At 62.9% G+C, this 57,671-nt stretch carries 29 protein-coding genes, 1 tRNA gene and 6 pseudogenes (2 of these 36 only partly in view); 21 read left to right on the top strand and 15 right to left on the bottom strand.

What is annotated here, in order from left to right; genetic code table 11:
• Positions 1-682 carry the 3' portion of a polyamine ABC transporter substrate-binding protein gene (locus tag BT125_RS03075; RefSeq protein ID WP_139271668.1) on the top strand. It extends 392 nt beyond the left edge of the window, so the window shows 682 of its 1,074 coding nt (coding positions 393-1,074); its start codon lies off the left edge, out of view; the stop codon is at positions 680-682.
• Between the two features lie 129 nt (positions 683-811).
• Here BT125_RS03075 and BT125_RS03080 read toward each other — a convergent pair whose 3' ends face one another.
• Entirely contained in the window at positions 812-1,540 is a 729-nt protein-coding gene (locus BT125_RS03080; RefSeq protein WP_256573708.1) for a LysR family transcriptional regulator, read from the bottom strand.
• A 246-nt stretch (positions 1,541-1,786) separates the two neighbouring features.
• On the opposite strand from BT125_RS03080, the gene BT125_RS03085 reads away from it, so the two are divergent.
• Positions 1,787-2,086 (top strand): hypothetical protein, encoded by a 300-nt coding sequence (locus BT125_RS03085; RefSeq protein WP_072405126.1) that lies wholly within the window; start codon positions 1,787-1,789, stop codon positions 2,084-2,086.
• Positions 2,087-2,185: 99 nt separating this feature from the next.
• Here the strand turns inward: BT125_RS03085 and BT125_RS03090 are convergent, their stop codons facing one another.
• Both BT125_RS03090 and BT125_RS03095 read right to left on the bottom strand, forming a co-directional pair.
• Positions 2,186-3,100, bottom strand: a complete 915-nt coding sequence (locus tag BT125_RS03090) for a LysR family transcriptional regulator (RefSeq protein WP_072405127.1) — start codon at positions 3,098-3,100, stop codon at positions 2,186-2,188.
• Positions 3,101-3,200: 100 nt separating this feature from the next.
• Positions 3,201-4,400 carry an MFS transporter gene (locus tag BT125_RS03095; RefSeq protein ID WP_072405128.1) on the bottom strand — a complete coding sequence of 400 codons (1,200 nt, stop codon included), beginning with the start codon at positions 4,398-4,400 and terminating at the stop codon, positions 3,201-3,203.
• 311 nt (positions 4,401-4,711) lie between these two features.
• Here BT125_RS03095 and BT125_RS03100 point away from each other — a divergent pair, with 311 nt between their 5' ends.
• The 5 genes from BT125_RS03100 (at position 4,712) to BT125_RS03120 (ending at position 10,946) form a co-directional block, all read left to right on the top strand.
• Entirely contained in the window at positions 4,712-5,977 is a 1,266-nt protein-coding gene (locus tag BT125_RS03100) for a c-type cytochrome (RefSeq protein WP_072405129.1), read from the top strand.
• Positions 5,974-6,447: a (2Fe-2S)-binding protein gene (locus tag BT125_RS03105; RefSeq protein ID WP_072405130.1), complete on the top strand. Its 474-nt coding sequence runs from the start codon at positions 5,974-5,976 to the stop codon at positions 6,445-6,447. Before BT125_RS03100 ends, BT125_RS03105 begins: the two co-directional genes overlap by 4 nt.
• Entirely contained in the window at positions 6,444-8,681 is a 2,238-nt protein-coding gene (locus BT125_RS03110; protein ID WP_072405131.1) for a xanthine dehydrogenase family protein molybdopterin-binding subunit, read from the top strand. The genes BT125_RS03105 and BT125_RS03110 overlap by 4 nt, the downstream gene beginning before the upstream one ends.
• A gap of 148 nt (positions 8,682-8,829) precedes the next feature.
• Positions 8,830-9,936, top strand: coding sequence for an alkene reductase (locus tag BT125_RS03115; protein ID WP_072405132.1), 1,107 nt, complete (start codon positions 8,830-8,832; stop codon positions 9,934-9,936).
• Positions 9,937-10,280: 344 nt separating this feature from the next.
• Positions 10,281-10,946: a polysaccharide lyase family 7 protein gene (locus BT125_RS03120; protein WP_072405133.1), complete on the top strand. Its 666-nt coding sequence runs from the start codon at positions 10,281-10,283 to the stop codon at positions 10,944-10,946.
• 461 nt (positions 10,947-11,407) lie between these two features.
• Here the strand turns inward: BT125_RS03120 and BT125_RS29610 are convergent, their stop codons facing one another.
• On the bottom strand, positions 11,408-11,731 hold the full coding sequence (locus tag BT125_RS29610) for a hypothetical protein (RefSeq protein WP_256573700.1): 324 nt from the start codon (positions 11,729-11,731) through the stop codon (positions 11,408-11,410).
• 194 nt (positions 11,732-11,925) lie between these two features.
• Positions 11,926-12,849 (bottom strand): LysR family transcriptional regulator, encoded by a 924-nt coding sequence (locus BT125_RS03130; RefSeq protein WP_072405135.1) that lies wholly within the window; start codon positions 12,847-12,849, stop codon positions 11,926-11,928.
• Between the two features lie 111 nt (positions 12,850-12,960).
• On the opposite strand from BT125_RS03130, the gene BT125_RS03135 reads away from it, so the two are divergent.
• Positions 12,961-13,788, top strand: a complete 828-nt coding sequence (locus BT125_RS03135; RefSeq protein WP_072405136.1) for an SDR family oxidoreductase — start codon at positions 12,961-12,963, stop codon at positions 13,786-13,788.
• 63 nt (positions 13,789-13,851) lie between these two features.
• Here BT125_RS03135 and BT125_RS03140 read toward each other — a convergent pair.
• Positions 13,852-13,950 (bottom strand): annotated as a pseudogene (locus BT125_RS03140) (transposase domain-containing protein); the annotation flags it as partial.
• 118 nt (positions 13,951-14,068) lie between these two features.
• On the opposite strand from BT125_RS03140, the gene BT125_RS03145 reads away from it, so the two are divergent.
• The 7 genes and pseudogenes from BT125_RS03145 to BT125_RS29925 form a co-directional block, all read left to right on the top strand.
• Positions 14,069-14,878 carry an isocitrate lyase/PEP mutase family protein gene (locus BT125_RS03145; RefSeq protein ID WP_072405137.1) on the top strand — a complete coding sequence of 270 codons (810 nt, stop codon included), beginning with the start codon at positions 14,069-14,071 and terminating at the stop codon, positions 14,876-14,878.
• A 674-nt stretch (positions 14,879-15,552) separates the two neighbouring features.
• Positions 15,553-25,116 carry a non-ribosomal peptide synthetase gene (locus tag BT125_RS03150; protein WP_072405138.1) on the top strand — a complete coding sequence of 3,188 codons (9,564 nt, stop codon included), beginning with the start codon at positions 15,553-15,555 and terminating at the stop codon, positions 25,114-25,116.
• Positions 25,113-42,926, top strand: coding sequence for a non-ribosomal peptide synthase/polyketide synthase (locus BT125_RS03155; protein WP_072405139.1), 17,814 nt, complete (start codon positions 25,113-25,115; stop codon positions 42,924-42,926). The genes BT125_RS03150 and BT125_RS03155 overlap by 4 nt, the downstream gene beginning before the upstream one ends.
• Positions 42,916-44,292 carry an MFS transporter gene (locus tag BT125_RS03160; protein ID WP_072405140.1) on the top strand — a complete coding sequence of 459 codons (1,377 nt, stop codon included), beginning with the start codon at positions 42,916-42,918 and terminating at the stop codon, positions 44,290-44,292. Before BT125_RS03155 ends, BT125_RS03160 begins: the two co-directional genes overlap by 11 nt.
• Before the next feature lie 212 nt (positions 44,293-44,504).
• Complete coding sequence (locus BT125_RS03165) at positions 44,505-44,801, top strand: ArsR/SmtB family transcription factor (RefSeq protein ID WP_072405141.1); 297 nt, start codon at positions 44,505-44,507, stop codon at positions 44,799-44,801.
• A gap of 55 nt (positions 44,802-44,856) precedes the next feature.
• The gene (locus BT125_RS03170) at positions 44,857-45,867 is read left to right on the top strand and encodes a zinc-dependent alcohol dehydrogenase family protein (RefSeq protein ID WP_072405142.1); all 1,011 of its coding nucleotides are present in this window, start codon (positions 44,857-44,859) and stop codon (positions 45,865-45,867) included.
• Positions 45,868-45,963 (top strand): annotated as a pseudogene (locus BT125_RS29925) (transposase domain-containing protein); the annotation flags it as partial. It lies immediately after the preceding gene.
• A 67-nt stretch (positions 45,964-46,030) separates the two neighbouring features.
• Here BT125_RS29925 and BT125_RS29930 read toward each other — a convergent pair.
• From BT125_RS29930 to BT125_RS03180, 3 genes and pseudogenes are all read right to left on the bottom strand, one after another.
• Positions 46,031-46,894, bottom strand: coding sequence for a methyl-accepting chemotaxis protein (locus BT125_RS29930; RefSeq protein WP_371857788.1), 864 nt, complete (start codon positions 46,892-46,894; stop codon positions 46,031-46,033).
• A pseudogene (locus BT125_RS29935) lies at positions 46,886-47,656 on the bottom strand (MCP four helix bundle domain-containing protein); the annotation flags it as partial. The pseudogene BT125_RS29935 and the gene BT125_RS29930, both read right to left, overlap by 9 nt.
• A gap of 235 nt (positions 47,657-47,891) precedes the next feature.
• A pseudogene (locus BT125_RS03180) lies at positions 47,892-48,191 on the bottom strand (helix-turn-helix domain-containing protein); the annotation flags it as partial.
• On the opposite strand from BT125_RS03180, the pseudogene BT125_RS03185 reads away from it, so the two are divergent.
• Positions 48,178-48,471 (top strand): annotated as a pseudogene (locus BT125_RS03185) (ABC transporter permease); the annotation flags it as partial. The pseudogenes BT125_RS03180 and BT125_RS03185 sit on opposite strands and share 14 nt — an antisense overlap.
• A 47-nt stretch (positions 48,472-48,518) precedes the next feature.
• Here the strand turns inward: BT125_RS03185 and BT125_RS03190 are convergent.
• Positions 48,519-49,358, bottom strand: coding sequence for an IclR family transcriptional regulator (locus BT125_RS03190; RefSeq protein WP_072405144.1), 840 nt, complete (start codon positions 49,356-49,358; stop codon positions 48,519-48,521).
• Positions 49,359-49,598: 240 nt separating this feature from the next.
• Here BT125_RS03190 and BT125_RS28520 point away from each other — a divergent pair, with 240 nt between their 5' ends.
• The 5 genes and pseudogenes from BT125_RS28520 to BT125_RS29940 form a co-directional block, all read left to right on the top strand.
• A complete protein-coding gene (locus tag BT125_RS28520) occupies positions 49,599-49,937 on the top strand; it encodes a hypothetical protein (protein ID WP_139271669.1) in 339 nt (112 codons plus the stop codon).
• A gap of 114 nt (positions 49,938-50,051) precedes the next feature.
• Positions 50,052-51,443 carry an MFS transporter gene (locus tag BT125_RS03195; RefSeq protein WP_072405145.1) on the top strand — a complete coding sequence of 464 codons (1,392 nt, stop codon included), beginning with the start codon at positions 50,052-50,054 and terminating at the stop codon, positions 51,441-51,443.
• 124 nt (positions 51,444-51,567) lie between these two features.
• Positions 51,568-52,497: a dihydrodipicolinate synthase family protein gene (locus BT125_RS03200; protein WP_072405146.1), complete on the top strand. Its 930-nt coding sequence runs from the start codon at positions 51,568-51,570 to the stop codon at positions 52,495-52,497.
• A gap of 213 nt (positions 52,498-52,710) precedes the next feature.
• Positions 52,711-53,952, top strand: a complete 1,242-nt coding sequence (locus BT125_RS03205; RefSeq protein WP_072405383.1) for an OprD family porin — start codon at positions 52,711-52,713, stop codon at positions 53,950-53,952.
• Positions 53,953-54,035: 83 nt separating this feature from the next.
• Positions 54,036-54,221: pseudogene (locus BT125_RS29940) on the top strand (M10 family metallopeptidase C-terminal domain-containing protein); the annotation flags it as partial.
• 30 nt (positions 54,222-54,251) lie between these two features.
• Here BT125_RS29940 and BT125_RS03215 read toward each other — a convergent pair.
• From BT125_RS03215 to uvrC, 5 genes are all read right to left on the bottom strand, one after another.
• Positions 54,252-54,707, bottom strand: coding sequence for a hypothetical protein (locus tag BT125_RS03215; protein ID WP_072405147.1), 456 nt, complete (start codon positions 54,705-54,707; stop codon positions 54,252-54,254).
• A 195-nt stretch (positions 54,708-54,902) separates the two neighbouring features.
• Entirely contained in the window at positions 54,903-55,340 is a 438-nt protein-coding gene (locus BT125_RS03220; RefSeq protein WP_072405148.1) for a GIY-YIG nuclease family protein, read from the bottom strand.
• An 844-nt stretch (positions 55,341-56,184) separates the two neighbouring features.
• Positions 56,185-56,260, bottom strand: a tRNA-Gly gene (locus BT125_RS03230).
• A gap of 63 nt (positions 56,261-56,323) precedes the next feature.
• Complete coding sequence (pgsA, locus tag BT125_RS03235; RefSeq protein ID WP_018608070.1) at positions 56,324-56,884, bottom strand: CDP-diacylglycerol--glycerol-3-phosphate 3-phosphatidyltransferase; 561 nt, start codon at positions 56,882-56,884, stop codon at positions 56,324-56,326.
• Between the two features lie 32 nt (positions 56,885-56,916).
• Positions 56,917-57,671: the 3' end of an excinuclease ABC subunit UvrC gene (uvrC, locus tag BT125_RS03240; RefSeq protein WP_072405384.1), read on the bottom strand. Its footprint extends 1,069 nt past the window's final position; the window shows 755 of its 1,824 coding nt (coding positions 1,070-1,824); its start codon lies off the right edge, out of view — the gene reads right to left on this strand; its stop codon occupies positions 56,917-56,919.

A 57,671-nucleotide genomic window follows, 5' to 3' on the forward strand; every position in this document is an offset into this window, starting at 1 on the left:
CAACGTGGCCAAGGTCAAGGCGGTCCTGGGCGATGTACCGATAGACTCGTGGGATATCGTGTTCAAGCCGGAAAACATGAAGAAACTCGCCCGATGCGGCGTGGCGATGCTCGACAATGGTCCCGAGATCCTTCCCATCGCCTTGAACTACCTTGGCCTGCCGCATCACAGCAAGGACAAGGCTGACTACGAGAAGGCGCAGGCCCTGCTCCTCAACGTGCGCCCCTATGTGAGTTACTTCCACAACTCCAAGTACACCAGTGACCTTGCGACGGGCGACGTGTGTCTGGTCGTGGGATTTTCCGGCGACGTGATGCAGGCCGCAGCGCGAGCCAATGAGGCCGGGAATGGCCAGCAGATTGCTTACGCCATCCCCAAGGAAGGCTCACCGATGTGGTTCGACATGGTCGCCATGCCCGCCGATGCGCCGAATGAAGACGCCGGCTACGAATTTCTCAACTACCTGCTGGACCCCAAGGTGATGGCTGGCATCAGCAATCATGTGCACTATGCCAACGGCAACACCGCTGCCGAGGGGCTGGTAGACAAGGACATCCGCAACGACCCGATGGTGTACCCGCCTGACAGCGTGATGAAAAAACTCTTTGTACTGGAGGCAATGCCATTGGAGAACGACCGGCTGCGCACGCGGGTCTGGAGCCGGATTAAGAGCGGGCAATGAAACCTGTCGCCGATGAACAGACACCCAGATCATCGGCGACATCTCCCGGACCTCATTCAAGGCCTGTGGTCAAATGCAGCAGCATTGACGCGAGCCTGAACACTTGGGGATGCTGGACTCGTTAGGCGCCTACAGCAGCACGCGCACCAGATCATGACGGCGCGCCAGTTGGCTTGAGCACACACCGATACCCAGACCCGCCCGCAGTGCTGCGAACTGGGCCAGGTGATCGTCGCTGCGAAAGACCACCTGTTCCCCGCTACAAAGAAAACCCTGTTGTGCCAAGAACGCCTGCTCAGTCAAATTGCGGTCCGGACCGATGACAGGGTATTCGTTCAGTTCATCTGCGCATCGAGGCCGACCTCGGTGCTCGAGCAACCCCGCCGTCGCATACAGGCCCACACGCAGGTCACCCACACGGCGAGTGATGATGGACGCCTCGACGGGACGACGAATGCGTACGGCCACATCCGCTTCCTGCAATGCCAGATCTTCCAGGCGATTCGAAACGCTCAGTTCGAGCGCCAATTGGGGCTGAGCAGCGCGGATCTCGCACAGCATCGAAGGCAGTACCTCCACGGCCAGCAACTGATTGCTGGTGACCCGTACAATTCCGCCAGACACATTGACCTGCGCGGATGCCGCGCGGGCAAACGCTTCGGCGGCCAATGCCATCGATTGAGCATGGCCAGTCAACTCTCGGGCGTTGTCCGTGGGCATCAATCCCGCTGGCGAACGGACGAACAGGCTCGTTCCCACGCTGCGCTCCAGCGCGTCGATACGTCGTCTGGCGGTGGCTTGAGCGATGCCCAGCACTCGTGCGGCTGCGGACAAGCTTCCCGTTCGAAGAACGGCCAGGAAAACACGCTGGGTCCCGTCAACATCGCAACCTGGCCAGAGAGCCCCACGCCCGAGACGTTCGCGGCAGCTTTGAACGCGGGGAATCGATGACTGAAAAGTGACAGATTTATTTACTGGAAATACTGTCCACTTTTTATGAGGTTCGCCACCCCTTGGCTTGGCGCGGTTGAACCGCCGATGCTGGGAACAACCCGCTGTGCCTGTAAGTCTACCTCTAACCAATCATTGGTAAGGTACAGCGTAATGGATAAGACAATTACCGTGGATCAACTGGCGACCACTGACCTCAGATCAATCAACGAGATATGGCTCGGCGGGACTCATACCCAGCTATGCCTCTGGCGTGGCACACAAGTCTTCACCCACGAAATGCTCAGCGAAGGCACCCACGATCAGAATGTCCAACGCCTGTGCCTGCAGTTGGTCAACCCTGACGATCAGGCCGCAGTGGCCAGCGTTGAGCGGATCGCGCGCGAACGACTGACAAAGATCGGCAAGGAAGGCGAGTTTTATCCGGCTGAGAAAGCGGACACCCATCAATAGTCGCTCTGCAGCGGTGATAGAAAGAAGAATATAGACCAGTCATGAAGGTCCTCAGTACGTCACTTGAGGATCTGGCGCTACACATCTCGGCGATATCCCTCATTGGGCCATTCGATCAGAGGCGAGAATCTGCGCAAGAAAATCGATGAACACATTGATGCGGCTGGAGCCGCGGTGATTGGGCAAATACAGCGCATTGATGCAGCTGCTCGCACTGCCCGGATTGACTTCGTAATGCTCCAGCAACCGTGTCAGTCGACCTGCGGCGACGTCATCGCGCACCAGCCAGTCGGCCAGCAGAGCCACCCCGCCGCCCGCGATTGCGGCCTCGCGCAAGATGTCGGCGTTGTTGCTTTGCAACCGGCCATGCACGTTGAGCTGAAGGGGTTGCTCGTCGCCCTGAAACGTCCAGTGATGATGCGATCCACCGTAATCGAAGCGCAGGCACTGGTGCCCCAGCAAGTCATTAGGATGATTCAGCGCCGCGTGACGGCCCAGGTAATCCGGGCTGGCGACGACCCAGCGCTGGAAGGTCCCTACCCGTTTGCTGACGATGTCCTCGCTGACCACCGACGAGCCGAGGCGCACGGACACATCGATCTGCTCGCTCAACAGGTCACCGACCTGATCGCTCAATGACACGCTGATTTCCAGTCCCGGATGACGGTCGAGCAGCCGGCCCAGATGTGGCGCGATGATTCGCCGGCCAAACTCGACGGGGACACTGATCCGCAGGCGCCCTTGCGCCTCGCTGCCGCGGTCGGCGACCACGGCATCGGCTTCATCGATGGCCTCCAGAATAGCCACGGCTTTTTCAAAATAGGCTTGCCCGGCGACGGTCACGCTGGTGTTGCGGGTCGTGCGGTTAAGGAGGCTGGCGCCCAGCTCGCTTTCCAGGCCCGCCACCTGGCGTGTCACCGAAGAGGTGGAGATTCCGAGTTTGCGCGCCGCAGAGGAATAACCGCCGCAACGCACGGTTTCAACAAACATCTTCAACGCCAGCAATTTGTCCATCAGCGGAGTCCGGTCGAAAGGGAACGGAGCTGATTGTGCATGACCGTTCGCCCGCCGTCTTGCAGGACTGTGCTTCGCCGCGCTCCTCGATGCCTGTTGGTCAGACATCTGCCTTGCGACTCATGAATATCACCAGGGCCAAGGCAGGCAGCAACGCAATCGCCACTGCCGAGAGGCTCCAGCCGAAATGCTCATAGAGCGGGCTCGCTACCAGCGATCCCAAGGCACCGCCGACGAAGATGCTGGTCATGTACACGGCATTCAATCGAGCCCGGCTGTGCGCGTCGATGGAATACACCTCGCGCTGGCCCAGCACCATGTTCAGCTGCACGGCGAAATCCAGCAGCACCGCGCACACGACAAGCCAGATGTAGCCACTGCCGGGCAGCGCTGCAATCAACAAGGAGACCGGAGCCAACAGCAGCGCAACGAGTGTCCCGCGACGGCCATGACCTGCATCGGCCAAGCGTCCGGCAATGGGCGCGGCCACGGCACCGACGGCACCTACCAGCGCAAAGATCGCGATCTGCACCTGGCTGAAACCGTGGTGGCGCATCAGCTCGATGGGCGCCAGGGTCCAGAACAGGCTGAAGCTGGCGAACAACAATCCCTGATACAACGAACGTTGGCGCAGGACCGAATGGCGCCGGGCCAGCGCAAACACCGAGCCGATCAATGCGGCATAAGTCGCCCGATGCGTCGGTACGCGACGCGGCAGCGCAATGGCGGTGATCAGGGCGATAACAGCCATCAGCGCCGCCGCACTGAAGAACACACCGCGCCAGCCGAACACGTCCACCAGCAGGCTCGACAGCGGGCGCGACAGCAGAATGCCCAGCAACAGGCCGCTCATGATGTTGCCCACCACGCGGCCTCGTGTTGCTTCCGGCGCCAGGTGTGCCGCCAGGGGCACCAGGATCTGCACCGCTACCGATGTGAGGCCGATCAGCAGCGACAAGACGAGGAATATCGACGGCGAGTGCGTCAGCCCGGCACACAACAGGGTAACGCCCGACGCGAGGGTGAGGCCCACCACCAGGCGCCGGTTCTCCGCAAGGTCAGCCAATGGCACTAGCAGCAATAAACCCAGGGCGTAGCCGAATTGCGTCAGCGACACGATCAGGCTCGCATGGGTGCTGGACAGGCCAATTTGCGGCGCGATCAATTCGACAATCGGCTGAGCGTAATAAAGATTGGCCACGACCGCGCCGCAGCAGAACGCCAGGAACGCGACCATCAGGCCGGAAAGTGAAGCGGGTTGTTCGGCCTTGGCCGTCGCGGCGGGATTGCCCATGAACATGATGACACCTCGGTAAGTTTGGGGAAGTGATCGTCAGGCTAAGGGCAGCGGCCTGCCCGGAGAATCCATTGATCGGGCAATGAAGTGATGCGCGACACGCAACGCCAGCGGTGTTGCGGTTGGCGCAACAGGCTTTTGCGTGATCTGCTGATACTCCGGCGCATGGGCCTTCTCTACCCTTGGGCACTCGGCGCAGGACTCTCCATCGGCGCCCTTTTCCGGTTGTTCAAGGAGCCGTCAATGACCTCGAATCCATCCTCAATGTCCAGCGCGCGTCCCTCAGGCTTGGGATGCCCATGATCGGCATATCCATGAGGTCCAGACCGTTTTGGATCGGCGCCGCGGTCCTGGCTTCGATAGGTGCGATCGCTGCCACCCTGCTGATGTGGCGTCCGGCGATTGCACCCGTCGAGCGGCCGCGAACCTTCGATTCGGTGCAGTTGCAACGCGGCGCGCGAGTCGTCGAAGCGGGCGACTGCGCGGTGTGTCACACGAGACCCGGCGGCCCATACATGGCGGGGGGACTGCCACTGGTGACGCCGTTCGGCACGCTCTACAGCACAAACATCACCCCCGATCCGCAGACAGGCATTGGCCAGTGGTCACTGCCCGCGTTCGAGCGGGCGATGCGTGAAGGGATCGCCCGCGATGGGCACTTCCTGTATCCGGCCTTCCCGTACGTGCATTACCGGCGCATGACGGCAGGCGATATAGAAGACGCCTATGCGTACTTGATGAGTGGCCCTGCCGTGCACGCTCCAGCCCGGCAAAACCGCATGAGCTTCCCGATGAATCTTCGGCCGCTGGTGGCGTTCTGGAATTTACTGTTCCTGCACGGCGAACCACTGAGTCCCGTGGCGCAGCAATCCGATGCATGGAATCGCGGGCGCTACCTGGTCGAAGGCCCCGGCCACTGCGCAGGCTGTCATTCTCCGCTGAACCTGATCGGCGCCGAGAAGTCCGGCGCAAGCCTGGCCGGCGGTACCGTGGATGGTTGGGAAGCGCCTTCGCTGCTGGGCATGGGCCGTCGTGCAACTGCCTGGCGCTACGATCAGTTGGTCAGCTACCTGCGAGGAGAAGTGGTGGACGGCCATGGAACTGCCGCCGGCCCGATGCGCCCGGTCAGTCTCGGCCTGGCGCGCTTGCCAGTCGGCGACGCACAGGCGATTGCCGAGTACCTGCTGAGCTTGCCCGCCAGAACGGTCACCACCGAGGTCCCAGCCTCAGATGCTAATGCCGGGGCCTCCGATCAGACCACTGGCGCGCTGCTGTTCGCCAGCGCCTGTGCCGGCTGCCATGGGCCAGCTGCACCGATGCGTGAAATCGACGAGCGTCCTTCGCTGGACCGTACGTCATCGTTGCAAGCCCCGAACCCGCGCAATTTCCTGAAAACCGTGTTCGAAGGCGTCCCGGCAACGCCGGGCATGCCGGGACCGATGATGCCGCCGTTTGCCGCCAGCCTCGACAACGATCAACTCATCGCACTCGCTTCGTACCTGCGCCGACAAGCCAGACCCGACCAACCCTGGACAGACCTTTCTTCAACCCTTGGAGCGATACGTCAGGAGACGAAATGACTCAAGTCACGCTTAACGTCAACGGCTCGGCCCGGACATTGGACCTCGAACCTGACATGCCGCTGCTCTACGCGCTGCGTAATCATCTGGGGCTCAACGGCGCCAAGTACGGGTGTGGCTTGGGGCAGTGTGGCGCCTGCACGGTCATCGTCGATGACAAGCCTGTATTTTCCTGCGTGACACCCTGCGCCGGCCTTGAAGGCAAGCGGGTTCGAACGGTGGAAAGTCTCGGTACCGCCGAACAACCCGGTCCTTTGCAAAAGGCCTTTATCGACAAACAGGCGGCCCAGTGCGGCTATTGCATCGCCGGTATGTTGATGCGCGCGCAGTCACTGCTGGAGAGCAACCCGCAGCCGGATGAACAGACCATTCGTGAGTACATGGCCGGCAACCTGTGTCGATGCGGCACCCACTTGCGAATCATCGATGCGATCAGCCTTGTCGCCAGGCAAAACGGGAGCGCGCCATGACAGTGGTCAACGAGGTCAATCACAGCCGTCGCGCATTCTTGCGTGGGGGCGCCTTGCTGATGGCGTTTACCCTGGTACCGGTGCCACGACGTGCGTGGGCGGACACCGAAGTCGACACGCTGGGCACGGTGGTATTGGCACCGGATCTGCCCGGCAGCCTGCGCACCAATCCCTATCTTGATGCCTGGATCCGCGTCGGTCATGAAGGCATCACCGTCTATACCGGCAAGGTTGAATTGGGCACCGGGGTCAAGACTGCCTTGCTGCAAATTGCCGCTGAACGCCTGGAGGTTTCTCCATCAGCGATCAACCTGCTCACCGCCGACACGGCGCTGACGCCCAACGAAGGTTACACCGCTGGCAGCCACAGTATTTTCGACAGCGGGACCGCGCTGTTCAACGCAGCGGCGCAGGTACGTGGGCTGCTGCTGGAGTCGGCTGGACGCAGCTGGGCGGTTGCGCCAGCACTGTTGACGACCCGGGAGGGCATCATTCACGGTCCCAACGGACAACGAATGGCCTACGCCGACGCTGTCAAAAACGTCGATCTGCACCGCTATGCACAGTCCGATTCACCAGCACTGCCTGCGACGCCATTCAAGCTGATCGGCCACTCGCTGCAACGGCTGGATATTCCGGCAAAAGTCAGTGGTGGCGCCGCGTTTGTCCAGGACATCCGCCTGCCGGGCATGCTGCACGCTCGGGTGATTCGCCCACCCCGCCCTGGCTGCACGCTACAGGCCTTTGATGCAGCATCGATAGAAGCGCTGTCCGGGGTTGTGCAGGTGATTCGCGACGGCAATTATCTTGCGGTGGTCGCGCGGGATGAATGGCAAGCGATCAAAGCGATGCGCAGCGGATACGAAACGGCGCGCTGGAGCGGTGGCCAGGCAATCCCCGAATCCGCGGACATTCATGCATTGCTCAAACGCCTTCCTTCACGCCCCTACCCGATCAGCCATGAAGGCACTGCCCAGGGTGCGACCGACAACAGCTATCAGGCCCGCGTGACCAAGCAATACCTGATGCATGGCTCCATTGGCCCGTCCTGCGCCGTGGCCTGGTTCAAGGACGGCACCCTCACCGTCTGGACCCACACCCAGGGCGTGTATCCCCTGCGGGCCGGGATCGCCGAAATGGTGCAGCTACCCCCCGAGCGCGTTCGCTGTATCCACACCGAAGGGTCCGGTTGTTATGGCCATAACGGCGCGGACGATGCGGCAGCCGACGCGGCGTTGATTGCCATGCGCATACCCGGCACACCGGTCCGGGTCCAATGGATGCGCGAGCAGGAAAATCTCTGGGAGCCCTACAGCTCGGCGATGGTCACCGAAGTCAAAGCCAACCTGGACGCCCAAGGTCGGTTGCAGGACTGGAACTATGAACTATGGACGACGCCGCACAACGAACGCATCGTCAACGCCGGCCGGTTGCTGCCGGCGCGATTGCTGGCTCGACCGTTCGCCTCCGCACCTTCGGTGCCCATCGCTCAACCTGAAGGCGATGGCGATCGCAACGCCGTGCCGCTCTACACGCTGGCCTCTACGCGCATCAACATGAACTTTGTCACGCAGATGCCCTTTCGCACCTCGGCCATGCGCTCGCTGGGCGCGCACATCAACATTTTTGCGATCGAAGCGTGCATGGATGAGCTTGCGTCCAGGGCCAGGGTCGATCCGATAGCCTTGCGCCTGGCTCATCTGGAAGATCCCCGAGCGCGTGCCGTGGTGGAACGGGTTCGCGACGGCATTGGCTGGCAGCAAAAAAACAATGAGCCTGGCGCAGGCATCGGCTTCGCCTTTGCCCGGTACAAAAACATCATGGGCTACTGCGCTGTCGCGGTACGACTTCAGGTACATCCGCTGACCGGTGAAATACAGATCGAGCATGTGGTCACGGCGGTGGACGTCGGACAGATCGTCAATCCCGATGGCCTGCGCAATCAGGTGGAGGGCGGGATCGTCCAGTCCACCAGTTGGACGCTGTATGAACAGGTCGCCTATGACGCCGGGGGCATACGCAGCTATGACTGGAGTGGCTACCCGATCCTGCGCTTTTCGCAGGTGCCCAGGAAGGTCGATGTTCATCTACTCGACCAACCGGGACAACCGTTTCTCGGCGCCGCCGAAATCGTCCAGGGTCCCATGGCCGCCGCCATCGGCAACGCCGTGGCGAACGCCACCGGCCGACGCTGGTTGAACCTGCCCCTGACCCGCTCGGAGCAGCCGTCCTGAGCCGCATTGCGTTGCGCTTCACGCAACGCAGTGTTGGGCGTTCCTCGGATTATCAAGCGCCCTCCCGCCGATTAACTTAAAGCCATCCGGTGCCTGACCCAACGTCCGCCGCCGCCCTGCTTTCTGTACCCATATCGGAGAACACCCCATGAAGCAGCACCTGTTCCAACCCATCGCATTGGGCCCCTACACACTCCCTCACCGCGTGGCGATGGCGCCTTTGACACGCTCTCGCGCCGGGCAACCGGGCGACGTGCCAACGGCCATGAACGCCGAGTATTACCGCCAGCGTGCGAGCGCCGCGTTGATCATTACCGAAGCGACGCAAATTTCCCGGCAAGGCCAAGGCTATGCCTGGACACCGGGCATCTACAACGCTGAACAGGTGCAAGCCTGGCGTGCAGTCAGCACCCAGGTGCATGAGAGCGGCGGCCTGATCTTCATGCAGCTCTGGCATGTGGGCCGCGTGTCCCACCCGAGCTTTCAGCCTGACAACGCGCGCCCGGTTGCCCCGAGCGCGTTACCCGTGCCGGGCAAGACGTTCATCGTCGACGCGGATGGCAACGGTGTCTGGAGCGATGTACCGGTGCCGCGTGCACTGCAGACGCCAGAGATCACCGACATCATCGACGACTACCGCCGGGCCGCGCGCAATGCACTGGACGCTGGAATGGACGGCGTGGAAATTCATGCGGGCAATGGTTATCTGCTGGACCAGTTCATCAACAGTAACCAGCGCGAGGATGCTTACGGTGGAAGCCTGGAAAACCGTGCACGGCTGTTATTGGAAGTGGTCGCCGCCGTAGTCGACGAAGTGGGCGCAGAGCGCGTAGGCGTACGCTTGACGCCGATGGGACGGTTCATGGGCATGGGCGATGAGACACCGCAGGCGACATTCGGCTACATCGTGCGCTCGTTGAACCAATGGACGCTGGCCTATCTGCACCTCGTCGAGCCCGCCGTGGTTGGTACCGTCAAGGACGAGCACTTCGATCCACGCTGGGATGAAATCATCGGTCAATTACGTGCGGCATGGGACGGCGTGTTGATGATTGCCGGTGGCTACGATCCCGAGACGGCGGAACAGGCCTTGATCGACGGCCGCGCGGACATCATTGCCTTCGGCAGAGCGTTCCTGGCAAACCCGGATCTGCCCCGGCGAATTCGTGACGGGTTACCGCTCAATGCACCAGACCCGAGCACCTTCTTCGGTGGCGATCAGCGTGGCTACGTGGATTATCCGACTCATTCCTGAGCTGGGCTTAACGCAGTTGACCGGTCCGAAAGGCCGCCGCCGTGGAGGCCAACTTTATCCTGGCCCGAAAAGTCAGTAGAAGATTACCTGGACGATGCGATGGAAATCAGCCGGAAGCGATTGCGCTTCGAACGGCCAGGACCCTCCAGAACAAACTCCATAGCCTGGTTTCAGCTACGGTCTGTTTGATCATTGTCATGTAAACATGGGTATTGTTAGCAATTGGTCTCCATGACCATTGCAGGGAAGCCCTTCAGGGTTGGCACTGCCCGGCAAAAGCCCTGTCGATAAGGGCTTTTGCTGTACCTGCAAATCAAACCACGACCTATCAGGAAGCCCATGCCATGATCGATCTAAGCACTTGGAACCTGACGCTCCCGGTCGGCACGCCGGCCCGAGTCATCGAGACCCCGCGCCTGGTGAACGGTTACTCGGATTCGTATTTCCGCTCCGGTAATACACTGTTTTTCTGGGCGCCGGTGACGGGCGGAACTACGTCCGAATCCGAGTTTCCACGTAGCGAACTTCGCGAGACGTACAAGAACGGTGAACTGCGCAATTGGACGTACCCCGAAGCCAATCACCGGATGACAGCCAGCCTGTCAATCAACCAGGTGCCGTCGGAAGGCAGGGTAGTGATCGGGCAGATTCATATCTACCAGGGCAAGGGCCCGCTGCTGAAGGTCGAGTACGTCTACGATAAGGCCAGGAAGACCGGCAGCGTGATTGCCAACTATCGCCGCAAGCCGGGCAGCGCGGATACCAAGGTGGTGATTGCCGAGGATGTGGAGTTGAACAAGCGGTTCACCTACGAGGTTCGCTTGAGCTCGGCGGGCTACCTGCATGTGATTTCGCAAGGGTATCGGTGGGGCACGCAGCTCAGCAAAAGCTGGCAGGGCAAACAATTGTATTTCAAGGCTGGGGCCTACACCTTGGATAACACCGGCTACAAGAGCGAAGGCGCACAGGCGACGTTCAACAAGCTGGAGGCCAAGCACAGCAAGGGTTGATGGGGCATGCACGACTACACCCCAAGCAGGTTATCTACTGGCAGGTGTGTTTGCCGGCGCGGATTGTTTAATTTGCCGCTACCGCCTTGGGAAATCACGCAATAAGGACTATGCACAGGCTATCGGAATGGCTCATGCGATTGAGGGCGCAGAAAGCGAGTATCTGTGTGCCCGCGTCTAGAGCGTGTCTCGGATAGTGGGAACCCTTTGGTGCTCATGTATTTTTCAACAAAACTGGCCAAAAGCAGACGTTCACGTGCGGCTCAGGAGTTTCAAAGCGGGAGTAAGGTGTGTCATCACGCTAGTTGACACACCGGTCAATCCGCAGGGTTATTGCGTGCCATTAATACGATTGAAGAGCATGAGCTTTCTCCATGAGTCGCCCCGCCGCTATTAACCGGCCATGTGATATCTCTGACAGAGAACATGAAATCTAAATCATTAAGCTGTCGCCCAGATTGTCACTCCACATAACGCAGCCAAAGATGAGTCCGACCCGAGACCGCCTGAGCGACTGCCAAAATGCGTGCTTGTAGTTTTTCAACGCTCGTGTTGTAGAGCGCGCAAAAGTCTTTCGCAACAAGATTGGCCAAAGATAGGTCAGGCGGCTCAGCACGAATGAAGCCGATGTAAAAGGCACCCACGCCCATTAGCTCATAGCCATGCGCTTCTGAAAAATGACGCGCAACCGCAAAGTTTTTCGCAGGATCTAAATCGGAAGTGAAATAGCCGTTGGGAAAAGCAGTGGAAGATCCGCTTCCAAGCCACAACAGGACCAGTAGCATGTTACACCGCTCGAACGACAGCAATCCCGTGGCCTGATCTGGTTGCGGGGCGCTGTGTGCTAAACACAGCGCCCTGGCTTCTTGCTCGTGCCAGCGTGCTTTGATGCCATCTCGGGAGTGATCAATATCATCCTCAAGCAGACCACCGATGGCAGTTCCGACACCACCCTCGGCCAGTGCTGCCGCAGAAAGCCCTAAGCATCATTATTTTCAACATTGGCTGCGGTGCATTCCCTCAGGACTTCGATGAATGCCTGCAACCCAGATGGGATATGGCGATGTCCCGGGTAATATAAAAACAATCCTGGAATTGGCGGGCACCAGTCTTCCAGAACCTTCACAAGTCGCGCGTCAGCCAAAGATCGCGAGGCTACGCGCTCTGGCACGTAGGCGATGCCGAGTCCGGAAATGGCGGCTTCGGTCATAATTTCCGGGTTATCGAGGGTCAGCTGTCCTTTGGGATCGATGACCAATGACTGCCCATGCTTTTCAAACTCCCATCGATAAGGTTTACCACTCGGCATTCGGATACCGATGCACTGATGTCGAAGCAGATCATCCGGGGTCAATGGGTATGAATGAGTCTTGAGGTAGTCCGGGGAAGCGACGGTTATAAACCGAATATCCGGGCCTATCGGGACGGCGATCATGTCTTGAGGTATCGACTCACCCAAGCGGATGCCCGCGTCGAAGCCGTTGGCCACGACATCGACCAGGCGACCATCGGTGACGAGATCGACCGACATCTGCGGGAAACGTCGCAGGAATGTCGGCAGGGCACACTCCATCAAAACGCGGGCAGCCTGATCGCTTGCATTGATGCGCAGGGTGCCACTTGGAAGATCCCGATACTGATTAACTTCATCTACAGCCAGCGCAAACTCTCGCAACACCGGGCTCAACCGTCGCAGTAGGCGCTCCCCCGCTGCCGTCGGGGCGACGCTGCGCGTTGTGCGATTGAGCAAACGAACCCCGAGCCTTGCCTCGAGGGTTCTCATCAAATGGCTCAGCGTGGACGCGGACAAACCCAGCTCATCTGCCGCTTTGCGGAAGCTTCGGTGACCAACGATCAGCGCCAACGCACGTACATCAGTGAGTGACAGGGGAAATTCATTCATGGCTATTTTTCACCAGGTCATCCTCATTCTGCTCGATAGTAGCAGCAGTCCAGGACGCGTAGCGTTAAACCCTCGCAAGCCATTCCGGCTCGCTCTGAGGAGAACATACCGATGAATAAAACCTGGTTAGTCACTGGCAGCTCGTCCGGCATCGGCTTGGCGGTAGTTGAGCAATTGCTGGAACGAGGAGATCGCGTGGCGGCTACGTTGCGTGAACCTCAAGCACTCAGTCACTTGAAACAGCGCTACGGCGAGCGGCTGTGGACTGCGGCACTGGATGTGAACGACGCATCCACCATTCGGAATGTCGTTAACCGTGCATTCACTGAACTAGAACGCATTGATGTCGTGGTCAGCAGCGCAGGATACGCATTATTCGGCGCCGCCGAGGAATGCAGTGACGAACAAATCGATCAGCAATTGCAAACTAACCTGGTCGGCTCAATCCAGTTGATTCGCGCTTGCCTGCCTTTTCTCCGTCGGCAAGGGGGCGGTCGAATTCTGCAAGTGTCGTCGGAGGGCGGCCAACTGGCTTATCCAAACTTCAGCCTTTACCACGCCAGCAAATGGGGCATCGAGGGTTTTGTCGAATCGGTCGCGCAGGAGGTTGCACCATTTGGCATTCAGTTCACCCTTGTAGAGCCAGGCCCGACTCGTACGAACTTTGCCGCGGCCTTGGTCAGCCCTCCGGTGATGGCGGAATACGAACAGACGCCTGCCGGCGAGGTGCGTAGAGCGGTCGCCAGTGGTGCTTTCCCCCTGACAGGAGATCCGCAGAAAATGGCCAAAGCCATGCTGGGGATCGCCGAAGCCGAACCGGCGCCAAAACGTCTGCTGTTAGGCAGCGGTGCTTATGGACGTGTCCACGCAGCACTGAGCCAGCGAATGGCTGAGCTGGAGCAGTACAAGGAAATCGCAATGAGCACTGAGATCGAGTGAGTTCCGTTCAGAAAAGAGTTGCAACAGGCATTTGCTTTGCAGAATGCGGCGGCTATAAGGTTTCCAGTTACTAGACAGCAGATCAGTAAGCTCACGCGCCCGCTGCGTCGGCAGGCGCGTGAGAACGTCCTTGAGATAGGCATACGGATCATACCCATTGAGGCACCGCCGTTTCCTACCTCACAGATGTCCAATACTCAAGCAACCTGCATTGCACAACCGGCCCCTAACGCGCCGCTCCTCGCCATTAAAAGCATAACTTCAAAGGAATTGGATTGTCATGACTGCACTGGATACCGCTTTTCACAATCTGCATCAGAACGGCTTGCTGGTCTTGGCCAATGTGGCCGATGCGGGCGGTGCGCGCATCGTCGAACGCCTGGGCGGCAAGGCGGTAGCGACCAGCAGCGCGGCAATGGCTTGGTCTCATGGTTATCAGGATGGCAACAAGTTGCCTCTCGACCTCCTGAGCACCACCGTCATGTCGATGGCACGGGTGCTCAGCGTACCGCTCACGGTGGATATCGAAGGCGGCTACTCCGATGATCTGGAGCAGGTCGGTCGAGTGATCAACACAGTCATCGCCGCCGGGGCCGTCGGGATCAACATCGAAGACGGCCTGGGCTCTCCAGAGCTGCTGGCTCGCAAGATCGACGTTGCAAAAAAGGTGGCAAACCAAACGGGCGTCAAGCTGTTCATCAACGTACGGACCGACGTCTACCTGAAGAACCTTTTCCCCGCCGAACAACGCCTGGGGGAACTCTTGAAGCGCACCGCACTGTATTCCAGCGCCGGGGCGGACGGCCTGTTTGCCGCTGGCGTGGTCGATTCAAACGAAATTGCCACCCTTTGTCAGAAGACCAAACTGCCAGTCAACCTGCTGTCCCGGGACGGACTGCCCTCCCCCGACGAATTGAAGCGTCTGGGCGTCAGACGACTCAGCGCGGGCTCCAGCATCGCCGAGTTTCTGCACGGCGCCATGGGAGCATTGGTCCGCAGTTTCTTGGACAACGGCCAACTCGACACCCAAACCTTGAAAGCCCACACATATGGCGAATTGAACGCTTTGATGGCGGTGAAAAACGAGTAATGCCGATCCTCGGACGAGGCCAAACGCCAGTCCGAGCAGAATTGCACTGCCAGCTCCAACACGTTGCCCAGGTAGACCGAGCACCAAGGCCTGCAAGCGTATTTTTTAATGATCGCAATCAGCATGAAGCGAGCACATCGCTCGCAATCACGGGCCTTGCTCTGCCGATCCTGGCTACAAATCGTGTTGCTCAAATCGATGTTATCGGTGATCAGTGTGCCGCGCTGGCAGTTTCATCCTGGAAGGTGCTGAGAATCAGGGCTGCACCGTTCGCCGTTCCATTCAAGGGGCCGCTCCTACGCTCGCCTCTCATGTCCCCCCGCCTGCAAGAGGCGGGGACCGCCCCCAGTAGCGATCAGGCAACGCACGGGCTCAAGCCTGCGCGGCAGCTCTAGCCCGCGGCGGGGCGAGAAAATAATTCCGATATGACATCGTACAACAATTAAAAAAGTGCTTCCCATCTGCAAAAGCGCTGCTATTTTAAATGCGCATCGAGCCCGCCCCACCCCATCGAAAGGCGCCGGAAAACCGTTTCCAGCGCGGCCATACCCGGCCGAGGGGCGGTGTCGAGGCTAGTCTGCCGTTGTTTTTCCAAACAGGACCGGTCCGTATCGCGCAGGCCACAAGCCTTGCCGCGTCGACCCAGGGGCACGACCCCTGCACAAGGAGGTGTCATGATCGAACCGCGATGCATTTCGTTGAGTTCCACGCAACAATCCGTCTGGCTCGACCAACTGCTATCGCCCGACACCCCCTCCTACAACATCGGCGTAACCGTGGAAATCCACGGCACGGTGGACCACGCCCTGTTCGCCGCGGCGCTGCGAGCCGTGGTGGCCCAATTCGATGCATTGCGGCTGATGATCAGCGACCGCGACGGGCAGGTGGAGCAGCAGGTCGCCGAGCACCTACAGGTGCCGTTCACCTTCCACGATTGGCGCGGTGAGTCCGAGGACCGGGCCATGGCCGCCATCGAGCAATTGAATCGCACGCCGTTCTCGCTCCGCGGGCACCCTCTGTGGGGCATGGAATGGTTTCAACTGTCCGACACCCATGCGCTGTGGAACAGCCGCTACCACCACCTGATCTGCGACGGCACTTCGGTGGGCCTGGTCGGCCGGGCTGTCAGCGCCGCCTATAACCAACTGTTCGTCGACGAGCCACTCCAACTGGACCCGGCGTTGGCTCAGGGCTATCGCAACTTTGTCGCCAGCGACCGCGATTACCTCGATTCGGCGCGCCACGCCAAGGCACGGGATTTCTGGCTGGAGCAGTTCCCGGCACTGCCGGAACCGTTGTTCCAGAGTGCTTCGCCGTCCCGCGATCCGGCCAGCGCCAGCGAGCCGCAGCCCAGCGCCCAGGCGATCTGGACCCTGGGCCACCAGCGCCTGGCCCTCATGACCCAGTGGGCAAGAACCCAGGGCGCGACGTTGAGCCATTGTCTGAGCGCATTGCTGGCCGACTACTTTAGCCGGGTGACCGACCAGCGTGAGCGGCTGGTCATTGGCGTTCCGGTGCACAACCGTAGCAATCCCCTGCAGAAACGGACCGTGGGCATGTTCTCCTCGGTGCTGCCGCTGACGGTCGAGGTCGACCCCGCCGCCAGCTTCGTCGAGACCGTACAAAAGGTAACCAGCCAGACCCTGCGCAGCTACCGCCACCAACGCTACCCCCTGCAAAGTCTGCATCGTGAGTTGCGGGCGCGCGCCGGCCACCCCGGCCAGTTGTTCGAGCTGATGCTGTCGGTCGAACAGTACCCCGGCGACGTCAACCTTGCCTCAGCCCGCTGCGCTCTGCGTACCTGGCACAACGGTTATGAGCGCTATCCGTTGGCGATCTATCTGCGACATTACGAAGCCCAGGCCGAACCCTTCCTGGAATTCAACTACGACCCACGACTGTTCAGTGCCGAGCAGATGGCCACGCACCTGCGGCGCCTGGAGCGCTTGACCGATCAGGTCCTCGCCGAGCCAACCCGGGCCCTGGGCGACTGGGGGCTGCTGGACACAGCCGAACAGCAGCAGATCCTTGGCGATTTCAATGCCAGCAGCCGTGACTACCCGGCCGATGAACCGCTGCCTGTGCTCTTCGCCGGGCAGGTGCAACGGCGCCCCGATGCGTGTGCGCTGCTGGACGGCGCGCAGACCCTGAGCTATCGCCAGCTCGACCAACGGGCCGAGCGCCTGGCTGGGCATTTGGCGGCCTATGGGATTGGCGCCGGTGATGCAGTGGCGCTGTGCCTGGCCCGGGGCGCGACGCTGATCGTGTCGATCCTGGCGATCCTCAAGCGCGGCGCATGCTACGTCCCCATCGACCGAGAGGCCCCGACGGCCCATCAGGCGCGGGTACTGGCAGACTGTGGCAGCGCCTGGCTGCTGGTGGCGGGTGACGATCGGCCCGCACTGGAAAACGTCCGCTTCATTGACGTTGCAGCGCCAGACCATGTATTGGCTGAATCCCACCCGACCCGCGAGGCCGGCGATGTCGCCTACATCATGTACACCTCCGGTTCCACTGGAACGCCCAAGGGCGTGCAGGTGCCGCACCGTGCCATCACGCGGCTGGTGCGCAACAATGGCTTCGCCGAGTTCACCGCCCAGGACCGCTTCGCCCTCGCCGCCAACCCGGCCTTCGACGCCAGTACCCTGGAGATCTGGGGCGCACTGCTCAACGGCGGCTGCCTAGTGGTCTGCCCCAGGGAAACACTGCTGGACGCGGCCCGCTTCAACGAGCACCTGCTGCACCACGAAGTCAGCGTGCTCTGGCTCACCGCCGGGCTGTTCCATCAGTACGCCGAGGCCCTGGCGCCGGCCTTTGGCGCGCTGCGCTACCTGATGGTCGGCGGCGACGTGCTCGATCCGCGGCGCATCGAAAAGGTCCTGCGCCATTCGCCGCCCCAGCACTTGCTCAACGGCTACGGGCCGACGGAAAACACCACCTTCACCACCACTCACGCCATCACCCTCGAGGACGCGTTGGCCGGTGACATTCCCATCGGCCGGCCCGTGGGCAACACCCAGGTCTACGTGCTGGATGAACAGCGCCGCCCAGTGCCGATCGGGGTGGCCGGCGAGCTCTACGTCGGTGGTGATGGGCTCGCCCTGGGGTACCTGAATCAACCGCAACTGAGCGCAGAACGCTTCGTCGCCAACCCCTTCAGCCAGGCGCCCGGGGCACGCTTGTACCGCACCGGCGACCTGGTGCGCTGGCGCGCCGACGGCGTGCTGCTGTTTCTGGGCCGCAATGATTTCCAGGTGAAGATCCGTGGCTTTCGCATCGAGTTGGGGGAAATCGAAGCCCAGCTCAAGGCCCTGCCGGGTATCCGCGAGGCGGTGGTGCTGGCCGATGCCCAGCAGCGCCTGCTGGCCTACTTCAGCGCCACCGAGGCGCAAGCGCCCGCCGCCCTGCGCGCCCGCCTGGCGGTCGTGCTGCCGGACTACATGCTGCCGGCGGCTTTCGTCCAAGTGGAAGGTTTCGCGCTGACCGCCAACGGCAAGCTCGACCGCCACGCCCTGCCCGAGCCCGACGAGCAGCACTTCGCCCTGCACTGCTACGAAGCGCCCCAAGGGCCAGTGGAAACCCGACTCGCCGAGCTGTGGGCCGAGGTCCTCGGGGTGCCGCGGGTCGGTCGGCAAGACAACTTCTTCGCCCTCGGCGGGCATTCGTTGCTGGCGGTGCAGATGGTCGAGCAGTTGCGGGCCGAAGGCTGGCAGCTGGACGTGGGGACCTTGTTCAGCGCGGCGAACCTGCTCAATCTGGTATTGCTGCTGGAGAACCCGCTTGGTCCGGCCAAATCACAGGCGCTGCCTGAGGCATCCGCCATCGCGCCGGACTGCAAACGCATCACCCCGGCCATGCTGCCATTACTCAGTCTGCCACAGCCTCAGGTCGACCTGATCGTGACGGCGGTGGAAGGCGGCACCGCCAACGTGCAGGACATCTACCCCCTGGCGCCCCTGCAGGAAGGCTTGCTGTTCCAGCACCTGCTGCAACCGGCCGACGACGCTTACTTGTTACGCGCGACGCTGGCCTTCGACAGCCGCCCACGGCTGGACGCCTTCATCGCCGCCTTCGATCAGGTGATCGCCCGCCATGACATCCTGCGCAGCGCCGTGCTCTGGGAAGGCCTGGACGAGCCGGTGCAAGTGGTCTGGCGCGAGGCGCCCCTGCCGGTGGTCTGGCTGTCGGCAGGCGATGCCTTCGCCGAACAGCCCCTGGACATCCGCCGTGCGCCCCTGGCCCAGGCCTATGTGCGCTTCGACGCATCCAGCGGCCAATGGCAGTTGCAGTTGGTCCACCACCACCTGGCCATCGACCACGCCACCCTGGCGCTGTTGTTCGGCGAAGTCCGCACCTTGATGCAAGATCCGGGGCATCCACTGCCTCCGACCGTGGCGTTTCGCCGGTTCGTCGCCCAGGCCCGCGAGCACCGGCGCCAGGCCAGCGCCGAGGCCTATTTTCAGCGGCTGCTCGGCGGGCTCGACGAACCGACCCTGCCCTACGCGCTGCACGACATCCAGGGCTCGGGCCGCGACAACCGCGAGGCCCAGCGCTCACTCGACCCCGCCCTGGCCCGTCGCCTGCGGCAACTGGCCAAGACCCAGGCGGTAGGCGTCGCCAGCCTGTTCCACTTGGCCTGGGCAATGCTGGTGGGCAAGGCCAGCGGCCGCGACGACGTGGTCTTCGGTACGGTGCTGTTCGGCCGCTTCAGTGCCGGCCAGCAGGTGGAGCAGGCCCTGGGGCTGTTCATCAATACCCTGCCCCTGCGCATCGACCTCGACACGCCCCTGTACAGTGCCTTGCGCCAGACCCATGAACGACTGACCGAACTGCTCGCCCATGAACACGCGCCACTGGCCCTGGCCCAACGTTGCACGGCGCTGCCGACCCAGGCAGCGTTGTTCTCAGCGCTGCTGAATTTTCGCCACAGCCAGGCACAACGCTCGGCCCGCCCAGAGTTCGACCTGCCCGGGGTGCGCCTGCTGGGCAGCGAGGAACGCAGCAACTACCCGTTCTGCCTGTCCATCGATGACCTCGGCGAAGGCTTTGCCCTGACCGGACAGGTCCATCGTTCAGTCTGCGTCGACGCGGTCCTTGCGCAAATGATTCGGGCCTTGGAGGTGGTTGCACAGACCCTGGAAACCGCACCGGCCACCCGTGCCTGTGCCTTGGACATCCTACCTCTGGAGCAACGCCAGCAACTGCTGGAAGCGTTCAACGCCACACGGCAGGCGCATCCATGGGACACCCTGCTGCACCAGCCCTTCGAGCGGCAGGCGGCACTGCATCCCGACGCCGTGGCAGCGCAGTTCGAAACGGCCGCGGGAGCCCAGCTCAGCTATGCCCAGCTTAATCAGCAGGCGAACCAATTGGCCCACGCCCTGCTGACGGCCGGGGTGCGCCCCGATGACCGGGTAGCGATCAGCCTGCAACGTGGTCCAGACCTGTTGGTCGCCCTGCTCGCCACCTTGAAGGCCGGCGCGGCCTACGTACCGCTGGACCCCAACTACCCGGCGGCGCGCCTTGCGCACATGCTCGAAGACTGCGCGCCACGGCTGGTCCTGAGCAGCCAGGCCGTGGCCAGTGGGTTACCGACCACGGCGGTCGAATGCTGGCACCTGGATGCAGCGCAGTTGCGAGACCGGTTGGCGACCCTGCCCACGGAAAACCCCAGGGTAGCGGACCTGGGCCCAGCGCACCTGGCCTACGTCATCTACACCTCGGGCTCCACCGGCGTGCCCAAGGGGGTGATGATCGAGCACCGCAACGCCTGCAACCTGCTGCATTGGGCGCTACGCAGCTTCGACACCGAGGAATGGCGCCGCAGCCTGTTCGCCACTTCGATCAACTTCGACCTGGCAGTCTTCGAATGCTTCGCCCCGCTCGCCGCCGGCGCGACCCTGCACCTCGTGGAGAACGCCCTGGCGTTGGTGGCCCAACCCTGCCCTGTGTCGCTGATCAACGGCGTCCCCTCGGCGGTGGAAGAACTGGTCAGGGTCGGCGCTGTCCCGGACAGCACCCGGGTGGTCAACCTGGCGGGCGAACCGCTCAAGCCGCGATTGGTGGAACAATTGTTCGCCCGCAGTGCGACGCAACGGGTCTGCAATCTCTATGGGCCAACGGAAACCACCACCTATTCCACTTGGCTGTCGATGGACCGTGCCGGGGGCTACCGGCCCGGCATCGGCCGGCCCCTGGACAACACCCGTGTCTACCTGCTCGACCGTCATCGCCAGCCGGTGCCATTGGGCGTGGCCGGTGAGATCTACATCGGCGGAGCAGGCGTGGCGCGGGGTTATCTCAATCGTGCCGAACTGACCCAAGAGCGTTTTTTGTCCGACCCCTTCGTCGACGATCCCCAGGCGCGCATGTACCGCACCGGTGACCTGGGGCGCTGGCGAGCCGATGGTTCGCTGGATTACCTGGGACGCAACGACTTCCAGGTCAAGGTACGCGGGTTCCGCATCGAACTCGGGGAGATCGAAACGCAGTTGCTGAGCATGCCGGCGGTGCGCGAAGCGGTGGTGCTGGCGCAGCCCGGCCCTGCCGGTGATCCGCGGTTGGTGGCCTATCTGATAACGCAGGACTCGACCACGCCCGTTCCGGACTTGGCTGAAGTACGCGCCTATCTGGAAAGCCGCTTGCCGGACTATATGCTGCCCAGCGCCTGCGTCGCATTGGAGCAACTGCCACTGACGCCCAACGGCAAACTTGATCGCCAGGCCTTGCCGCTGCCCGAGGCGCAGGCCAGCAGTGCCGCCAGGCAGCCGCCGCAAGGGGACACCGAACGGCGGCTGGCGGCCATCTGGAGCCAGGTGCTGGGCGTCTCGGAAATCAGCCGTGACGACGACTTCTTCAGCCTTGGCGGGCATTCGCTGCTGGCGGTGCAATTACTCGAACAGTTGCGCCGCAATGGCTGGGACCTGGACATACGCAGCGTGTTCGAACGCTCGACACTGGCCGCCCAGGCCCTGCGCCTGGAAAACCTGGCCAGCGCTCCAGCGCCGGCACCAAGCGTGAGCGCCATCCCGACCCCGTGCGCCCGCATCACCCCGCAGATGCTGGATCTGGTGACCCTTTCCCAGGCGCAGATCGACCTGATCGCAGCGCGAGTGCCCGGCGGCGCCGGTAATATCCAGGACATTTATCCATTGGGCCCCTTGCAGGAGGGCATGCTCTATCACCACCGCGCCCAGCGCGAGGGCGATCGTTATGTGCTGCGCAGCCTGCTGGCCTTCACCGACGAGGCGCGCCTGCAACGTTTCTGCGCGGCGCTGGGCCAGGTCGTCGGCCGGCACGACGCACTGCGCACCCTGGTGCTCTGGGAGGACCTGGAGGAACCCGTGCAGGTGGTGCTGCGGCAGGTCGCGTTCACGCCTCGGTACCTGGCGCTGGAGGGTGACGACATCGCGGCGCGGCTGCAGGCCAGTGCTGACCCGCGCCACTACCGCCTCGACCTGCGACAGGCCCCGCTGATCGAGGCCCGAGTGGCCTTTGACCCGGCGCAGGAGCGCTGGTTGTTGCTGCTGTTGCATCACCATGTGGCGGTCGATCACACCTCCCTGGAATTGATGATCGAAGAGATCGCCCTGATCGAGGGCGGGCGCCCGGCGGACCTGCCGCCGCCCACCGGCACCCGAGCCTTGGTGGCCCAGGCCCGGCGCCCAGAAGCGGTGGCCGCCGCCCGCGTTTTTTTCAGCGAGCAGTTGGGCGATCTGGATGAACCCACCCTGCCCTTCGACCTTGACCTGCAAACCGATCCCCGCTGGCAGGCCCTGGAACACCAGCAGCCGCTGGCGCCGGAGCTGGCGCGCCGCCTGCGTCGCCAGGCCGAAGCCCACGGGGTGAGCGCGGCGAGTGTCTGCCACCTGGCCTGGGCCCTGGTGCTGGGGCGCCTGAGTGGGCGCGACGATGTGGTCTTTGGCACGGTACTGTTCGGCCGCCTGCAGGCTGGCGCCCACGCCGACCGGACCTTGGGCCTGTTCATCAACACCCTTCCACTGCGGGTGCGCCTGGACGGCGGCGTCCTCGCCATCCTGCGGCAGGTCCAGGACACCCTCAACGGTCTGCTCTGCCACGAGCAGACCCCGCTGGCCCTGGCCCAGCGTTGCAGCGCGGTAGCGCCGGGGACGGCGTTGTTCAGCGCCTTGTTCAATTACCGCTACAGCCATGCCGGCCAGGCCAATGTGCACCAAGCCATGCCCGGGATGACCCTGCTGCACAGCGAGGAGCGAACCCATTACCCCTTCAACCTGGCGGTGGACGATCTGGGCGAAGGTTTCCAGCTGACCGCCCAGACCCACCCCGACCATGCGCCGGAACGGCTGCTGAGCTTCATGCTGGCGGCCCTGCACGCCCTGGTGGATGCACTGGAACAGACCGACGATGGGCACATCCAGTCATTGGACGTATTGCCGGCCGCCGAGCAGGCCCGGTTGAATCGCCTCAACCCAGTGCTCTCCGTGTCAGCGCCCGACGGCACCCTGCACGGGCGCTTCGCCGAGCAGGCCGCTCGCCGCCCCGACGCCCTTGCGCTGATCGACGAGCACCGCCAACTGAGCTTTCGACAGCTCGATGAACAGGCCAACCGCCTGGCCCATCACTTGCTGGACCAGGGCGTACGCCCCGGACAACGGGTCGCGGTGTGCCTGGACCGCGAGGCGCACCTGGCGATCGCCTTGCTGGCGGTGTGGAAAGCCGGCTGCGCCTATGTGCCGCTGGACCCTGATTATCCGGCTCCGCGGCTGGCCTTCATGCTGCAAGACAGCGCTCCGGCGGCGCTGCTCTCCCAGGAGCGAGTGCGCGAGGGGCTGCCGGCATTCGACGCCGGGCCGCTGATCTGCCTGGATGCCGTTCCTGCCACCTGGCAGCAGGCCGCTACCGACGATCCGCACATCGGCACCCAGCCCAGCGACCTCGCCTATTTGATCTACACCTCAGGCTCCACCGGCCAGCCCAAGGGCGTCATGGTCGAGCACCGCTCGGTGCTCAACCTCTGGGCCGGGTTGCACCAGCGTCTGGCAGACCTGCCGGCCGGTACGCGCTGCTCGCTCAACGCCTCGGTGGCCTTCGATGCCTCAGTCCAGCAGTTGTGTCAGTGGCTGAGCGGCCACTGCCTGGTGTTGATTCCAAAACGCGTGCGCCTGGACGCAGCGGCCCTGCTCGATTACCTGCGGAGCCGGCAGGTAACCCTATTCGACTGCACCCCGACCCAGTTGCAAGCGCTGCTCAAGCATCGCCAGACGCTGGCCCTGCCCCAGCCGCTGCCCCGCCGCCTGCTGCTCGGCGGCGAGGCCGTCCCCGCAGAGCTCTGGCAGCAACTGGCCGGCGAGCCTGGCGTGCGGGTGCTGAACGTCTACGGCCCGACCGAGTGTACGGTCGACACCACCAGCGCCTGGCTGGATCAGCATCCGCTGCCCAGCCTTGGCCTGCCCCTGCCCAATACTCAGGTGCACGTGCTCGATCATCACGGTCGGCGCGCGCCGCTGGGGGTGGTGGGTGAAATCCACATTGGCGGCCGAGGCGTGGCCCGTGGCTACTGGCAGCGCGAGGCGCTAACCCGGGAGCGGTTCATCGCCGACCCGTTCTCGACCCAGCCCGACGCGCGTCTCTACCGCACCGGCGACCTCGGTCGCTGGGAGCTCGATGGCAGCCTCAGCTACCTTGGCCGCACCGACTTCCAGGTGAAGATCCATGGGCACCGCATCGAGCTGGGGGAGATCGAAAGCCATCTGTTGGCGCTGCCCGGTGTTCGGCAAGCGGTGGTGGTCGGTCGTCCCGATCGCCATGGCGTGGCCCGACTGATCGCGTACCTGATGGGCGACGCGCCACCGACGCCGGCACAGGCGCGGACGGCCCTGGGCGAACGCTTGCCTGAGTCGATGCTGCCCAGCGCCTATGTGCGCCTGGATAGCCTGCCCTTGACGGCCAACGGCAAGCTCGACCGCAATGCCCTGCCCGAACCCGACGCCCAGGCGTACGTGCAAACCCGTTACGAAGCCCCCCAAGGCGACATCGAGATAGCCCTGGCGGCCATCTGGTGCGAGCTGCTGAACGTCGAGCGGGTCAGCCGGCACGACAACTTCTTCGCCCTCGGCGGCCACTCGCTGATTGCCATGGGGCTGGTGGAGCGCATGCGCCAGCACCACCTGCGGGTCGACATCAGCCAATTGTTCACCGCACCGACCCTTGCTGGTCTGGCCGCGGCCACGACTCCATTGAAGGAACTGCTCCTGTGACTGCGGATCAATTGCTGGCTCTGCTCAAACACCGCGGCGTGACCCTGTCGTTGCGCGGCGACCAACTTTCGGTGGTGGCCGACGATGAAGTGCTGGCCGACCAGGCGCTGATCGCCCTCCTGCGCAGCCACAAGCCGGCGCTGATCGAAGCCCTGCGCCAGCCTGCGGCGCAGCCCGCCGGCACCAGCGGACTGCCGGCGGGCACCACCGCCATCAACCCGGTGTTGCTCGACCTTTGCCAGCTCGAGGCGGCTCAGATCGAGGGCATCGTCGCCAGCGTTCCGGGCGGTGCCGCCAATATCCAGGACATCTACCCGCTGGTGCCCCTGCAGGCCGGCATCCTTTTCCACCACCTGCTTCAGGAACGTGGCGATACCTACCTGCTGCACGTGCTACTGGCCTTCGATGACGAACCGCGCCTGCGCCGCTTCATGGACGCTCTCAACCAGGCCATCGCCCGCCACGACATCCTGCGCACCGCGCTGGCCTGGGAAGGTCTCGACGCGCCAGTCCAGGTGGTGTGGCGTCAGGCTCCGCTGACACTGGAACTGTTCCACCCGCCCGCGGGCGACGTGGCCACCGCGCTGCGCACCTGGACCGATCCCAGGGAGCATCGGCTGGACCTGCGCCAGGCACCCCTGATGCGCGCGGTGGCTGCAGCGGATCCGGCAAACGGTCGCTGGCTGCTGCAACTGCTGCACCACCATGCGGTGATGGACCATACATCGCTGGAGCGGCTGGTGAGCGAGGTCGCGGCGATCCAGCAGGGCCGCCTGGCCGACCTGCAACCGCCACGCCCGTTCCGTGATTTCGTGGTCCGCGCCCGCCAGGGCCTGAGCGAAGCGCAACACGCGGCATTCTTCACCGAGCTGCTTGGCGATATCGACGAGCCCACCGCGCCCTGCGGGCTGCTCGATGTGCGCGGCGACGGCAGCCAGGTGCAGACCCTGGAAGCGCCGCTGGCGCTGGATCTGAGCCGGCGCATCCGCGAACTGTCGCGCCGCCTGGAAGTCAGCAGCGCCAGTCTGTTCCATCTGGCCTGGGCCTTGGTGCTGGGTAAGACCAGCGGCCGTGACGACGTGGTGTTCGGCACGGTGATGTTCGGTCGCCTGCTGGGCGCCGCCGAAGCGGCCACTGCCATGGGCCTGTTCATCAATACGTTGCCGTTGCGGGTGCGCCTGGCGGTGCCGGTGAGGCAAGCCCTGCGCGACACCCATGGGTTACTCAGCCGGTTGATCGCCCATGAGCACGCGCCCTTGGGCCTGGCCCAACGCTGCAGCGCGCTGCCCAACGGCACGGCGCTGTTCTCGGCGCTGCTCAACTACCGGCACAGCACGGCCCAGGGGCATGCCCCGGTGCTCGATGGCATGCAGGTTCTGGGCGGTGAGGAACGCACCAACTATCCCTTCAACCTGTCGGTGGACGACCTGGGCGATGGGTTTTCGCTGAGCCTGCAAATCGATCCCCTGGTGGGCGCGGCCCCGGTGCTTAGCTGGCTGCAAACGGCCCTGGATAACCTGCTCGCCGCGCTGGAAGACTCACCCCAGCGCCTGGCCTGCCATCTTTCGATACTCCCGGAGGCGGAGCGTGAGCAACTGCTGCGCACGTTCAACGCTACTGCCCGGCCGCTGCCCGAGCGGGACCTGTTGCACCTGGCCCTGGAACGTCAGGCCGAACGCCAGCCCCAAGCCATCGCCGCGCGTTTCGACGCGGCCGATGGCGCCAGCCCGTTGACCTATGGAGCGCTCAACGCCCAGGCCAATCGCCTTGCCCACCTGTTGCTGGGCGCCGGCGTGCAGCCGGACAGCCGGGTAGCGATCTGCCTGGAGCGTGGCCCGCATCTGCTGGTCGCCCTGCTCGGCATCCTCAAGGCCGGTGCGGCCTATGTACCGCTGGACCCGGCGTATCCGCGCGAGCGGCTGTCGCACATGCTCGAAGACAGCGCGCCCCAGGCGTTGCTGACCACCACCGCACTGCAAGCCAGCGTGACGGCGCCGGCGGGTTGCGCCGCCCTGTGCCTGGATGATCCGCAGACCCAGGCCCTTCTGGCCGAGCAACCGGCCGACAACCCGGACCCGGCGCGCCTGGGCCTGACCGGCGCGCACCTGGCCTACGTGATCTATACGTCGGGTTCCACCGGCCTGCCCAAGGGCGTGATGATCGAGCACCGCAATGCTTGCAACCTGTTGCACTGGGCGCTGCGCACCTTCGATGCCGAAAGTCTGCGCGACAGTCTGTTTGCCACCTCGATCAACTTCGACCTGGCGGTCTTCGAGTATTTCGTGCCCTTGGCCGCCGGTGCGACCCTGCACCTGGCCACCAATGCCCTGGCCCTGCTCGACCGTCCGGTTCCAGTCACACTGATCAACAGCGTGCCCTCGGCGCTCGATGCGCTGGTGGGGGCCGCGGCGATCCCGGCCTCGACGCGGGTGGTCAACCTGGCCGGCGAACCACTCAAGCAGGACCTGGTGCAAAGGATCTTCGACCACAGTGAAGTGCAGCGCCTGTGCAACCTGTATGGACCGTCGGAAACCACCACCTATTCGACCTGGGTGGCGATGGACCGCGCCGAGGGCTTCGTACCGGGCATCGGTCGACCGCTGGACAACACCCAGGTCTACCTGCTCGATGCGCACCGGCAACTGGTGCCCCGGGGCGTGGTGGGCGAGCTGTACATCGGCGGCGCCGGTGTCGCTCGGGGTTACCTGAACCGGCCGGCGCTGACCGAGGAGCGCTTCCTCCCGGACCCCTTCGCAGCCCAGCCCGGCGCGCGGATGTACCGCACCGGCGACCTTGGTCGCTGGACCGGGGATGGACAACTGCTCTACCTGGGGCGCAACGACTTCCAGGTCAAGGTGCGCGGCTATCGTATCGAACTGGGCGAAATCGAAAGCGCCCTGACACGTGTTCCCGGGGTGCAGCATGCCGTGGTCGTGGCTCGTCAGGAGCCAAGCGGCGATGCGCGGCTGGTGGCGTATTGGGTGGCCCAGCCGAAAGCGGCGCCTGACGAGGCGATACTGCGCGACGCCCTGGTGGCGGTACTGCCCGAGTACATGCAACCCAGCGCCTACGTGGCCCTGCCCGCCCTGCCACTGACGCCCAATGGCAAGCTCGATCGCAGCGCGCTGCCGGCACCGGAACAGGCCGCCAGCGGACACTTCGAAGCGCCCCTGGGTCCGCTGGAAAACCAACTGGCGACGATCTGGGGGCGCCTGTTGGGCAGGCCACGGATCGGCCGCGACGAGCATTTTTTCCAGGCCGGTGGCCACTCTCTGCTGGCGGTGCAGCTGGTTTCCCAACTGCGTCAGCAATTGCGTGTCGAACTGCCCTTGGCCAGCGTGTTCGATCACCCGACGCTGCAACGCCAGGCACGGGCCATCGAAGCCCTGGGCGCGGCCGGGCTCCAAGGCGCGGCGCCGATCCCGGCCGGTCCACGGCCGGCGCGGCTGCCGTTGTCATTTGCCCAACAACGCCTGTGGTTCATCGCCCACCTGGATGCCCAGGCCAGCGCGGCCTACCACATGGCCGGAGGCCTGCGGCTGCGCGGCGAGCTGAATGAAGCGGCCCTGGGCGCCGCGCTGGCGCGCATCGTCGAGCGGCACGAAGCCTTGCGCAGCCGTTTTGTTTCCGACGGCGGGGAGCCGTGCCAGGTGGTGGATCCCGGGCATTCGCTGGTGATGCCGTGCCACGACCTGCGGGATCAGTCGCCAGCCCAGTTGCAGGCCCATTACATCGCTGAAGCCCAGGCGCCTTTCGATCTGACCGGCGGCCCGCTGTTTCGCACCCGCCTGTTGCGCCTGGCCGAGCAGGAGCACGTCCTGCTGGTGACCCTGCACCACATTGTCGGCGACGCCTGGTCTCTGGGCGTGCTGACCCGGGAGTTGAGCGAGCTGTACCGGGCTTTTTGCCGGGGGCAAGCCGATCCGCTGCCACCGCTGGCCATCCAGTACGCCGACTACGCCCTATGGCAACGCTCCCCGCGCCAGGCGCAACGCATCGCTGAGCAATTGAACTACTGGCGCACCCAGCTGGCCGACGCGCCCCCTTCGTTGAACCTGGCCCTGGACCGGCCGCGCCCGGCCCGACAGGACTTCACCGGTGCCAGCCTGGAGCTGAGCATCGACGCCGCGCTGGTGCGGTCCCTCAAGCACTTGAACGAACGCCACGGCACGACATTGTTCATGACCGTGCTGGCCGCCTGGTCGGTGGTCCTTGGCCGGTTGTCGGGGCAGGATGACCTGGTCATCGGCTCGGTGCTGGCGAATCGCACCCGTGCCGAGGTCGAGCCGCTGATCGGCTTCTTCGTCAACACCCAGGCCTTGCGGGTGCGCCTCGACCGGGTCAGCCAGGTCGGCGAGCTGCTGGCCCAAGTGCGACGCACTGCGCTGGATGCCCAGGCCCATCAGGACCTGGCTTTCGAGCAATTGGTGGAAGCCTTGAACCCGTCGCGTTCGTTGGCCCACAGTCCGATCTTCCAGGTCGTGCTGGCCTGGCAGAATGCTCCGCAGCCGAGCCTGGCGCTGGACGACCTGGAAGTGACCCCGCTGTCCACCGATGAGGACAGCGCCAAGTTCGACCTGACCCTGAACCTGTATGAACGCGATGGTGCGATCGGCGGTCGGCTGGCCTACGCCACGGCGCTGTTCGACCCCGGCACCGTCGAGCGTCACTGGCAGGCGCTGTGCGCCACGTTGCAGGCGATGGCTGAGAACGACCAGCTGCCGCTCCACGCGCTGTCGATCCTCGGCGCGGATGAACGTCGGCAGGTGCTCCACGGATTCAATGAAACCATCCGCGATTACCCTGCCGACGAGCCCCTGCACCGTCTGTTCGAGGCCCAGGCCCAGCGCCGGCCCGACGCCACCGCGGTGCAGGACGGCGACCACTTGCTCAGTTACCGCCAGCTCGACCAACAGGCCGAGCAGTTGGCGCACTGGTTGGCCGAGCACGGCGTCACCCCGGGCGCCCGGGTCGCCCTGAGCCTTGCGCGCGGCCCGCGCTTGGCCACGGCGGTCCTGGCGATCCTGAAAAACGGCGCGACCTACGTGCCCATCGACACCGCCACCCCGCCGCAGCGTCAACGCGCGTTGCTGGACGACTGTGCCAGCGCCTGGCTGCTCTGTGACAACCCGGACGCGCCGGTGCAAGGTATGGGCTACCAGATTTTGTGCCCTTGGGATCGCCTTACGAGCGCGGGCGAACCCACCCCGCCGCGTCAGCCTGTCACAGTGTCGAGCGAGGCGCCGGCCTACATCATGTACACCTCCGGTTCCACCGGAACGCCCAAGGGCGTTCAGGTGCCGCACCGTGCCATCACCCGGCTGGTGCGCAACAATGGCTTCGCCGAGTTCACCGCCCAGGACCGCTTCGCCCTCGCCGCCAACCCGGCCTTCGACGCCAGTACCCTGGAGATCTGGGGTGCGCTGCTCAACGGCGGTTGCCTGGTGGTCTGCCCCAGGGAAACACTGCTGGACGCGGCCCGCTTCAACGAGCACCTGCTGCACCACGAAGTCAGCGTGCTCTGGCTCACCGCCGGGCTGTTCCATCAGTACGCCGAGGCCCTGGCGCCGGCCTTTGGCGCGCTGCGCTACCTGATGGTCGGCGGCGACGTGCTCGATCCGCGGCGCATCGAAAAGGTCCTGCGCCATTCGCCGCCCCAACACTTGCTCAACGGCTACGGGCCGACGGAAAACACCACCTTCACCACCACTCACCCCATCACCCTCGAGGACGCGTTGGCCGGTGACATTCCCATCGGCCGGCCCGTGGGCAACACCCAGGTCTACGTGTTGGATGAACAGCGCCGCCCAGTGCCGATCGGGGTGGCCGGCGAGCTCTACGTCGGTGGTGATGGGCTCGCCCTGGGGTACCTGAATCAACCGCAACTGAGCGCAGAACGCTTCGTCGCCAACCCCTTCAGCCAGGCGCCCGGGGCACGCTTGTACCGCACCGGCGACCTGGTGCGCTGGCGCGCCGACGGCGTGCTGCTGTTTCTGGGTCGCAATGATTTCCAGGTGAAGATCCGCGGCTTTCGCATCGAGTTGGGAGAAATCGAAGCCCAGCTCAAGGCACTGCCGGGGATCGGCGAGGCGGTGGTGCTGGCCGATGCCCAGCAGCGCCTGCTGGCCTACTTCAGCGCCACCGAGGCGCAAGCGCCCAACGCCTTGCGCGCCCGCCTGGCGGCCGTGCTGCCGGACTACATGCTGCCGGCGGCTTTCGTCCAGGTGGAAGGTTTCGCGCTGACCGCCAACGGCAAGCTCGACCGCCACGCCCTGCCCGAGCCCGACGAGCAGCACTTCGCCCTGCACTGCTACGAAGCGCCCCAAGGGCCAGTGGAAACCCGCCTCGCCGAGCTGTGGGCCGAGGTCCTCGGGGTGCCGCGAGTCGGTCGACAGGACAACTTCTTTGCCCTGGGCGGGCATTCGTTGCTGGCGGTGCAACTGGTGGAACAGCTGCGGGTACAAGGCTGGCCGCTGGATGTACGCACACTGTTCAGCGCCCCCAGTGTCGCCGCGCTGGCCGACTGCCTGGCACAGCGCTCGGCGGTCCCGAGTCTTAAGCTTGCATCGCTGCAGGCGACGATACCTCCTGGCTGCAGCCGTATCGTCCCTGAGCTGCTGCCCCTGGTGGAACTGACCCAGGCGCAGATCGACGCCATCGTGGCCCAGGTCGAGGGTGGCGCTGCCAACGTGCAGGACATCTACCCCCTGGCGCCTCTGCAAGAAGGCTTGTTCTTTCACTCCCTGCTGCAGGAAGAAGGCGACACCTACCTGTTGCACACCACCCTGGCCTTCGACGACGAAGCCGGCCTGGACGGTTTTTGCCAGGCGCTGCAACAGGTCATCGCCCGCCACGACATCCTGCGTACCGCCCTGGCCTGGGAAGGTCTGGAACAGCCGGTGCAGGTAGTCTGGCGTGACGCGTCGCTGCCCATCGAGGTGCTGCCTATCACCGAGGCCGACGCCCTCGCCCAGTTGCAGGCGCACACCCATCCACGGCAGCGCCGCCTGGATATCCGCCAGGCGCCCCTGCTGCGGGTCGTCAAGGCCTTCGACGCCGCCGGGCAACGCTGGCTGCTGCAAGTGCTGCACCATCACTTGGTGCTGGACCACACCACCTTGGAGCGGATGGTCGAGGAAATCGTGCTGATCCAGCAGGGTCGTGCCGCGCAACTGCGCGAGCCGGTGCCGTTCCGCGCCTTTGTTGCCCACGCCCGGCACGGCCAGGACAGCGCCCGCCAACAACAGTTTTTCGAAGCCATGCTGGCGGACGTCAGCGAACCCACCGCGCCGTTCGGCCTGCTGGACGTGCAGAACACCGGAGCCCTGGACGAAGCCCGGGGCGTCCTCGACCCGACGCTGGCGCTGGCCCTGCGGCAAACGGCACGCCGGCACCAGGTGAGCGTCGCCAGCCTGTTCCACCTGGCCATGGCGTTGGTATTGGGCAAGGCCACGGGCCGCGCCGACGTGGTGTTCGGCACCGTGTTGCTGGGTCGTCTGCAGGGGATCGAGGGGGCGGACCAGGCCTTGGGAGTGTTCATCAACACCCTGCCGCTGCGCATCGGCTTCGCGCAGACTTCGGTAATCGACAGCCTGCAGCAAACCCATCAGGCGCTGCTGGGCCTGCTTGAGCATGAGCACGCGCCACTGACGCTGGCCCAGCGCTGCAGTGGCGTGGCGGCGGGAACGCCGCTGTTTTGCGCGTTGCTGAATTTTCGCTACAGCCTGGAGGACACGCCTCACCAGAGCGTCGCTGGCATGCAGGTGCTGAGCACCGCCGAGCGCACGAACTACCCCTTCACCTTCTCGGTGGACGATCTCGGCCAGGGCTTTGGCATCACCGCACAGATTGCCGGTTCGGTGGGTGCGCAGCGGGCGCGGGGATTCTTGGAACAAGCCCTCGCCAGCCTGGTGCAAGCCCTGGACAGTAGCCCGCAACGTCTGGCCCGAACCCTGGATGTGCTGCCGCCAGCGGAACTCGCGCAACTGGCCCGGTTCAACGCCACGGCGCGTCCCCAGCCCCAGCGTGCCCTGCTCCACGAGCGCTTCGAGGCCCAGGCCCGGCAGACCCCGCAGGCCCTGGCAGTGCATTGCAAGGGCCGCCGGCTCAGCTACGCCGAGCTCGACCGCCAGGCCAATCACCTGGCGCGGCGCCTGCAAGCGCTGGGCGTCGGACCTGAGGCGCGGGTCGGCATCCATCTGCGCCGTAGTCCGGAACTGATCGTCGCCCTTTTCGCCGTACTCAAAGCCGGCGGTGCCTACGTGCCGCTGGATCCGGCCTATCCGGCGCAGCGCCTGGCCTACATGCTCGACGACAGCGCCCCGCTGGCGCTGCTGACGCTGGCCGACGCGCCGCTGGAACTGGCGCTGGCCGACGATTGCCACCGCGTGAACGTCGATGAAGTGCTGCGCGGCAGCGAAACCGCGACCAGCGACGCGCCGCTGGCTCCAGGGCTGGAAGGCCAGCATCTGGCCTACATGATCTACACCTCCGGCTCCACTGGACAACCCAAGGGGGTGATGATCGAACACCGCAACGCGCGCAATTTCCTCGACTGGGCCCTGGGCAGTTTCACGCCGCAAGTGCTGAGCCAGAGCCTGTTCAGCACCTCCATCAACTTCGATCTGTCGGTATTCGAATGCTTCGCGCCGCTGTCCTGCGGCGGCACCCTGGAGCTGGTGGACGATGCCCTCGCCCTGCTCGACCAGCGTCCGGAGCTGAGCCTGATCAATACGGTGCCCTCGGCCCTCGATGCGCTGTTGCGCGCAGAAGCCCTGGCGGACTCGTTGGAGAACGTCAACCTGGCTGGCGAGGCGCTGCCCCGGGCCCTGGTGCAGCGCCTGTTCGAGCAGAGCCGCGTGCGTCAGGTCAACAACCTCTATGGCCCGACCGAGACCACGGTCTACTCGACCTGGGCGGCGATGGACCGCGAAGTCGGCTTCGTCCCGCACATCGGCCGGCCCATCGACAACACCCAGGTGCACGTCCTCGATGACGCCATGCAGCGGCTGCCCGTAGGCGTACCGGGTGAGCTGTATATCGGCGGTGCTGGCGTTGGACGCGGCTACCACCGGCGGCCCGATCTGACCCGTGAACGCTTCCTCGCCGACCCCTTCAGCGATCAGCCCGGGGAGCGGCTGTACCGCACAGGCGACCTGGGCTTCTGGGACGTCCACGGCCAGCTCCACTACCTGGGGCGCAATGACTTCCAGGTCAAGATCCGCGGCTTCCGCATCGAACTGGGGGAGATCGAAAGCGCCCTGTTGGCGCTGCCGCCAGTGGCCGCGACGGCAGTCCTGGCGGTCCCGCGCAATGGCCGCGAGCCGGCGCTGGTGGCTTACGCCGTGGCCAGTCCTGGCCACGGGCCGTTGGCGCCGGCGGCCCTGCGCGACGCCCTGGCGAACCGGCTGCCGGGCTATATGGTACCGGCGGTCATCATGCCGCTGGACGCCCTGCCGCTGACACCCAACGGCAAACTCGACCGCGGCGCCCTGCCACTGCCCGGCGAGGAGGCCTGGAGCAGCCAGGCCTACGAAGCTCCGCGGGGTGAGCAGGAAACCCTCATGGCCGCCATCTGGCGCGACCTGCTGGGGGTCGCCCGGGTCGGCCGGCACGACAATTTCTTCGAATTGGGCGGCCATTCACTGCTGGCGGTCCAATGGGTCTCGCGGGTGCGCCAGCGCCTGGGCCTGGAATTGCCCCTGGCGACCCTGTACGCGAACCCGACCGTTGCAGCCCTGGCCCCGCTGATGGCAGGCGCGGCGCGCTCTGCCCTGACGGCGATCCCGGTATTGCCGGACACTGCCGAACGGCCGCTGTCGTTCGCCCAACAGCGGCTGTGGTTCATCAGCCGCCTGGACGCCCAGGCGAGCGCCGCCTACCACATCAGCGGCGCCCTGGCCCTGGATGGCGAACTCGACGAAGCCGCCTTGGACCAGGCCCTGACCCGGATCGTCGAGCGCCATGGGGTGCTGCGCACCCGGTTCGTTGAACAGGACGGCGAAGTCCGGCAGGTCATCGAGCCAGAGCCGCGCTGGGGATCCTCGCGCCTGACCCTGGACGCCAACGACGACGCCGGCCTGCGGGCGGCCCTGGCCACCGAAGCGGCGCAACCGTTCAACCTGAGCGAAGGGCCCTTGCTGCGGGCTCTACGGGTGCGACTGCAGGACCAGCGCCATGTGCTGCACCTGACACTGCACCACATCATCGCCGACGGCTGGTCCATCGGCGTGCTGGTGGACGAACTGTCGGCCCTCTATAAGGCCTTTCGCCGGGGCACCCCGGACCCGCTGCCGGCCCTGGCGATCCAGTACGCCGACTATGCCGCCTGGCAACGCCAGTGGCTGGCCGGCGAGCGCGGTGCCGAACAGCTGGCCTACTGGCTCGCGCACCTGCGCGACGCACCGGCACGCATCGACCTGCCCAGCGACCGGCCGCGGCCGCCACGACAGGACTTCAGTGGCGCGCGCCTGGCGGTCGCCCTCGATCAATCCACCAGCGCCGCGCTCAAGGAACTGGGCCGGCGCCACGGCACCTCGCTGTACATGACCCTGTTGGCCGCCTGGGCCGTGGTGGTCGGGCGCCTGGCCGACCAGGAGCAGGTGGTGATCGGAACACCCGTGGCCAACCGCACCCGCGCTGAAGTCGAGCCTCTGATCGGCTTTTTCGTCAACACCCAGGCACTGTGCGTCGACCTGCGCGAGGAACCGGACGTTGGCCAATTGCTGGCCCAGGTCCGCGAGCATGCCCTGGGGGCCCAGGCGCACCAGGACGTGCCGTTCGAGCACGTGGTGGAAGCGCTCAATCCGCCGCGCACCTTGGCCCACAGCCCAGTGTTCCAACTCATGTTCGCCTGGCAGAACGCGCCGCGCGGTTCCTTGGACCTTGATGGCCTGAGCCTGACCAGTGTCGCCGGCGAGCAGATCACCGCGCCGTTCGATCTGTCCCTGGAGCTGTACGAGGCCGATGGACGCATCCTCGGAGGACTGAACTACGCCACCGCATTGTTCGATCCCGCCAGCGTGCAACGGCATTGGGACTATTTGGCCAATGTGCTGCGCCAACTCTGCCTGGACGACCGCCAGCCAGTGGCGCGGCTGTCGCTGGTGGACGACCAGGAGCGCGAGCGCCTCTGGCACCAGCTCAATCCGGTTCCGACGCCGTTTCCCGAAGCAGGCTGGGTCCATCGACCGTTCGAACGACAAGCCCGGCAGCAGCCCGAGGCCCTTGCCGTGGAGCTGCATGGACGCGGTTTGAGCTATGGCGAACTCAATCGCCAGGCCAATCACCTCGCCGCGCAGTTGGTGGAACTGGGCGCAGGCCCGGGCCAACGGATCGCCATCCACCTGCCCCGCAGCCTGGAAATGATTTTGGCCCTGTTGGCCACGCTCAAGACCGGCGCGGCCTACGTGCCCCTGGACCCCAGCCAGCCCATCGCCCGCCGGCAGGCTATCGTCGACGATTGCCAACCCTGCCTGCTGCTCTGGGATGCCCAGCGCGTCGAAGCCCTGAGGCTCGGCGAGCGCTGCCCGGCGCTGTCGGTTCGCCTGGCGGCCACCGTGGGTCCGGCGTCCGTCCTGCCGGAACTGGCGCCGCCGCGGCCGGATGACCTGGCCTACGTCATGTACACCTCCGGCTCCACCGGAACGCCCAAGGGCGTCGCCATGGGCCACCTGGCCTTGGACAACCTGTTGGCCTGGCAGGCCGCCCAGGCGCTGCCCGGTCCGGCGCGGACCCTGCAATTCGCCGCGCTGGGCTTCGACGTGGCGTTCCAGGAGATCTTTTCCACCTTGGGCACCGGGGGCACCCTGGTGCTGCTGGACGAGACCCAGCGCCTGGACCTCGCCGGCCTGCCCCAATGGCTGGCGCAGGCGCGGATCGAGCGGCTGTTCCTGCCCTATATCGCCCTGGCGACCCTGGCCGACGCTTGGGCCGAGGCGCCACTGGCGTTGCCGATGCTGCGGGACGTGATCGTCGCCGGCGAAGCGCTGCGCATCAACGGCGCCCTGCGCGCGCTGTTCGAAGCCCATCCCCAGGCCCGTCTGCACAACCACTATGGCCCCACCGAAACCCACGTGGTTTGCACCCATACCCTGTCCGGTGATCCTGCGCTCTGGCCGGACCTGCCGGTGATCGGCCGGCCGATCGCCAATACCCAGGTGTGCCTGTTGGACGGCACCGGCCAATGGGTACCCCAGGGCGCGGCCGGCGAACTGCATGTCGCCGGCGTGGCCCTGGCCCAGGGTTACCTGAACCGGGCGCAACTGACCGCCGAGCGCTTCATCGAGCACCCTTTCGACACCACCCCCGGCGCGCGACTGTACAAGACCGGCGACCTCGCACGCTGGACCGCCGAGGGCGCCCTGCAGTACCTGGGGCGCAACGATTCCCAGGTCAAGATCCGCGGTTACCGGGTCGAACTGGCCGAAGTGGAAAGTCGTCTCGATCAGTTGCCCGGCCTGCGCGAATCGGTGGTGATTGTTCTGCCGGGCGACAACGATCAGGCGCGTTTGGTGGCCTATTACAGCGCCAGCGAGACTCTCTCGCCGCTGACCCTGCGTAGCCAACTGAGCGAGCGCCTGCCCGAGTACATGCTGCCCAGTGCCTTCGTGCAAGTGCCGGCATTGCCGATCACTGCCAACGGCAAGGTCGACCGTCAGCGCTTGCCGGCGCCTCCCGCCGATGCGTTCGCCCAGGGTCAATACAGCGCTCCCCAGGGCGAGTTGGAAATCACCCTGGCAACGATCTGGAGCGAATTGCTCGGGGTCGAGGCAGTGGGTCGTGACGATGATTTTTTCGCCCTGGGTGGGCACTCGTTGCTGGCGTTGCGCTTGCTGGCCAAGGTGCGCCATCGAGTGGGCCTGGAAATGCCGCTCTCGGCGGTCTTCGCCCAGCCGCGCCTGCACGCGCTTGCCGCCGCCCTGGGTAACGCCGGGCGCAGCCGTCTGGGGCCGCTGCCGGCCAGTGACCGCAGTCAGCCGCTGCCGCTGTCGTTCGCTCAGCAGAACCTCTGGCTGATCCAGCAGCTCAATCCGGATTCCACCGCGGCCTTCAACATGCCCGCGGGCCTGCGCTTGCGCGGGCACTTGGATATCGAAGCGCTGCGCCGGTCGCTGGACCGCATCGTCGCGCGGCATGAAAGCCTGCGTACCCGCTTCGTCAGTGTGGCGGGACAGGCGCGCCAAGTGATCGATTTGCCCCGGGCGCTGGCCCTGACGACCCTGGACCTGAGCGCCTCCGGCGCGGCGGACTGGCAATCGATCTGCGCCGAGGAAGCCGCTCGGCCGTTCGACCTCACGCGCCAATGGCCGATCCGCGCCAGCCTGCTGCGTCTGGACCACGACGACCACGTCGTCCTCGTCACGCTGCACCACCTGGTCTCGGACGGCTGGTCCATGGGCATCCTCACCGACGAGTTCTCACGCCTGTATCAAGCGTTCAGCCAGGGGCGGGTCGATCCACTGCCGGCCCTGGATCGCCAATACGGTGACTACAGCCTTTGGCAGCGCGATTGGTTGCAAGGCGACGAACTGCAACGCCAGCGCGCCTACTGGACCCGCCATTTGCAGGACGCACCGACCTGCGTGGCCCTGCCCACCGACCGGCCGCGGCCGGCACGGCTGGACTACGCCGGCGCCAGCCTGCCGGTGCGCATCGACGCTGAGCTGACCCACGGCCTCAAGGCCCTCGGCCAGCGCCACGGCACCACGCTGTACATGACCGTATTGACGGCCTGGGCGGTGGTGGTCAGCCGGTTCTCGGGCCAGGACCGGGTGGTCATCGGTTCGCCGGTGGCCAACCGCAACCGGGTCGAGCTGGAGCCGCTGATCGGTTTCTTCGTGAACTTCCAGGCGCTGTGCATCGAAGTGGGCGACGCCCCGACGGTGGACACCCTCCTGGCCCGGGTCAAGGACCTGGCGCTGGCCGCCCAGGAACACCAGGACCTGCCGTTCGAACAGGTCATCGAGGCGCTCAATCCGCCACGTTCCCAAGCCTACAACGCCGTGTTCCAACTGATGCTGGCCTGGCAGAACGCCCCGGCGGGCGAACTGGACCTGGGCAACGGCTTGCATCTGGAAAGCGTCGGTGCGCCGGTGACCACGGCCAAGTTCGATCTGGCGCTGGATGTACACGAGGTGGACGGCGTGATCGAAGGCGGCTTCAACTACGCCACCGCGTTGTTTGACGCCGATACCGTGGCTCGTCACTGGCAGGCGCTGCTCTCGGTGCTACAGGCGATGGTCGCGGACGACCGTCAATCGGTGGCCGACATCGACCTGCTCAGCCAAACCGAACGCGAGCAACTGCTCCATGGCTTCAACCCCGCCGTGGCGCTCCCCACGACCAATGGGGAGCGTCTGCACCAGCGTTTCGAGGCCCAGGCGGCTCGCCGCCCGGATGCCGTTGCGGTGGAGTACGGTGAACAACGGCTCAGTTATCGAGCGCTCAACGAGCGCGCCAATCGCCTGGCCCATCGCTTGCGTGGGCTGGGGGTCGGCGCGGACAGCCGCGTGGCAATCCATGTCGAACGCAGCCTCGACATGCCCATGGCCATTCTCGCGACCCTCAAGGCCGGCGGCGCTTATGTGCCGCTGGATCCGGTCTACCCGGCCCAGCGCCTGAACTTCATGCTGGACGACAGCCAGCCGCGGGTGCTGTTGACCCTGGCTGATCTGCCGGTTGAACTGCACCTGCCGGTCGGTTGCGAAGTCCTTTCCCTGGACCCGGATCGCGGCGGCTGGCGCGACCTGCCCTGCACCGATCTGGCAGCCGATCCGCACGCCAGCGACCGCGATCTGGCCTACATCATCTATACCTCCGGCTCGACCGGCATGCCTAAGGGCGTGATGATCGAGCACCGCTCGGTGTTGCGGCTGTTCAGCGCCACCGATGCCTGGTTCGGCTTCGATGAGCGAGACGTCTGGACGCTGTTCCACTCCTACGCCTTCGACTTCTCGGTCTGGGAGCTCTGGGGTGCGCTGCTGCATGGCGGCCGGCTGGTGGTGGTGCCTTACCTGACCTCGCGCAGCCCCGAAGACTTCTACCGGCTGCTGGTGGAGACCGGCGTCACCGTACTCAACCAGACGCCCAGCGCCTTCTACGCCTGGATGAAGCAGACCCGCGCCGAACCCCATCGCCTGCGCTGCATCATTTTCGGCGGCGAGGCCCTCGATGGCGCGGCGCTACGGCCTTGGTTCGAGCGCCCGGACAGCCAGGGCACGCAGTTGGTGAACATGTACGGCATCACCGAGACTACGGTGCATGTGACCTACCAGCCCATCGATGCCGCCCACTGCCACGCCGGGCTGGCCCCCATCGGCCGGCCGATCCCCGACCTGCGGGTCTATCTGCTCGATGAGCGGGGCGAACTGGTGCCCCGCGGCGTGGTGGGCGAACTCCACGTCGCCGGGCCAGGCCTGGCCCGCGGCTATCTCAACCGTCCAGCGCTGGACGCCGAACGATTCCTGCCGGCCCGTTTTGCCGGTGGCGAGGGCGAACGCCTCTACAGAACCGGCGACTTGGCGCGTTGGAGCAGCGACGGCACCCTGTACTACCTGGGACGCAACGACCAGCAGGTCAAGGTGCGCGGCTTCCGCATCGAGTTGGGGGAGATCGAAGCACGCCTCACGGCGCTGGACGACGTGCGTTCGGCACGGGTCCTGGCACGCCAGGACGAACCCGGCGATCCGCGGCTGGTCGCCTATCTGCTCGCCGAACCGGGCCGCCAGTTGGAGCCAGCGTCGCTACGGTTGGCACTGGCCGAACAGTTGCCAGCACACATGGTGCCCGGCGCCTATGTGCAACTGGAACGATGGCCGTTGACCGCCAATGGCAAGGTCGACCGCGGCGCCTTGCCCGCGCCTGACCAGCACGCCCTGCAGCAGCGTCCCTACGCTGCGCCCCAAGGCGCCACGGAAAGCCTGCTGGCACAACTCTGGGCACGGTTGCTGGGGGTCGAGCAGGTGGGTCGCGAGGACAATTTCTTTGCCCTCGGCGGGCATTCGCTGCTGCTGGTGCAAATGCTCGACGCCCTGCGCGAACAAGGCCTGGGCGTGTCCGTGGGCGACTTGTTCAACGCCGCGGACCTGGCGGCACTGGCTCGTGAAGTGCTGCCCCTGGATGACCAGGACGTCGACCAGCAGGCGCTACTGTGTATCCGCGCCGGCACGGACCAACGGGCCCCGCTGTTCTTCATCCACGAAGGCACCGGCGAGGCGCTGCCCTACGCTCGCCTGGCCCGCTACCTGGACCCGGCGCTGGGGATATACGCGGTGCAAGCCGCCGCCGAACTGGACCAAGGCATCTGCAACGAGACGCTCGCCAGCCGTTACATTGCGCTGCTGCGCAAGGTCCAACCCCAGGGCCCATACTGGCTCGCCGGCTGGTCGGCGGGCGGCCTGCTGGCCTATGAAATGGCCCGCCAACTGCGAGGCGAGGACTGTCCGGTGGCGTTCGTTGGCCTGATCGACAGCAGCCAGCCGGGCGCACTGCGCGCCGCGCCAGTGACCCTGGACTTGAACGATGACGCACTGCGCCAGCAACTGCTCGCTTATCTGACGCAGCAGTGGCGCAATGGGGCCGACCAGGAGCCGGGGGACGCCTGGCACACGGGCCTCGACCTTGATGCGCTGATCACTACGGCCCAGGAACGCGGCTGGCTGCCCGGCGGCTTTGACCGCCAGGCACTGGACCGTCGCGCCCGCCTCAACCTGACCCTGCGCAACGCCATGGTCCGCTACCGGCCGGCGCCCCTGGGCCTGCCGGTGCACTTGTTCAGCGCCACTTCGCCTGTGCCGGGCTTGTCCAGCCCGAACGGGCTTGGCGCCGATTGGCAGGCTCTGCTGGGCAACGATCTGGTGGAGCAACGCATCGAGGGTGATCACTGGTCGATCATGCGTGACCCCGAGCCGCTGCAACACCTGGCCCAGGCGCTGGAGCAGGCCTTGAGCCAGGCCGAACGGGATGCCGACGAACCGCGCGGCGGCCGTAGCGGCTTTGTCTTGCAGACCGGCGCGGCGCAGGCGCCTTGCCTGTTCATGATCCCCGGTGCCGGGGCTAACGTCGCCAGCTTCGTGCCGCTGATCCAGCAGCTGGATGCGCGCTTGAACGTGGTCGGCCTGCAGGCTCGCGGTTCTGACGGGCGCTGCGAGCCCCACGGGACGGTGCAGGCGGCCGCCAGCGCCTATGTGAAGGAGATCCGCAGACAGCAGCCGGATGGCCCGTATTACCTGCTCGGCCATTCGTTCGGCGGCTGGCTGGCCTTCGAGGTGGCGCGTCAGTTGCTAGCCGAAGGCGCGTCGGTGGCGCCGGTGGTGCTGCTCGACAGCCGCGCGCCCGGCCCGCGTCTGGCCAGCGACGCGCGCCACGCCCTGGCCCGTTACGTCGGCTTGCTGGAGATGGATGCCGGGCGCGATCTGGGCCTGGACATCGACCGCCTCGCCAGCCTCGAAGTCGACGAGCAATGCGCTCAACTGCTGGCGAGCATGCAAGCGGTCGGGCTGATGCCGGCGCAAGCCCGGGCCGATGCGTTGCGCGGGCCGCTGCGGGTGTTCCAGGCCAACCTGGCGACGCAGTACCAACCAACACCGCCCTACCCTGGGCCCGTGGTGCTGGTCGAGGCTGGCCAGCACAGCGCCGAACCGGACGACCCGGCGCAACGCTGGGAAGCGTTCGCCCCCGACTGCAGGCGACAAGTGCTCGAGGATTGCAATCATTTGTCGATTCTCAAGTCCCGCGCGGCGCCGGCCCTCGCCGGTTTGCTGCGGCACCATTGGCCCGTGATCGAGGCGCTGCCGAACCATGACGATTGAACCTTCGCTACGCCCCTGGCTGTGGGCCTGGGGCGCCCAGGTCGCGTCCACCCTGGGCTCGGCCCTGGCGGCATTCAGCCTGGGGATCTGGTTGCTGCAGCAACACGGCAGCGTCACCGACTACGCCTGGGTCATCGCCCTGTCAGCCTTGCCCGGACTGCTGCTGGCGCCGCTGGCCGGGTGGCTGGTGGACCGCTGTGAAGCGCGTGCCTTGCTGTTGGGCGTGGAAGCCTGTAGCGGCGCGGCGGCGCTGGCGCTGTGGTGGCTGTTCGAATCCAACGCCCTGGACCGCTGGCAGGTGTACGCCTTCGCCGCGGTGAACTCCAGCACCCTGGTGGTGCGCATGCTGGTGTGTCAGGCGGCCATCCCGCGACTTCTGCGCAGCCCCCAGGCGATCGGCCGGGCCAATGGCCTGATGCAATTGATGGTGGGCTTGCCGCAACTGATCGCCCCCACCCTGGCGGCGCTGCTACTAGGCAGCGTCGGGGTACCGGGAGTGCTGTTGCTGGACCTTGGCGCCGTGCTGTCATGCGCCACCGTCCTTATCTGGATCGGCCTGTTCGTCAGCGCCGTGCGCGGCACCGGCCAGGTCCGCGTCGGCGCCGAGGGCGGATCGTCGGTGGTCCTGGCCGTGCTGCGCGGGCGTCCGGCGCTGTGGGCGTTGCTGGCCTACCTCGGGCTGGAGCACTTGATGCTCGGCCTGGCCTCGGCGCTGTTGTCGCCACTGGTCTTGGAACGCCACTCGGTGCTGGTGCTGGGCACCCTGATGACCTGCGGTGGCCTGGGCATGCTCGGCGGCTCGCTGTGGGTGGTGGCCCGGCCGCCGGTGCGGCTGATCCGCACTGTATTGCTGGCCGACCTGCTGCTCGGCGCCGCCGTCCTGACCATCGGCGCCAGCGCTTCGCCGGTGGTGCTGTATGTGGCCGCCTTCGTCGCGTTCGGCTGTTTTTCCCTGAGCACCAGCAGCGACCAGAGTTTCTGGCAACGCAGCCTGCCCGCCGACGCCCTCGGCCGGGTCTTGTCGGCCCGGCAAATGGTGTGCCTGCTGGCAATGCCCATTGGCGCCCTGGGCGCCGGCGCATTGGCCGACGGCTGGGCGATCACATTGATGAGCAAAACCGGAGAGTGGCAATCCCGACTGGCGCCGTTGTTGGGGACGGGCAAGGTGGGTGGCCTGAGCCTGCTGTTTGCCGTGGCAGGCCTGTTGTATGTGCTGCTGGCCAGCCTGGGGCTGGCCTTCGGCCCCTTGCGGCGCTTGCAGCCGGGCGTGCCCCTATACGGCGAGACAAGGCGCGGAGCCGGGTTGACGGCTGCAGGCAGCGGTGATGTTCTCGCCGGGGCTCCACGTTTGGAAGAACAAGGATGACGCGCCACAACAACGGTCGCTAACCGGCCACAAGCAGTCGTTCAAGCATATACCGGGGGATGTTTACCAGAGCGGGTAGTCCAAGCAGTCATTCAATGCGTCCACAAAAATCAGGGTCGATTCAGCTGGATGCGTTTTTTGAGTTCAAACCTTTGCGCTGGGTAATCGATTACTTATTGAACATTTCGTAAAAAAACGTAACATTGCCGCCCATGATACTCGAACAGCTCAAAGCCCTGGGCAATGACACTCGCATGCAAATGATGGAGTGGCTCAAAGACCCACTCAGTAATTTCCCCCCTCAGGATCATGGCGATCCCGCGATAGGCGTGTGCGTCACCCATTTGCAGCACAAGGCCGGGCTTTCACCTTCTACCGCGTCTGCACATTTAGCTATCTTGCAACGTGCAGGCTTCGTGCTGACCACCCGCATCGGAAAGTGGACCTACTACCGGCGCAATGAGCAGGCGATTGATGACTTTGCGGCTAGGCTGATCATCGAATTGTAATTTTTAAACTTTCATTTCGTTATTTCGCGTAATGAGAAAATATGAGGAAACCCCTATGAGCAGCAAAACTATCTTCGTTGAACCCGGTGGCGGCTATGAAAAGGTTGTGATTGGCAGCAGCGAAGTCCGAGCCGCAGCGCGTGGCGAAATCACCGTACGCCTTCATGCCAACTCGCTCAACTACCACGACTTTGCGGTGGTCAGCGGTATGTGGGGCCCTAGCGAAAAACGCATCCCCATGGCCGATGGTGCGGGTGAAGTCATTGCTGTCGGCCCAGATGTCACTGAATTCAAGGTGGGTGACTCAGTCGTCAGCACCTTCTTCCCGGAATGGATCAACGGTGCACCGCTGGTTGAAGGCTTTGTCAGCGTGCCAGGTGATGGCATTGACGGCTACGCTCGTGAGCAAGTGACGGCCAACGCCACATCGTTCACCCTCGCGCCTATTGGCTACACCCATGCTGAAGCGTCGACGCTTACCACCGCCGGCCTTACGGCATGGCGCGCCCTGATGGCCGATGACTCACTCAAGCCGGGCGACACCGTGCTCGTCCAAGGCACGGGTGGCGTTTCAATTTTCGCCCTGCAGTTCGCTAAAATGGCCGGTGCCACCGTTATTGCGACCTCTTCAAGCGACGAAAAACTTGAACGTCTGAAAGCGCTAGGCGCTGATCATGTGATCAATTACCGCAAAGACCTCAACTGGGGCGAAACTGCACGCGCGCTAACGGGTGGCCGTGGTGTTGACCACATCATCGAAGTCGGCGGCCCTGCGACGCTTGAGCAATCGATGAGTGCAGTTCGGGTTGCTGGTCACATCTCCGTCATCGGCATATTGAGTGGCGTAAGCGGTGCAATGAATTTTGTACCGGCACTGATCAAGCAAGTGCGTCTGCAGGGTGTATTGGTGGGTAGCCGCAGCCAGCAGCAGGACATGATCCGAGCCATCAATGCTAATGGCATGCGCCCGATTATCGATCGTCATTTCCCTTTGAGCGAGATTGTCGAAGCGTTCAAGTATCAGGAAACCAACCAGCATTTCGGCAAAATTTGCCTGGATATCTAAGCACGTATGCATGGGCATGATCCGTATGCCTCTCTCAAGGATGTGGTGCCACGTCTGCCGACGCAGCGTACGAGAGAGATTGGCCCCATGCCGCCTGTCACAATTGGCAGCAAGGGGTCTTTTTCAGCCGGCCACCACAGGCGGTATAGCCCTTCGCCTACCCTCAGACCTTGAAGCGCGCCACTAGATGATTGAGTTCAATCGCCAGGTTGGCCATTTCACTGCAGGCGCTGGCGGTCTGGCTGGCGCCTGCCGAGCTCTGGATTGACAGTTCGCGGATACTGGTCAGGTTCTGGTCAGCCTCGCGGGCCACCTGGGCTTGCTCTTCGGAGGCGGTGGCGATCAGCAGGTTGCGTTCGTTGATGTGGGCTATGGTCTCGGCGATCTGCTTGAGCGAGAGGTCGGCATTCTGCGCCACCGAGATTGAACTGCTGGCCATCTGCGCGCTGACGCTCATGGCGCTCACCGCGTGGGTCGAGTCGGTCTGGATCGCGCTGATCATCTGTTCGATTTCCTGCGTCGACTGCTGGGTGCGATGGGCCAATGCCCGCACCTCATCGGCCACCACGGCGAAGCCACGGCCTTGCTCCCCGGCCCGAGCGGCTTCAATGGCCGCGTTCAGCGCCAGCAGGTTGGTCTGCTCGGCAATGGCTCGAATCACCTCGACCACCTTGCTGATGTCCTGTGCCCTGCCTGACAAGGCCTTGACCTGTTCACCCGTGGTGGCCACGTTGTTGGCCAGACCTTCGATGGCTTTGAGGGTTTGCGCCACGTTCTCGATACCCGAGCGGGTGAACTCCATTGATTCGCGGGAAGATTGGGCGGCGGCTTCGGCATTGCGTGCCACCTCGTCCACCGCGGCGCTCATTTCGGTCACCGCGGTGGCCGCCTGATTGACCTCGTCGTTCTGCCGCACCAAACCGCGGCTGGCGTCTTCGGTCACCGCGGTCATTTCCTCAGATGCCGACGCCAGTTGGGTGGAGGAATCAGCGATGCGGGCGATGGTTTCCCGCAGGTTGTCCTGCATCTTCGCCAGAGCGGCCAGCAGGCGGCCGGCTTCATCGCCGCCACTGATCGAGACCTCTCGGGAAAGGTCACTGCCGGCGATGCGCTCAGCCACGGCCAGGGCATCGCTGAGGGGCGACGTGATGCTGCGGGTCAGCATCGCAGCCAGCACCACGGTGAGTACCACGGTTAACACCAGCAGGCCAATTACCAGGGTCACGCCATTGCTATAGGTGGCTGTGGCGTCCAGCCCCGCACGCTTGGCGCCCTCTTCATTGAAGTTCGAGAGATTGTCCATCTTGTCCTGCAGGGCGTTGGTCATAGGGCTGATGCGGGTATTGATCAGGGTGACGGCTGCGGCATTGTCACCACTTCGCAGCATCGGCTCCAGCTCGTCCAACAGTCTGAAATACTGCTGCACATCGTTGGACACTGCCAGGTAGAGCTCACGCTCAGTCGGCCCCGTAATGAGAGGTTCGTAATGGCTGACGGCGTTCTGCAGCGTGCTGCGGTAGCCGCCCAACGCAGCAATGCGGGTTTGGCGCTGTTGTTCGTCGGTGATCACGGTGATGCGAATACTTTCAAGCCGCAGGCGCAAAATGCCTGTCTGCATCTTGCTGGCCTCGCGGATGCTCGCCATCCAGTTGGTTTCAACATCCTGCTCCGAATCTCGAAGCTTGCCCATCTGCAATAGGGCGACGATGCCTAGGGCAAAAACCACCAGGACAATGAGTGAGAAAAACGTGGCAAACCTGGGGGCGAGGTTCATAGTCCTGATATTCATTTTTATTCTCTTGAAAAAGGTCGGAACGATGCTGCTGTCATTCCGGGGTATCGACCAAGACGCTTAGAAATACAAGCCACCCGACAAATGGGCTAGCGCAGCCTCTGGCAAAACGTATGCCTGCGCGCAACACATCTTGTGCAGTGACACGGACGTCGCATGGGGCGGACGTCGTTGCGAAGGGGATTAAGCTCTGTCGCTTCAGTAGCGTTCGCCGACGACGTCAGGTCATCACTCAGTATCCGATCAGCCTGTAAGACGAAGGGCCCGGAGGGCATTCTCCTCCGGGCCTTTTCATTTTTCCCGTGCGCTTGATGTCTCTCGAGGGAGGCGCTCCGAAGCGCCGGGCATATTCGCGGCTGAATTGGGCGACGCTTTCATAGCCGACTCGCAACGCAGCGGTGTTCACGTCTATCCGCTCGGTCAACATCAGGGTACGCGCGGCTTGCAGTCGTAGCGATTTTTGATACTGAATGGGGCAGGTGCCTGTCAGCTTGCGAAAGCGGTGATGCAGCGTGGAGCTGGCCATGCCGGCCGCGAGCATGGGCGCAACGCCATGGATGACGGTACGCAAGGTCACCCTGCCACTGATCTCGCCAGGGCTGGTGTCGGGCGGCTTGTTCGCGTCAGCCACCTCACTGGATGAAGTGGTGGTGACACTGTTTCTCGCCGGCCCCGATCAACGTACCCTGCCCCGCGAAATGTTCACCACCGCCCGCGAAGCCTTGAGCCCGGTGCTGCCGTCGGCCACCACCATCATGGTGTTGTTCGCCACGTTGCTGCTGTTGTCGCGCTCGGTGACTCGACGCTCCTAACCCCGGCTACAGGCGCCGGTAGGTGGATGTGTTCTCGTTTGTCGTGATCAAAGGCTGGAGTTCACGCTTCCGCTGGCCTGGAGCGCTCGACCGATATTCTTCGCTGCTGCCATCGTCAATGACAGCGCTCGGCGTTCGAGCTCTTCAATGGAGCATCGCACTGCTGGCGCTGCGATACTGATTGCCCCAACAGGGTAGCCGTCGATATCCAGCACCGGAACGGCCAGGATTCGAAGCCCTTCGGCGAACAGCGAATCCGTAATCAAGTAGCCGTCCTTTCGAATTTGCTCCAATACCTCGGAAAGCGGCTTGGCGAGCGTCTTGCTAATGAAGGGCGTGGCTGAAGAATGCGCCTCGATACGCGCCACTTCTTGCTCGGACAGAAATGCCAGGATCGATTGACCAATCGCTGTCTGACAAGCCGGGACGGTCGTCCCGATACGAATATCCACCCCAAGCCGCGTAATGCCCGCCCTTACACGCTCCAGATACAGCACGTCTGCGCCCTGCAGAACGGCGAAACTGGCCGCTTCACTGGTTTCGCTGACGAGCCCCCTCAACACAGGACGGACCAGACTGCGCAGGTCTGTGTGGGCAATTGCATGAAAGCCCAAATTGAGGATCTTGAGTGTTAAGGAAAATCGCTTGCTTTCAGGTATTCGTGAGACGTACCCGAGATCTACCAGCGTATTCAGCATGCGGTAGGTGGTACCCGGATCGAGATCGGCCTTTTCAGCGATCTGGCTCAATGTGAGCTCATCGCTTTCCGCAGTGAAGGCTTCCAGAACGCGGAATCCCTTGGCCAGTGACTGAACAGTGCTGCGTTGATTTTTATCTTCGTCAGCGGCGTTCGAGGTTTGGTTTTTTACTGGGATGCGTGGAGCCATGCTCGATTTCTACCTGATGTGATTTTGTTTTTCGGAATGCGAAAAAAATATCAAAGGAGAATAGCACTCGAAGGTGGTTTGTCCCACCTCGGATTCAGGCTGCCTGAAGGAAGGCATGAAAAAACAATAATGACGAACGAGCCCCAAAAAAAGGTTGGGCTCTGAAGAACAGTGGTGGTACTGTATTTGAAAAGAAGAAAAAATTTTCGCAATCCGAAAAATAAAAAGGTGCGAATAGAAATGAAACTCACTGTTCAGCAATATGCCCGCTCCGCCGGTGCCAGATTCCATGATCAAGGCACTCGTGTTGAAGCCGGTCTCTCTGTGATCCGCTCATGGGGGGCGCCCGTTGCGATAGGTTCGTATCCTCGGCCGACTCTCATTTGCGCTCAATTCAACAACGCGGCCACCGTTGATGAAGCGCGTTACTTCGATCATGCCGATATTGTGCACTGGGAGCTTTTAACGCCCCCCTCAAGTCACCCTTTCAATTCATCATTTAAAGAACTTTCCTGCCATTTCCACTGCCGGCGTGATTTCGTCTATCAAGTGGGCGTTTCCGAAAAACTGGTGATCTAGTAATAAACATCGGGCTGGCGCTGTCCAGCTCAAACGGCTACGCCATTGCACTGTGTTCCTCACTGCGAGCTTCGTTCGCCCCGAATAACGCAAACAATAATAAAAGGAAGAGCCATGTTGATGCAGAAAGTTGAAACTGAGCCCTCGCCAGAGAAGATAAATAGCCAGGCGAATATTAGTGCTCGCTTAGAACGGCTTCCCATTACCAGGCAAGTGTTTTGGGCCAGGAACATTATCGGCGCCGCAACATTTTTTGATGGTTACACAGTCATTGCCATCGCCTACGCGATGCCGGTTCTGGCCAAGGAGTGGAATCTTAGCGGCACGCAGATCGGCATGATCCTTTCTGCCGGTTATTTGGGACAGCTGTTCGGTGCTTTGATCTTTGGATGGCTGGCCGAAAGAATCGGTCGCATGAAGGTCCTGACGTTCACCATTTTGCTGTTTGTTTCGATGGACGTGGCCTGCCTGTTTGCGTCTAGCGCCGCGATGATGATCGCTTTCAGGTTCATACAGGGCATCGGTACGGGAGGTGAAGTACCGGTGGCAAGCGCATATATCAATGAGCTGATTGGATCTAAGAAACGAGGGCGATTCTTTCTTTTGTATGAAGTCATGTTTCTGCTGGGCTTGGTAGGGGCCGGGATTATTGGCTACTTCCTCGTACCGATATACGGCTGGAAAGCGATGTTCGCAGTCGGCCTGGTCCCTGCGATACTGTTGATCCCGCTTCGTTTCTTCCTGTTTGAATCGCCGCGCTGGCTGGCGTCCAAGGGTCGTCTGGACGAGGCTGACCGGATTGTCACTCGCCTCGAACACAGCGCTGTTAAAGCCGGCAAGACGCTGCAACCTGCAGTCGAAGTCCCGCAAATGCATGGGATAAATAACAAAGGCGGCTGGAGAGAGCTTTTCAAAGGCATCTATTTCAAGCGCTCACTCGTTATTTGGGCAATGTGGTTTGGCTCCTATATGGTCGCTAACGGGCTTATTACCTGGTTGCCGACACTCTATCGTCAACATTTCCATCTGCCACTCGAAACCAGCCTGGCCTATGGCTTCATAACCTCAGCCGCAGGTGTTGTTGCCGCCGTGATATGTGCGTTGCTGATTGATAAAGTGGGCCGACGTCGCTGGTATATGGGCGCTTTGTTCCTCGCAGCCATACCGCTGGCAATATTGGCAACGACAGGTGCAACTGCGCCGATCAAGATATTGGTACTGGCAGGACTGGGATATGCATTGGTCCAGACAGTGACTTTCTCGCTCTATCTTTATTCGGCGGAACTTTATCCAACTCGTCTAAGAGCCTTAGGTACGGGTGTAGGCAGTGCTTGGCTAAGATTGGGTTCGGCACTGGGACCGATCATTGTAGGCTACACCGTTTCTGGCTTGGGTGTTCAATATGTGTTCGGTATCTTTGCGGTCGTCTTATTGATGACAGCAGTGATCACTGCTTCTTTCGCCATTGAAACCAAAGGCCGAATTCTGGAGGACCTTTCGCCATGATCTTCCACGCTAAATAGTTCAATCGACGGTACCTGACTCAGTAGTAAACCCAGAACACATCAGAGTGTGTTTTGCGCCCGCGCATGCGTTAGTTGCGAAACTTAACTAAACCAGAGGTAATGAAATGAGCACTAAAAACACTATCGACCTTAAAGGCCTCGTTCCTGCTCCTGTCACGCCGTTCACTCGTGATGGTGAGGTTGATTACGCAGCTATTCAGAAACTGGGTGCCTGGCTTGGCAGCTTTGAAGGTGTAAAAGGGCTGGTGGTTCTGGGCCACGCAGGTGAAGGCACCTTCCTGACCCAGGCAGAACAAGGCCGCGTCATCCAGGCTTTCAAGGAGTCGGTAGGCGGTCGTCTGCCCATCATCGCCGGCATCACGGCCGAAGGTACCCATGTTGCCGCTGAAGAGGCCAAGCGCGCCGTCGCCAACGGCGCTGCTGCCGGCCTGGTTTATCCTTCCCACGGCTGGCTGCGTTTCGGTTATCAGAAAGGCGCGGCTCAGGACCGCTATAAAGCGATCTATGAAGAAAGCGGTATGCCATTGATCCTGTTCCAGTACCCAGACGTGACCAAGGCGACCTACGACCTGGAAACTCAACTGGAAATTGCCCAACAGCCTGGCGTGTTTGCCATGAAGAACGGTGTTCGCAACATGCGTCGTTGGGACACCGAAATCCCGGTCATCCGTCGTGAGGTTCCCGATCTGCAAATCCTGACCTGCCATGACGAATACTTGCTGCACACCATGTTTGACGTGGATGGCGCACTGGTCGGCTACGGCAGCCTGACTCCAGAGCCGCTGATCGAACTGATCGCCGCCGGCAAGCGTCGCGACTACCCGGCTGCTCGTGCCATTCACGACAAGCTGCTGCCGGTCACTCGTAATGTCTACCACCGCGGTTCCCACATGGAGGGCACCGTGGCCCTGAAGCATGGCCTGGTTGCCCGTGGCATCCTGGATCATGCCACCGTCCGTTCCCCACTGCTGCCACTGGCCGAGGGTGCCGACAAGGAAATCGCTGACGCGCTGCGCAGCGCTGGCCTGATCTGATCCTGAGCCAAGCCGGCACCGTGCTTTGAAGGGGCCGGCTTTCAGGTGAAGTACATACCAAGGGTTTGTTCATCAGGCCCTTGGCAACACTCGATTCGGATATTTCTCCACCTACGCTCGACGATCCGTTTTCCCGGGACAGCGGCATTCGCCCGCTCGACTCGTGATGACAGCCCGACATTGCCCTTCAATAAAAACAACAGGGGACAGGTCTTGAACATTCACACTAATCGCGCACCTCGTGTGCTTTTCATTTCAGCGCTAGTTTTACCTTTCAATGCATTGGCTCAGGGTTTGGTGGATGACACTACCGCCACTCTGAACTTCAGAAACTTCTTTTTCGAGCGAAATTTCACTGCACCAGATGTTGCGCAAAGCCAGGCTCGTGAGTGGACGCAAGGTTTCATCTTCGACCTCAAATCCGGCTTTACCCAGGGGACTATAGGGTTTGGGGTTGACGTGCTTGGGAAATATGCTGTGAAGCTTGATGGCGGCGCAGGAAGGTATGGCGCGCTGCTGCTGCCAAAGGACGCTGATGGTGATCCCGCGGGAAGTTTCGGGAGACTTGGCGTTGCGGTTAAAGCGAAGCTCTCGAATACGGAAATAAAGGTCGGCGAATGGATGCCCAATTTCCCCATTGTCACCGTGGATGATTTCCGCGCATTGCCACAGACATTTCGCGGTGCCCAGATTGCCTCGCAAGAAATCAAAAACTGGTCTTTTTATGCAGGTGAGTTGAGCAAAACCAGCTTGCGCAACGACTCTTCCATGGAAGACCTTTCGTTTGGATCGGCTCGATCAGACGCCTTCGATTTTCTTGGTGCCGACTACCGTTCTACTTCCAAAAATACAACCGTCAGACTTTGGTCTGGCGAGTTGAAAGACATCTATGAACAGCACTACCTCGGACTGAACCAAAAATGGCCACTGACTGAAAGGGTATCGGTTAACGCCAATCTAGGCTTTTTCTGGGGCAAAGACTCAGGAAGTGCGAAGGCAGGTCAATTGGATAACCGCACCGCTTCAGCTCTGTTGAGCCTCAACATCGCTGAGCATGCGATAAGCCTGGGGCTGCAAAATGTCTCGGGGGAAACCGGTTGGATGCGCATCGGCGGGACTGGCGGTATCTATCTGGCCAACAACACCTTCAATCATGGGTTCGACAACCCCCGTGAACGTTCCTGGCAAGTGCGCTATGACCTCAATTTCGTAGGCTACGGCGTTCCCGGTTTGAGTTTCATGACGCGTTACGTTCATGGTGACAACGTGGAACTGAAAAATGTCGATGATGGTTCAGAGTGGGTACGAGAATCCGAGCTCGGCTATGTGGTTCAAAGCGGAACTCTCAAGTCTTTATCTGTTCGTTGGCGAAATTCCAGCGTTAGGCGAAATTACAATGCCAGTGATTACGATGAAAACCGCTTGATACTCAGCTACCCGTTAAACATTCTCTGAAAGGTAAGTGTCCGCGCATGGCGGAACTCTGACTGGACAGCACTTTCGGCAGCACCCGTTTAAAGGGTTCGTCCGGCAGCGAGGTGTTGAAAGGCTTGGGTACCGATGAAATCCTGCGCGGCCTGGCTGGTGACGATGTGCTGCAAGGCAATCTCGGCTGCGACTTGCTCTGCGGCGGTGCGGGAAACGACGTATTCCGCTATGCCAGCGTGGCAGACAGTTTTCGCACCGCTGAGGACCGCATACTCGATTTCAATCCTGCCGAGGATCGCATCGACCTGTTGTGCGGCGCTGTGTGCTTACCGTATTTGGTACAGCACAGCAGCCCCTGGCTTGGGCTCGAAAGCCGGCACGGTGCGCTGCTCAAGTGGCATGCCCTTGGCGTCCCAAACCAAGGTGTCCGATGGATACTCGTCCTTGCGGGTCATGGCGTCGATCTGCTTGACGATCACCTCCGAACTTGCAGGCACTTCGGGGTTCCATTCGAATACGCCAACTCTGCCGTAGAACACAGCCGGCGCGTTGACATCGAGACGACGATCGGGACACATCACCAAGCCGCGGTCAAGCATAACCCGCAACGCGCCGACAGGCACCGCCTTCACCGTGGGCGTGGTGCGCTCGGTGCTGTGGCCTGGGCAGACATTGGCTGAACGCGTAACCATGTCCTCGACCACTTGACGATCGGATTGAGCCTGCGCCGAAAAGGCAACGGCAGACAAGGCGAGCACGACAAGATTTGACTTCCAGAGCACGCGAAACCTCCTATGGAAAAAAATACTCCAACGTTTCGGACCGCTCCCACGTAAGAACCGTCCGTTGCCAAGGGCACTCTTCAAGACTACCAAGACATTAGTTTGTTCCACTTGCTAATTGATAACCCTAGCTCTGACTGGCCAACGGTCTACCGGAGGTTCCGAGCGACCGAGGCATACACCAGCCTGAAAACTTCAGTCGAGCGGGAGAGCCTTGACCCGTCCTCCAAATCGATAGTCCCCGCTCTTCTCTTTAGGTCTCTCCATATCCCTCGCCTCCTCCCGGGTGTTGGTCAGCGTAATGAGAAAGTGACACCGCTCCTCCAGATAGCGTTGCCGTCCGATTTCGGTCCGCAAGTCATAGCCCAAAACTGGTGGTGAAAAGTAAAGGTGCTTGGCGAGAATTGATTGTTTGCTGATGACGTCAGCCGGGTTGCGCCAGTCGCCTCCCTCCTTGAGTTTCAGGCGAGACTGTTTTGACTGTCGATGCTGTATCAGCCTCTTACGAAGATTACCGCTGATGCCAACCTTCAGGAATTCGCCCTCGTCAGTGATGATCTGATAAAGGCCTGGGGTCGTAGGCACAGCTGTTTCGACATCAGAGAAGCGAATTCCAAGAGCTTGGTGAGTCATGATTTAGATTCTTGAGCAATGGTAGCGACCCCAGCCCGACCTGCCGATAGAGCACCGTTTCATAGAGCTGAATGGAGGATCATGTTGCATGTGTTGGAGAAGCGCACCACCAGGTGCGCTTTCATGCAAGCCCCCAATGCATCCGAGCCCCTTCGCGAGGAGCGCAGAACACTTTGTCATAGCAATCGACGTCTAGCAGGATTGATCGCCTTTGATCCAAGAACGAAGCTTGTCCAACGTAGGCGCCTTGACTCCAATCGTGCTCCAGCCCTTGAGGGTGTATAGCTTTATCTCAGCGATCCCCTCAGGGGCAGGCTCGATAGTGATGATCGCCAAGCTGAGCCTTACGCCTTGGGCCACCATACGTTGGGTGATCCGTCCACTACTGAGCTCTGAGTCGAATTCGCCTTCCGTTGTGACCGGGGTCCCCAGGGGCGAGTGTTCCAAACAGATTCTGCTTGCTTGACGGATGTTACGGTAAGCGGATTGAGCAGTAACGTTCGCCTGGATCGAGCCATCGTAACCGGCTGGATCAGACATCAGATTTGCGGGGGTATTTGTGCATCCTGCCAGCAATAAAAAACCGATACCCCATATAAAATTCAAAACCTTGCTCCCTTTTGTCGACAGAATGAACATGCAAGCAAGGTGATTTAGGTCATTCAGCGTCCTATTCGCACATTCAATCGCATGGCGGTGAGACGTGATGCTGATCTACCCATAAGTTTTTTGCCGTTTGTTATAACACGCTAATGATCAAGCATTTAGCACAGGTATCCAAACGCTGGAGCATTTTCCAGGCACAAAAAAAAGCCACTCATCTGAGTGGCTTTTTTCTGAATCTTGGAGCGGGAAACGAGACTCGAACTCGCGACCCCGACCTTGGCAAGGTCGTGCTCTACCAACTGAGCTATTCCCGCGTCTTGGTGTGGCGCATTCTATAGGTTCAGATTCCGCCGTCAACCCTTTGATTCAAAAAAGTTTTATTTCGGCTCTACATCCGTCCGCAGATGCGGCCAGGCGGCGCGCAGGTATTGAACCATCGACCACAACGTCAGCCCAGCGGAAACCAACAGCAGCGCGTAGCCCAATAGCACCCAGAAGCTGAAATCCGACGGGTTGGCCAGCAGGATCACCAGCGCGAGCATCTGCGCGGCGGTTTTCCATTTGCCGAGGTTCGACACGGCAACCTGGGCGCGGGCGCCCAGCTCGGCCATCCATTCACGGAGCGCCGAGACGACGATTTCGCGACCAATGATCACCGCCGCCGGCAAGGTCAGCCAGAGGTTGCCATGTTCCTGCACCAGCAGCACCAGGGCCACCGCGACCATCAGCTTGTCGGCCACGGGGTCGAGAAAAGCACCGAACGGCGTGCTCTGCTCCAGGCGTCGGGCCAGGTAGCCGTCCAGCCAGTCCGTCGCGGCGGCGAAGGCGAAGACCGAGGCCGAGGCCACGTAGCTCCAGTGGTACGGCAAATAGAACAGCAATATGAAGATCGGGATGAGCAGGACGCGTAGAACGGTAATCAGGTTTGGGATATTCATCGGCACAACTGGCTACGAGGTTGACGGGCATTCTACTCGCTATGCAGGTTTGCATAAATCGACTCTGCGAGCTTTTTACTGATACCGGGTGCTTTGGCTATCTCCTCGATGCTGGCACGAGACAGTTCCTGCAATCCACCAAAATGTTTCAACAAGTCGCGACGGCGCGTCGGGCCGACGCCTGCCACACCCTCAAGTGTAGACGTACGGCGCGTCTTGCCACGGCGGGCACGGTGTCCGGTGATGGCGAAACGGTGGGCTTCGTCGCGAATCTGTTGGATCAGGTGCAGCGCTGGCGAATCGCCCTTGAGGGTGAATTCATGGGCGGCATCGTTCAGGTACAAGGTCTCGAAACCGGCCTTGCGCGTCGCGCCTTTGGCCACGCCGAGCAGGATCAGGTCGGGAACCATCAGCTCATTGAGCACATCGCGGGCCATGGACAACTGGCCTTTGCCGCCGTCCACCAGGAGGATATCTGGCAACTTGCCCTCCCCGTCCTTCAGCTTGCTAAAGCGTCGCATCAACGCCTGATGCATCGCCGCGTAGTCATCGCCGGGCGTGACGCCTTCGATGTTGTAACGGCGGTAGTCGGACTTGATCGGGCCTTCCGGGCCGAACACCACGCAGGAGGCCACGGTCGCCTCGCCGCTTGAGTGGCTGATGTCGTAGCACTCCAGACGCTGCGGCGGCTCATCCAGATTGAGGACATCGGCCAGGGCATCGAACCGCGCCGCCACATGTTGACGGTTGGCCAGGCGCGCGCCCAGGGCCTGTTCGGCGTTGGTCA

Origin of the sequence: Pseudomonas sp. NFACC04-2 (assembly GCF_900119265.1) — a bacterium.
GTDB classification, from domain to species: Bacteria; Pseudomonadota; Gammaproteobacteria; order Pseudomonadales; family Pseudomonadaceae; genus Aquipseudomonas; species Aquipseudomonas fluorescens_AA.

Bases quoted from the DNA above. Each gene is read 5' to 3' on its own strand.
- BT125_RS03085 (WP_072405126.1), top strand. From the start codon at position 1,787: ATGGATAAGACAATTACCGTGGATCAACTGGCGACCACTGACCTCAGA.
- BT125_RS03090 (WP_072405127.1), bottom strand. From the start codon at position 3,100: ATGGACAAATTGCTGGCGTTGAAGATGTTTGTTGAAACCGTGCGTTGC.
- BT125_RS03095 (WP_072405128.1), bottom strand. From the start codon at position 4,400: ATGTTCATGGGCAATCCCGCCGCGACGGCCAAGGCCGAACAACCCGCT.
- BT125_RS03100 (WP_072405129.1), top strand. From the start codon at position 4,712: ATGAGGTCCAGACCGTTTTGGATCGGCGCCGCGGTCCTGGCTTCGATA.
- BT125_RS03105 (WP_072405130.1), top strand. From the start codon at position 5,974: ATGACTCAAGTCACGCTTAACGTCAACGGCTCGGCCCGGACATTGGAC.
- BT125_RS03110 (WP_072405131.1), top strand. From the start codon at position 6,444: ATGACAGTGGTCAACGAGGTCAATCACAGCCGTCGCGCATTCTTGCGT.
- BT125_RS03115 (WP_072405132.1), top strand. From the start codon at position 8,830: ATGAAGCAGCACCTGTTCCAACCCATCGCATTGGGCCCCTACACACTC.
- BT125_RS03120 (WP_072405133.1), top strand. From the start codon at position 10,281: ATGATCGATCTAAGCACTTGGAACCTGACGCTCCCGGTCGGCACGCCG.
- BT125_RS29610 (WP_256573700.1), bottom strand. From the start codon at position 11,731: ATGCTACTGGTCCTGTTGTGGCTTGGAAGCGGATCTTCCACTGCTTTT.
- BT125_RS03130 (WP_072405135.1), bottom strand. From the start codon at position 12,849: ATGAATGAATTTCCCCTGTCACTCACTGATGTACGTGCGTTGGCGCTG.
- BT125_RS03135 (WP_072405136.1), top strand. From the start codon at position 12,961: ATGAATAAAACCTGGTTAGTCACTGGCAGCTCGTCCGGCATCGGCTTG.
- BT125_RS03145 (WP_072405137.1), top strand. From the start codon at position 14,069: ATGACTGCACTGGATACCGCTTTTCACAATCTGCATCAGAACGGCTTG.
- BT125_RS03150 (WP_072405138.1), top strand. From the start codon at position 15,553: ATGATCGAACCGCGATGCATTTCGTTGAGTTCCACGCAACAATCCGTC.
- BT125_RS03160 (WP_072405140.1), top strand. From the start codon at position 42,916: ATGACGATTGAACCTTCGCTACGCCCCTGGCTGTGGGCCTGGGGCGCC.
- BT125_RS03165 (WP_072405141.1), top strand. From the start codon at position 44,505: ATGATACTCGAACAGCTCAAAGCCCTGGGCAATGACACTCGCATGCAA.
- BT125_RS03170 (WP_072405142.1), top strand. From the start codon at position 44,857: ATGAGCAGCAAAACTATCTTCGTTGAACCCGGTGGCGGCTATGAAAAG.
- BT125_RS29930 (WP_371857788.1), bottom strand. From the start codon at position 46,894: ATGCAGGACAACCTGCGGGAAACCATCGCCCGCATCGCTGATTCCTCC.
- BT125_RS03190 (WP_072405144.1), bottom strand. From the start codon at position 49,358: ATGGCTCCACGCATCCCAGTAAAAAACCAAACCTCGAACGCCGCTGAC.
- BT125_RS28520 (WP_139271669.1), top strand. From the start codon at position 49,599: ATGAAACTCACTGTTCAGCAATATGCCCGCTCCGCCGGTGCCAGATTC.
- BT125_RS03195 (WP_072405145.1), top strand. From the start codon at position 50,052: ATGTTGATGCAGAAAGTTGAAACTGAGCCCTCGCCAGAGAAGATAAAT.
- BT125_RS03200 (WP_072405146.1), top strand. From the start codon at position 51,568: ATGAGCACTAAAAACACTATCGACCTTAAAGGCCTCGTTCCTGCTCCT.
- BT125_RS03220 (WP_072405148.1), bottom strand. From the start codon at position 55,340: ATGACTCACCAAGCTCTTGGAATTCGCTTCTCTGATGTCGAAACAGCT.
- pgsA (WP_018608070.1), bottom strand. From the start codon at position 56,884: ATGAATATCCCAAACCTGATTACCGTTCTACGCGTCCTGCTCATCCCG.